This window comes from Paenibacillus piri (genome assembly GCF_004354045.1).
Lineage (GTDB): Bacteria > Bacillota > Bacilli > Paenibacillales > NBRC-103111 > Paenibacillus_S > Paenibacillus_S piri.
Genome location: NZ_SMRT01000003.1, coordinates 1 through 57,671, shown reverse-complemented (window position 1 = coordinate 57,671; position 57,671 = coordinate 1). Strand labels below are relative to the sequence as shown.

At 53.6% G+C, this 57,671-nt stretch carries 48 protein-coding genes and 1 pseudogene (1 of these 49 running past the window's edge); 10 read left to right on the top strand and 39 right to left on the bottom strand.

Annotated features, from left to right (window positions below; translation table 11 throughout):
- The 6 genes from E1757_RS08570 to E1757_RS08545 form a co-directional block, all read right to left on the bottom strand.
- A protein-coding gene (locus E1757_RS08570; RefSeq protein WP_246079093.1) for a carbohydrate ABC transporter permease crosses the window boundary here: on the bottom strand, nt 1-333 show its start. The gene continues 564 nt to the left of window position 1, outside the view; only the first 333 of its 897 coding nucleotides appear in the window; it begins with the start codon at nt 331-333; the stop codon falls past the left edge of the window.
- Between the two features lie 13 nt (nt 334-346).
- Nucleotides 347-1,321: an ABC transporter permease gene (locus E1757_RS08565; RefSeq protein ID WP_133226780.1), complete on the bottom strand. Its 975-nt coding sequence runs from the start codon at nt 1,319-1,321 to the stop codon at nt 347-349.
- 116 nt (nt 1,322-1,437) lie between these two features.
- On the bottom strand, nt 1,438-3,756 hold the full coding sequence (locus E1757_RS08560) for a helix-turn-helix domain-containing protein (RefSeq protein WP_133226778.1): 2,319 nt from the start codon (nt 3,754-3,756) through the stop codon (nt 1,438-1,440).
- Between the two features lie 270 nt (nt 3,757-4,026).
- A complete protein-coding gene (locus tag E1757_RS08555; protein ID WP_133226776.1) occupies nt 4,027-5,181 on the bottom strand; it encodes an MFS transporter in 1,155 nt (384 codons plus the stop codon).
- A gap of 122 nt (nt 5,182-5,303) precedes the next feature.
- Nucleotides 5,304-5,807, bottom strand: a complete 504-nt coding sequence (locus tag E1757_RS08550; protein WP_133226774.1) for an ADP-heptose synthase — start codon at nt 5,805-5,807, stop codon at nt 5,304-5,306.
- A 54-nt stretch (nt 5,808-5,861) separates the two neighbouring features.
- A complete protein-coding gene (locus tag E1757_RS08545) occupies nt 5,862-6,845 on the bottom strand; it encodes a sugar-binding transcriptional regulator (RefSeq protein ID WP_133226772.1) in 984 nt (327 codons plus the stop codon).
- Nucleotides 6,846-7,156: 311 nt separating this feature from the next.
- Between E1757_RS08545 and trpB the strand changes: the two genes are divergently transcribed.
- On the top strand, nt 7,157-8,341 hold the full coding sequence (trpB, locus tag E1757_RS08540) for a tryptophan synthase subunit beta (protein ID WP_133226770.1): 1,185 nt from the start codon (nt 7,157-7,159) through the stop codon (nt 8,339-8,341).
- Between the two features lies 1 nt (nt 8,342).
- Complete coding sequence (gene trpA, locus E1757_RS08535; RefSeq protein ID WP_133226768.1) at nt 8,343-9,155, top strand: tryptophan synthase subunit alpha; 813 nt, start codon at nt 8,343-8,345, stop codon at nt 9,153-9,155.
- Between the two features lie 177 nt (nt 9,156-9,332).
- On the opposite strand, the gene E1757_RS08530 is transcribed toward trpA, so the two are convergent.
- From E1757_RS08530 to E1757_RS08515, 5 genes are all read right to left on the bottom strand, one after another.
- On the bottom strand, nt 9,333-10,136 hold the full coding sequence (locus E1757_RS08530; protein ID WP_165972022.1) for a DeoR/GlpR family DNA-binding transcription regulator: 804 nt from the start codon (nt 10,134-10,136) through the stop codon (nt 9,333-9,335).
- Nucleotides 10,106-10,402, bottom strand: coding sequence for a hypothetical protein (locus E1757_RS35715; protein WP_165972021.1), 297 nt, complete (start codon nt 10,400-10,402; stop codon nt 10,106-10,108). The genes E1757_RS08530 and E1757_RS35715 overlap by 31 nt, the downstream gene beginning before the upstream one ends.
- 117 nt (nt 10,403-10,519) lie before the next feature.
- The gene (locus tag E1757_RS08525) at nt 10,520-11,581 is read right to left on the bottom strand and encodes a galactitol-1-phosphate 5-dehydrogenase (protein WP_246079092.1); all 1,062 of its coding nucleotides are present in this window, start codon (nt 11,579-11,581) and stop codon (nt 10,520-10,522) included.
- Between the two features lie 5 nt (nt 11,582-11,586).
- Nucleotides 11,587-13,083 carry a xylulokinase gene (locus E1757_RS08520; RefSeq protein ID WP_133226764.1) on the bottom strand — a complete coding sequence of 499 codons (1,497 nt, stop codon included), beginning with the start codon at nt 13,081-13,083 and terminating at the stop codon, nt 11,587-11,589.
- Nucleotides 13,084-13,213: 130 nt separating this feature from the next.
- Nucleotides 13,214-14,068 (bottom strand): class II fructose-bisphosphate aldolase, encoded by an 855-nt coding sequence (locus E1757_RS08515; protein ID WP_181956624.1) that lies wholly within the window; start codon nt 14,066-14,068, stop codon nt 13,214-13,216.
- Between the two features lie 333 nt (nt 14,069-14,401).
- On the opposite strand from E1757_RS08515, the gene E1757_RS08510 reads away from it, so the two are divergent.
- Complete coding sequence (locus E1757_RS08510; protein ID WP_133226762.1) at nt 14,402-14,950, top strand: DUF3267 domain-containing protein; 549 nt, start codon at nt 14,402-14,404, stop codon at nt 14,948-14,950.
- 368 nt (nt 14,951-15,318) lie between these two features.
- Here the strand turns inward: E1757_RS08510 and E1757_RS08505 are convergent.
- From E1757_RS08505 to E1757_RS08475, 7 genes and pseudogenes are all read right to left on the bottom strand, one after another.
- Nucleotides 15,319-16,898 (bottom strand): annotated as a pseudogene (locus tag E1757_RS08505) (glycoside hydrolase family 43 protein).
- 208 nt (nt 16,899-17,106) lie between these two features.
- Nucleotides 17,107-17,982, bottom strand: a complete 876-nt coding sequence (locus E1757_RS08500; protein WP_133226760.1) for a sugar phosphate isomerase/epimerase family protein — start codon at nt 17,980-17,982, stop codon at nt 17,107-17,109.
- Between the two features lie 19 nt (nt 17,983-18,001).
- Entirely contained in the window at nt 18,002-18,928 is a 927-nt protein-coding gene (locus tag E1757_RS08495; RefSeq protein WP_165972020.1) for an NAD-dependent epimerase/dehydratase family protein, read from the bottom strand.
- A 2-nt stretch (nt 18,929-18,930) separates the two neighbouring features.
- Nucleotides 18,931-19,857 (bottom strand): sugar phosphate isomerase/epimerase family protein, encoded by a 927-nt coding sequence (locus tag E1757_RS08490; RefSeq protein ID WP_133226756.1) that lies wholly within the window; start codon nt 19,855-19,857, stop codon nt 18,931-18,933.
- Between the two features lie 60 nt (nt 19,858-19,917).
- On the bottom strand, nt 19,918-21,570 hold the full coding sequence (locus tag E1757_RS08485) for an extracellular solute-binding protein (RefSeq protein ID WP_165972019.1): 1,653 nt from the start codon (nt 21,568-21,570) through the stop codon (nt 19,918-19,920).
- Nucleotides 21,571-21,659: 89 nt separating this feature from the next.
- Nucleotides 21,660-22,556, bottom strand: a complete 897-nt coding sequence (locus E1757_RS08480) for a carbohydrate ABC transporter permease (RefSeq protein WP_133226752.1) — start codon at nt 22,554-22,556, stop codon at nt 21,660-21,662.
- 22 nt (nt 22,557-22,578) lie between these two features.
- Nucleotides 22,579-23,547 (bottom strand): ABC transporter permease, encoded by a 969-nt coding sequence (locus E1757_RS08475; protein ID WP_342774521.1) that lies wholly within the window; start codon nt 23,545-23,547, stop codon nt 22,579-22,581.
- 270 nt (nt 23,548-23,817) lie between these two features.
- Here E1757_RS08475 and E1757_RS08470 point away from each other — a divergent pair, with 270 nt between their 5' ends.
- Nucleotides 23,818-24,735, top strand: a complete 918-nt coding sequence (locus E1757_RS08470; RefSeq protein WP_133226750.1) for a helix-turn-helix domain-containing protein — start codon at nt 23,818-23,820, stop codon at nt 24,733-24,735.
- 133 nt (nt 24,736-24,868) lie between these two features.
- Here the strand turns inward: E1757_RS08470 and E1757_RS08465 are convergent, their stop codons facing one another.
- The 10 genes from E1757_RS08465 to E1757_RS08420 all read right to left on the bottom strand — a co-directional run bounded on the left by E1757_RS08465 (nt 24,869) and on the right by E1757_RS08420 (nt 36,957).
- Nucleotides 24,869-26,026: a Gfo/Idh/MocA family protein gene (locus tag E1757_RS08465; RefSeq protein WP_133226748.1), complete on the bottom strand. Its 1,158-nt coding sequence runs from the start codon at nt 26,024-26,026 to the stop codon at nt 24,869-24,871.
- 230 nt (nt 26,027-26,256) lie between these two features.
- On the bottom strand, nt 26,257-27,309 hold the full coding sequence (gene mreB / locus E1757_RS08460; RefSeq protein ID WP_133227476.1) for a rod shape-determining protein: 1,053 nt from the start codon (nt 27,307-27,309) through the stop codon (nt 26,257-26,259).
- A gap of 390 nt (nt 27,310-27,699) precedes the next feature.
- Complete coding sequence (locus E1757_RS08455) at nt 27,700-28,401, bottom strand: isochorismatase family protein (RefSeq protein WP_133226746.1); 702 nt, start codon at nt 28,399-28,401, stop codon at nt 27,700-27,702.
- Nucleotides 28,402-28,434: 33 nt separating this feature from the next.
- Entirely contained in the window at nt 28,435-29,769 is a 1,335-nt protein-coding gene (locus E1757_RS08450; RefSeq protein WP_133226744.1) for an MFS transporter, read from the bottom strand.
- Nucleotides 29,756-31,837, bottom strand: coding sequence for an ABC transporter ATP-binding protein (locus E1757_RS08445; protein ID WP_133226742.1), 2,082 nt, complete (start codon nt 31,835-31,837; stop codon nt 29,756-29,758). The genes E1757_RS08450 and E1757_RS08445 overlap by 14 nt, the downstream gene beginning before the upstream one ends.
- An 85-nt stretch (nt 31,838-31,922) precedes the next feature.
- Nucleotides 31,923-32,825 carry an ABC transporter permease gene (locus E1757_RS08440; RefSeq protein ID WP_165972018.1) on the bottom strand — a complete coding sequence of 301 codons (903 nt, stop codon included), beginning with the start codon at nt 32,823-32,825 and terminating at the stop codon, nt 31,923-31,925.
- A 19-nt stretch (nt 32,826-32,844) separates the two neighbouring features.
- Nucleotides 32,845-33,792, bottom strand: coding sequence for an ABC transporter permease (locus E1757_RS08435; protein WP_133226738.1), 948 nt, complete (start codon nt 33,790-33,792; stop codon nt 32,845-32,847).
- Between the two features lie 55 nt (nt 33,793-33,847).
- On the bottom strand, nt 33,848-35,431 hold the full coding sequence (locus tag E1757_RS08430; RefSeq protein ID WP_133226736.1) for an ABC transporter substrate-binding protein: 1,584 nt from the start codon (nt 35,429-35,431) through the stop codon (nt 33,848-33,850).
- 47 nt (nt 35,432-35,478) lie between these two features.
- A complete protein-coding gene (locus E1757_RS08425; RefSeq protein ID WP_133226734.1) occupies nt 35,479-36,225 on the bottom strand; it encodes an isochorismatase family protein in 747 nt (248 codons plus the stop codon).
- Nucleotides 36,226-36,240: 15 nt separating this feature from the next.
- The gene (locus E1757_RS08420; protein WP_133226732.1) at nt 36,241-36,957 is read right to left on the bottom strand and encodes an isochorismatase family protein; all 717 of its coding nucleotides are present in this window, start codon (nt 36,955-36,957) and stop codon (nt 36,241-36,243) included.
- A gap of 209 nt (nt 36,958-37,166) precedes the next feature.
- Between E1757_RS08420 and E1757_RS08415 the strand changes: the two genes are divergently transcribed.
- Nucleotides 37,167-38,105 carry a LysR family transcriptional regulator gene (locus E1757_RS08415; protein ID WP_133226730.1) on the top strand — a complete coding sequence of 313 codons (939 nt, stop codon included), beginning with the start codon at nt 37,167-37,169 and terminating at the stop codon, nt 38,103-38,105.
- 335 nt (nt 38,106-38,440) lie between these two features.
- On the top strand, nt 38,441-39,616 hold the full coding sequence (locus E1757_RS08410) for an MFS transporter (protein WP_133226728.1): 1,176 nt from the start codon (nt 38,441-38,443) through the stop codon (nt 39,614-39,616).
- A gap of 296 nt (nt 39,617-39,912) precedes the next feature.
- On the opposite strand, the gene E1757_RS08405 is transcribed toward E1757_RS08410, so the two are convergent.
- Nucleotides 39,913-40,788 (bottom strand): helix-turn-helix transcriptional regulator, encoded by an 876-nt coding sequence (locus tag E1757_RS08405; protein ID WP_165972017.1) that lies wholly within the window; start codon nt 40,786-40,788, stop codon nt 39,913-39,915.
- 345 nt (nt 40,789-41,133) lie between these two features.
- Between E1757_RS08405 and E1757_RS08400 the strand changes: the two genes are divergently transcribed.
- On the top strand, nt 41,134-41,931 hold the full coding sequence (locus E1757_RS08400) for a phytanoyl-CoA dioxygenase family protein (protein WP_133226724.1): 798 nt from the start codon (nt 41,134-41,136) through the stop codon (nt 41,929-41,931).
- 150 nt (nt 41,932-42,081) lie between these two features.
- Here the strand turns inward: E1757_RS08400 and E1757_RS08395 are convergent, their stop codons facing one another.
- The 6 genes from E1757_RS08395 to E1757_RS08370 form a co-directional block, all read right to left on the bottom strand.
- Nucleotides 42,082-42,867, bottom strand: coding sequence for an SDR family oxidoreductase (locus tag E1757_RS08395; RefSeq protein ID WP_133226722.1), 786 nt, complete (start codon nt 42,865-42,867; stop codon nt 42,082-42,084).
- 62 nt (nt 42,868-42,929) lie between these two features.
- The gene (locus tag E1757_RS08390) at nt 42,930-43,685 is read right to left on the bottom strand and encodes an SDR family NAD(P)-dependent oxidoreductase (protein ID WP_133226720.1); all 756 of its coding nucleotides are present in this window, start codon (nt 43,683-43,685) and stop codon (nt 42,930-42,932) included.
- A gap of 105 nt (nt 43,686-43,790) precedes the next feature.
- Nucleotides 43,791-44,765 carry an NAD-dependent epimerase/dehydratase family protein gene (locus tag E1757_RS08385; RefSeq protein ID WP_133226718.1) on the bottom strand — a complete coding sequence of 325 codons (975 nt, stop codon included), beginning with the start codon at nt 44,763-44,765 and terminating at the stop codon, nt 43,791-43,793.
- A 38-nt stretch (nt 44,766-44,803) separates the two neighbouring features.
- Nucleotides 44,804-45,562: an amino acid ABC transporter ATP-binding protein gene (locus tag E1757_RS08380; RefSeq protein WP_133226716.1), complete on the bottom strand. Its 759-nt coding sequence runs from the start codon at nt 45,560-45,562 to the stop codon at nt 44,804-44,806.
- Between the two features lie 25 nt (nt 45,563-45,587).
- Nucleotides 45,588-46,244, bottom strand: a complete 657-nt coding sequence (locus tag E1757_RS08375) for an amino acid ABC transporter permease (RefSeq protein ID WP_133226714.1) — start codon at nt 46,242-46,244, stop codon at nt 45,588-45,590.
- Nucleotides 46,245-46,289: 45 nt separating this feature from the next.
- A complete protein-coding gene (locus E1757_RS08370) occupies nt 46,290-47,129 on the bottom strand; it encodes a substrate-binding periplasmic protein (RefSeq protein ID WP_133226712.1) in 840 nt (279 codons plus the stop codon).
- A 593-nt stretch (nt 47,130-47,722) separates the two neighbouring features.
- Between E1757_RS08370 and E1757_RS08365 the strand changes: the two genes are divergently transcribed.
- Complete coding sequence (locus E1757_RS08365; protein WP_165972016.1) at nt 47,723-48,454, top strand: IclR family transcriptional regulator; 732 nt, start codon at nt 47,723-47,725, stop codon at nt 48,452-48,454.
- Nucleotides 48,455-48,643: 189 nt separating this feature from the next.
- The gene (locus E1757_RS08360) at nt 48,644-50,035 is read left to right on the top strand and encodes a dihydroorotase (protein ID WP_165972015.1); all 1,392 of its coding nucleotides are present in this window, start codon (nt 48,644-48,646) and stop codon (nt 50,033-50,035) included.
- Nucleotides 50,036-50,373: 338 nt separating this feature from the next.
- On the opposite strand, the gene E1757_RS08355 is transcribed toward E1757_RS08360, so the two are convergent.
- The 4 genes from E1757_RS08355 to E1757_RS08340 form a co-directional block, all read right to left on the bottom strand.
- Entirely contained in the window at nt 50,374-52,374 is a 2,001-nt protein-coding gene (locus E1757_RS08355) for an LTA synthase family protein (RefSeq protein WP_133226706.1), read from the bottom strand.
- 418 nt (nt 52,375-52,792) lie between these two features.
- Nucleotides 52,793-54,001: an MFS transporter gene (locus tag E1757_RS08350; RefSeq protein WP_133227474.1), complete on the bottom strand. Its 1,209-nt coding sequence runs from the start codon at nt 53,999-54,001 to the stop codon at nt 52,793-52,795.
- Nucleotide 54,002: 1 nt separating this feature from the next.
- Nucleotides 54,003-54,476, bottom strand: coding sequence for a MarR family winged helix-turn-helix transcriptional regulator (locus tag E1757_RS08345; protein ID WP_133226704.1), 474 nt, complete (start codon nt 54,474-54,476; stop codon nt 54,003-54,005).
- A 210-nt stretch (nt 54,477-54,686) separates the two neighbouring features.
- The gene (locus E1757_RS08340) at nt 54,687-57,050 is read right to left on the bottom strand and encodes a response regulator (RefSeq protein WP_133226702.1); all 2,364 of its coding nucleotides are present in this window, start codon (nt 57,048-57,050) and stop codon (nt 54,687-54,689) included.
- A 397-nt stretch (nt 57,051-57,447) separates the two neighbouring features.
- Between E1757_RS08340 and E1757_RS08335 the strand changes: the two genes are divergently transcribed.
- On the top strand, nt 57,448-57,671 hold a 224-nt coding region (locus E1757_RS08335; protein WP_133225631.1), incomplete at its 3' end, for a transposase.

Sequence of the window (57,671 nt, the reverse complement as noted above, 5' to 3'; positions counted from 1 at the left end):
CATCGCGTTGCGCCCCTTCAACCGCTTGCGGCTTAAAGGGTACGCCGCAATGATGGTGGCGGCGATATTGAGCACAGTCCCGACGACGGTGATCAATACCGTATTTTTCATCGCAACGAACAGTTGGCCGTCGTCAATCAAATTGGAAAACGACAGAAACGTAATTTCCTTCGGCCATAAAAACACTTCCCCCGACATAACGGCCCGCGAGCTGCTCATGGATGTAGCCAGCACATGAATGAACGGAAACAACGTCATCATGGCAAGCACAGCCAGCAGCACATAGACGAGAACATAAACCAGCTTTACCAACAACGGCTGATTGCCGGACACCGCATTTCCCTCCTTACCATAGCCCGTTTTCACCCATGGCTTTAATGATTTTATTGACGCTGACGATCAATATAAGGCCGATCACCGATTGAAACAATCCGAGCGCGGTCGTATAGCTGTACTGCGCCCCTTCCAGACCGACATGGTACACATAAGTGCTGATGACGTTGGAAACTTCATAGACTGCCTTGTTCTGCATGACGAAAATATGCTCGAAGCCGACGTCCATCATCTGCCCTACCCGCAAAATGAGCAAAATCGCGATCGTGCTGCGGATGCCCGGCAGCGTAACATGCCATATGCGCCGCAGCTTGCCGGCTCCGTCGATTTTGGCCGCTTCATACAGCTGCGGATCGATTCCCGCCATCGCGGCGAGATACAGAATCGTCCCCCAGCCGGCATTTTGCCAAATTCCGGACAAAATGAACGCGATCGGCCACCAGAAATTGCTGGCCATGAAGTAGATCGGCTCGATCCCGAACAGCTTGACGAGCGCAATGTTGACGACGCCTGTCGATGGGGACAGCAGCGCGATCACGATACCGCCAAGCACGACCCACGAAATAAAATGCGGGATGTACAGCAGGTTCTGAATCGTCCGTTTGTACCACTCGATGCGAACTTCGTTCAAGATGACGGCCAGCACGATCGGAACCGGAAACGCAAACACAATGCCGTACACATTCAATAGAAGCGTATTTTTTAAAACCTTGAAAAAATCCGGACTCGTAAACAGCCGCTGGAAATGCTTCAGCCCAACCCACTGACTCCCCCAGATGCCATCGGCAAACCTGTAATTTTTAAAGGCAATGATTTCACCGAACATCGGAGCGTATTTAAATATAATGTAATAAGCCAGTATGGGCAGCAGCAGCAGGTACAAATATTTGTCCCGCTTGAGATACTTCCACGCCAGCTGCAGCCTTGTCGGCTTCGTCGATGCATGAGCGCCGGCTTGTGCCGTTGCCCCGCCGGTTTGCGATTTCATTGCGACACCTCCCTCCCGTAACTGCCTGCCGATTACTTTTTCATCGTAAAGGGCATGCCGCAGCTTGGAAATGTTCTCTTTTTATGGTCTTCGCTTTTTTTAAGAAATGGGGATGTTCACTTTTTATCACCTGTACTTTTTTTCATGTTTTCCCTGAATTCCCCAGGCGTTTGCCCGGTATATTTCTTGAAAATACGGATAAAGCTGTGCGCGCTGTTATAGCCGACGCTCTCCGCAATCGCATTGATTTTCAGCTTCGGATCGAGGAGCAGCTCCTTCGATTTTTCCATCCGGATTTGAATCAGCCAATCCATGAAATTCGTTTCCGTCGTCTCCTTGAACAGTTTGCTCATATAGGGGACGCTCAGACCGAACCGCGAGGCAAGCAAATTGAGCGACAGGTCGCTGTCCATATAATGCTGCTCCAGGTAGGACATCACTTGCTTGATCGTTTCGTTGCCGCTTCTGGTTAACCGTTTCTCCTCGGTGCGGACGATGAGCTGATGCAAAAAGGAGGAGATGTAGCTCTTGATCTCGTCCACGTTGGCGCATGATTCGATCCGGTCGTATATATTTTCCTTCGGGTCGAGAAACTCTTTAATTTCCAGCCCTTTATCCGAGATGACCTTGATCGAGTTCATGATGAGCTGTATGCACAGCTGCCGGATTGTTTCCGGCGGGACGTTGTTCGCTTTCAATTCCGCGAAAATTTTGTCCAGCTGCGCCTCCGTCTTCCCTTTATCGGTATCGCGAATGTAGCCGACGACCGAATCGCTCATCGCAGTGATCCGGTAAAATTTATCGTTGAGCAGGCTGCCGGCAATATCGTCGATCGAGATGACCGTGTTATCGCCCATGATCAGCTTGTATTTCAGCGCGTTCAACGCTTCCTGATACGATTTGTTTATGCCTTCCAGATGCAGCTGCGGCCGGCCGACTCCGATCGTCACCGTCTGCTTGAAATGGCCTTCCACATAATCCTTGACGAGATCGGCCACCTGTAGCGCCTGAATCTGATTGCCCTGCGCATCATCCTCCTCGAAGCTCATAACAACGGCGACTTTCCCGTCTGTCAGCTCGACCGATACTCCTTTGCACACGCCGGCGACCAATTCCTCCGCCACATTGCCGATAGCGTAAGTAAACAAGTATACGTCGCGGGGCGCGGCGATGTCCTGGATGCGATCGAGCTCGATCGCAAGCACAATGAATTGAACGGGATGCAGGTCGACGCCAAGCGTATCGAAATACGGCTTCATCCGGTTGTAATTGGCCTTGTCACCCATGAGCAGGCTCAAAATAAGCCGCCATTTCAAAGCGGGCAAGCTCTCGTGCATTTGCTTCTGCAGCGTTTCGTTATCGGACATCATCTGCTTGAAAAACTGCTCCATATAGGTCAGATCGCCCGGCCGGCTCATCTTTTTTCCGGTAAACGAGCGGAAGAACAACTCGAGCGGCTTGAACGTATAGTTGCTGACGGCAAACACGATCGCGATCGCCAGCAGAAACATGCCGACTGCGACGGTCAGCAGCAAATTGCGGATAATTTCCAGCGGACGGTTCATCTCCGGATTCGGAACGATGCTCACATATTTCCAGCCGTTATAGGCCGACGTTAAATAAAAGGTCGTATAGCTTCCGTTAGCCGTATTGCTGATCAAATATCCCCGGCTGCCCAACTGGCTGAGCGCCGGCGCTCCCTCGATGCTGCTGACAGGCCGGAACAACTGCTTCTTGTTCTGCGAAGAAATAATCATTCCCTGCTCGTTGATGACCAGCGTCTGCCCCGCCCGCTGCTTGTCGACGTCCTGAATCAGATTGGAGACGGTGTTTTCGGTGACATTGACGATTACCGCGCCTTTGCGATACTGCGGGGTGCCGATCAGCGGGTATGAGCGCACCAGCGTAATCACATCTTTATCGACATGGAGACCGGAGCTGATTTCCGTAACCTTGCGCGTATCGAGCCACTGCTGGTAGCCCTTCATCGAGGCGAGCGTTTGCCGCCAGGCTGTATCGTAAAAGTCGGCTTCATCGGAAAACGTCGTATCCGTCAGCAGCGATTTATTTTCAATCGAATACAAGTAGAAGGACGAAATATTGCTGTTTGAGAACATCAGCGCTTTGAACCGGTCATTCAGCACGCGGAAATGGTTGAACCGCAAATCGTCATTCGCATACCGGCCGTTAAGAAAAAACGCAACCTCGGGCTCTTGAATAAAATTAATCGTATTCGTATCGATTTCCCGCAGCATCATTTCGATTTTTTGCTGAATCAGCGTAAGCAGCGCCATGTTCGTGCTGCGCAGCTGATCCTCCAGGCTGCCTTTGGAGCTTAAGTAGGACAGCCAGACGGTCGACGAAATGATGATTAAAAAAAAGATGCCATAAATCGCTTTAAACCGGGTAGAAAGATTTCCCTGTAAAAGTCGCATACAGCAGGCTCTCCTTTACTTTATTTTTTGTAAACGCATACAAAATGTTGAAGACGGCAACAAGCCGCTCGCCTCTAGCATATCACAACAAGCGTTCCGCATGGGGGCTGCCGTTTTCGGATGCTTCCCAATGCTTATTAGGGGACGAGCGTGTTTGTCAGGATGTGCGAAGCAAAATATAAAATCTTATACTTTCAAATACAACAAAAAAAAGACATCCCGCCTAACCGGAATGTCGTGCCGTTCATGATTAAGCCGCTTTTCTCGCGGCTAGCTTTCGATATGAAGGTTTTGCCGCCGCAGCGCGTCCGCGCTTTTTTGCGAAAATAACGGGATCAGCAGCGCACAGCCAAGCGCAAAGGCGAGCAGCGTAACGAAGACGGGGCCCTTCAGCTCCTGTACATTCAAAATGAGAATTAAAATGAAAATCCGCGATATGTTCAGGAAACATTCCCGCCATAACAATATGCGCGCCTGCTCGATCGAGGTGTGGCGGCTGATAATGCGGAACTGATCGCTGTTCCATACCGTACCGAAATAAAACAGCCCGACGGTCGTCAATATGTTGGAAATGACCAGAAACACGGAATGCTGCAGCAGCGCCACCAAAAAACCGGCGGATATCGCGACCATGCCAACCTTCAGCCATATGCCGCCCTGAATGTTCAATCTGCGGTGCAGCACCATCGCGATAATCGCCGACACCGCATACAACACGTTCAGCAGCGCGATGACGAGCTTGTCGCTGGACACCGAGAAGGTGAAAATAAGCGCGAACAGCCCTTGAAACTGCAAAAACACGCCCGCCGCCAGACAGGACGGAACCATCCAGCGGATCGCCGGATACGAAAACACTTCCGAAAACCGCATGTTTTGAAACAGCGGCTTCTTTTCCGTGGATAATGTGATGGGCGGGATCATAAACGACACCGTCATCAGCACGGCGACGAATACAAACATGAGCAGAAACGAGCCGGAATAACCGATCCACTTAATAATCAACGCGAATACGACCGGATTCAAAATCGAAATCGCCTGCCCGATAATCGTCGCGATCGAGAAATACACTTCAAAATCTTTACCTTTGCCGAATACCGACAGCGTAATGTTTTGCGAAGAAGCGTAAAACCCCCACATGATTCCGACGGGGACGGCGATGATTGCAATCCATAACAACCGGTTGTCCAGCGTCAGCGTGGTCAGCAGCAGAAACGTCAAGGCGCCGCAGGCGGCAGTCATCCGGATCAGCACTCGCGTCGTAAAGCGGGTCAGCAGTCTGGAACCGAGCGCGAAGGCGAGGCTCCACGTAATAAATAAAATCAGGTTGAACCAGGTAACGTCGAAAATGCTGCGGCTTTTTTCCCAAATGTACAAATTTACGAAAATACCGATGTAGTTAAAAATAATGTTGGACGACGCGTTCATTAAAAGCACCTTACGGATAGGGGCCGCGATCTGCATGATGTTATTTATTCATCTCCTGCGCATTTTCGTAAACCGTATATGGAACAAGCGGGCCGGCTCCGGTCATCGTCGGCTCGTATAGCTTATTCGTGATCTCCCTCGACAGCATATTCAAAATCTTCCATATCGTACACTTGAACCGGCACTTCGGCGTCAATCAATTTATCGGTAAATTCCGGCTGATCGGTCAACAGCGGCGCCTTCTCATGCAGCGAAATCAAGATCAAATCGGTCTCGATCGGGTCGAATTGCTCCCCGTACTCCGCATTTTCAATCGCGTAAATGACCGTCAGCGACACGTTGTCGTTTATCGGAAACGGCAGGCTCTTGCTCCAGGGCACGGATAGCGCCCGCTCCATCTTTTTACGATTGAACGGCTCCTCCAGCATGCTGATCAGCTCTCCGATCTTCACTCGCACGTGGGCTTCGTCCTCGCGATCCGGCATGATCGGTTCCCTGCTCTCGCGTAGCTCGTACAGCTCCTGAATCGTCGAATACGGAATCAAATATTCCACTTCCCGTTCCGGAACAAACAATTCACCATATATAGCCAGCATTACAGCTTCTATGACCAAACGTCTGCGCATGGATAACAACCGCTCCTCTTTCTGTAATTCTTATTAAGCATACTGCCTCCGCCGCTATTTATCAATATGCGGATGCGAACGATGCCAATCCAGCAGCCGCCGGGCGGTAGCCATATCGGTAACCAGCGCATGAATACAGCTACCGCGCAGCGCCGACACGATCGCTTCCGTCTTGTCGCGTCCGCTCGCAACGGCGATCACGTTAGGAATGCGGCGAAGCTCGGCCACGCTTATTCCGATCATCCGCAGCGCCGCTTCATGCGGCACATCCCGTCCGTTCGCATCCAAAAACGAGGTGCATATATTGGACAGCGCGCCCAGCGCCCGAACGTCTTCGATATTTTGGCGATCGAAATAGCCCGACTCCACGATGGTTGCTTTTCGCGAAACTTGCCCGATCCCGACCAATGCTATTGTAGCCTGTTTGGCGCAGTTCAACACATCCGCGATTTCCGGCTCCCGGACAAACAAATCCCGGGTTTGCCGGGAAGCGACGATCGCCGGCGCATTCAGCAGCAAATAGCGCGCCTTCAGCCGTTCCGCAAACAAGCGCGTGTTCGAGTTGGCATGCCAGGAAGCGCCCTCCGCCCCCCAGCCGCCGACGAGCGGGACAAACTTTACGTCTTTTTTGACCGAATAATGAAGCGCGCCGCCGACGGAAGCGATCGTTCTGCCGGCCATCACGCCGACAATATCGCGATCCCTGATTACGCCCTCCAGGAAAGAGGCGGCTTCTCTCGCCACGTGCAGATCGATAAGCTGCTGGTCCTGATCCGCATCGGGCACCTGAACGACAAGCACATCCCGCAAGCCGAACACCTCCGAGATGGCGCGCTCATAGACCTGCTCCTCGGAGAACGGATTGCGGATTGTAATTTGCACGATGCCTTCGGCTTTCGCCGCTGCCAGCATACGGCTTATTTGCGGGCGCGAAATGCCCAGCCGTTCGGCAATTTGCTGCTGATTGAGCCCGTCCGCATAATAAAGCGTACTGACTTTGACCAGCAGCCGCGGTTTATCCTGAAATGACTCGGTCACGTTGTATCCCCCTCCTTCTTCGTAACGAGCTTGCTTGAACATTTGTTCATAACGGAATTATCGTTCATAGTTCTCTGCACATTATATAGGAAGAGCCTTGCTGCCGGCAACTGCTTTGCGCCGCGCCGCTGCGCGCGGAACCATTGTTCGCGGCAACTGTATTGAACAAATGTTCGTTATTGAAATTAAGTTCTAAAGCTCCATATAATGGCCTTATTCCAAAAGTCCCGGTGATCCATAACCGCTGTGCTGACGATGCTTCAACCGAATCGCCGGGACTTTTAAATCATGAAATGAAGGAAGGGGTCGTTATGATGGCGAATCAGCCCGGTTATTTCGGCGGCTACGGGGGACAATTCGTCCCGGAAACGTTAATGCATGCTTTGCGGGAATTGGAACAAAGCTACCTGCACTTTCACAATCAGCCTGATTTTATGGCGGAGATTTTGGAATTGCTGGAGGAGTATTCCGGCCGGCCGACGCCGCTCACGTACGCCAAACGGTTGACGGAGCAGCTTGGCGGAGCCCGGATCTATTTGAAACGGGAAGATTTGAACCATACCGGGGCCCATAAAATCAACAATACGATCGGGCAGGCGGTGCTGGCCAAAAGGATGGGCAAGCGCAAGCTTGTGGCGGAGACGGGCGCCGGGCAGCATGGCGTCGCTACCGCTACGGTCGCCGCCCTGCTCGGTATGGAATGCACCATTTTCATGGGCGAGGAAGATATCCGCAGGCAGCGGCTCAACGTGCTGCGGATGAACATGCTCGGGGCGGAGGTTGTCGCCGTCACATCCGGCGCACGCACGTTAAAGGATGCGGGCAACGAGACGCTGCGCTATTGGGTTGCCCATGTCGAGGATACGTTTTTCATCTTCGGCACGGCGGCCGGTCCCCATCCTTATCCGACCCTTGTCCGCGATTTTCAACGTATTATCGGCGAGGAAACGAAATCGCAAATGCTCCGCAAGAAGGGGCGTTTGCCGGACACCGTCATCGCTTGCGTCGGAGGAGGCAGCAATGCAATCGGAATGTTCCATCCTTTTCTTGACCATCAGGAAGTGCGGTTGATCGGCGTCGAAGCCGGCGGGAAGGGACTGGACACCTCGGCGCATGCAGCTTCCTTGACCAGAGGAACCCCGGGCATCTTTCAGGGCTCCCTCAGCTATTTGCTGCAAACGCCCTTCGGTCAAATTACGCCCGCCCATTCCATCAGCGCGGGTCTGGACTACCCCGGGGTCGGTCCCGAGCATGCCTATCTGATGGAGCAAGGCCGCGTTGCCTATACCGCCGTAACGGATGACGAGGCGCTGGAAGCGATGCGTACGCTCAGCCGGAGCGAGGGAATCATCCCCGCGCTCGAAAGCTCCCATGCCGTGGCGCATGCCTTGCAAATAGCCCCGCATTTGCCGCAGGACCACTTGCTCGTCATTACCGTTTCCGGCCGCGGCGACAAAGATATGCAAACGATTCTTGAACTGCAGGAGGGACATTAAAATGAATGCAGCAATTCAACATATGTTCGATACGCTGGCCCGGGAACGCAAGCCCGCTTTCGTGCCTTTTATTACTGTCGGCGACCCTGACCCGGAAACATCGCTCGATATTTGCCTTACGCTCCAGTCGGCGGGAGCCAGCCTGATCGAATTGGGAGTTCCTTTTTCCGACCCGCTTGCCGACGGACCTGTCATTCAACGCTCATCGACGAGAGCGCTATCCGGTCGGGGCACCACCGTTGCCGACGTTTTGCATGTCGCCAAGCAAGCCCGGCAGCAAGGGTTGACCGTTCCGCTCGTGCTGTTTACTTACTTCAATCCGCTGCTGCAGATCGGATTGGACCAAGCTTTCGCACTGATGGCCGAAAGCGGGATGAACGGCGTCATTATCCCCGACCTGCCGTACGAGGAGAGCCACCGCGTGCTCCCTTTCTGCAGGCAGTACGCCCAGGACTATATTCCGCTCGTATCCATCACCTCCAGAGATCGGGTCGCTTCCATCGTATCCGTCGCCTCCGGCTTCGTCTACTGCGTATCCTCCATCGGCGTAACCGGCGTCCGCGGCGAGCTTCACGACGGGCTGGAGCCGCTCATCCGTACAGTCCGAAACTGCACGGACCTGCCCATCGTGACCGGCTTCGGCATCGGCACGGGCAGCCATTACAGGAAAGCCGCCGACCTGTGCGACGGTGTCGCGATCGGCAGCGCGCTCGTCGGGCTGATCGAGGAGCATTTTGTCCGGCGGCAGGCGGCGCAATCGGGCCACGAGGCGATCCGCCAATTCGTTTCCGAATTGCAGGGAACGCTTCGTTAAACCTGAATAAACCGTTTCAAGGATGGCGAAGCGGGTTAATCAAGATTGGCAAACTCGCTTCCGGACAGCTTCTCCTTGTATTTCACTCACTTGGACAGCAGCGAAACGTCCGGAAGTCCAGCGGTCTCCGTCATGCAGGCCCCGCACTACCGCGAGTCTAGGCTGCGCGGGCGACGCTTACGCATGGCCGGGCTCAACCAGGATAACAGCAATTCCGCGATCCTTCAGCTGTGCCACCGTATCGGCAGGCGCGCGGCTGTCGGTAATCACCGTACCGACCCGGTCCACGTCGACGATCCGGTAAAACGCAGCCTTGTCAAATTTACTGGAGTCGACGAGTGCGACCACATGCCGCGCATGATCGATGATCCGCCGGACCACTCTGGCCTCCTCCATGCTCGGAGTCGTCAGACCCTGATCGATGCTAAAGCCGTTGGCGCCGATCAGGGCAACCTCCACATAGACGCCGTCCAACGCTTTCTCTGCGGCCTCGCCGATCAAGGCAAACGTATTCGGCCGGATATGGCCTCCCGTAAGAAATACCTGAATCCCGTCGGTCCTCATCAGATCGGCGGCGACATTCATCGCATTGGTAACGACCGTCAACGATGCGCGATCCTGAATCAGCGGTGTGACCAGCCCTATCGTCGTGCCTGTCGATAAAGCGACCGTCATGCCGTCCCGGATCAGCTTGGCGGATTCCTTCGCGATCGCCGATTTCTCGTCCTTGTACCGGTCTTCCTTCTCGATAAACGAAGGCTCCAGAAACAGATGCTCGTTAAGCACAGCTCCGCCATGGCTCCGCAGCAGCAGCTTATCGCGTTCGAGTTTTTCCAGATCTTTGCGCACGGTCACCTCCGATACCTTCAGCTCGGCGCTGAGAAACGAGACATCCACACTTTTATGCTGCTTTAAATATTGAACGATAAACTGATGTCTTTCCACGCTTCTCATCCTGCGGTCCGCTTGCGGTTCTTCCATGTACAGCCTACCTCCGTATGAATTGTCCTCGACTTCTGACACGTACGGCCTCTCCCTGCGATTATAGCCGCGGGTTTTGCCATGCGCACCCGCATAGCGATCATGGCCACGGTTTGCCATGCACAGTCTGCCATAGTGATCATGGCTCCGCTTGCCATGCACACCCGCATAGCGATCATGGCTCCGCTTGCCATGCGCACCCGCATAGCGATCATGGCTCCGCTTGCCATGCGCACCCGCATAGCGATCATGGCTCCGCTTGCCATGCATAGCCTGCTATATCACGGCTCCGGTTCGGGTCGGGCTTTTGTTGTCATCTGTTCGAATTATTCGCCCTGTCCATCCCTAGCGCCTTGCTGCCGCCGGCAAGCGGACGGTGCCCGTCAGCGGTTCAGCAGCAATATTTTCCCCTTCACCGCTCCCGGCTGCCGGTACAAGTCAAATGCGTCGTTAATCCCGTCCAGGTCGAACTGCCGGAACACGATACCTTTCAAATTCAGCAGCCCTTTACGGAGAAAATGAAGCGTCAGCTCCCATTCCTTGCCCGGAAACGGAGCGCTGTACGACATCCAGGAGCCGGTCAGCGTAAATTCTTTGCGGTTCATTAATTCAAACTGCTTATGCGAAAATGTCAGCTCGCGCACGGGCGTTCCGACGAAACAAACCTTCGCCTTGTTTGCCGCCAACTCAAAGCTCAGCCTCATCGTCACGTCCGAACCGGCCGTTTCCATCACAATGCCGAAGCCTTTGCCCGCCGTAAGGCGCTTCCAATCGTCCTCAAAACCGGGGCGCAGCGTATTGACGGTATGATCCGCTCCCAACTGCCGGGCCGTGCTCAACCGCTCTTCATCGATATCGAATACCGTGACCTCCCGGGCTCCGAGAATTCGGGCCCATTGCAAAACAAGCAGGCCGATGTTGCCTCCGCCCAGCACGGCCACATGCTCGCCGCCCTGAAACCCGATCAGCTGAAGCGCATGCAGCGCGACCGCCGACGGCTCGACAAGCGCCGCCTCTTCGAAGCTGATCTCCTCGCCGAACGGAATCGCATTGCTTTCCGGAAGCGCGACATATTCCGCCCAGCTGCCGTTCACCCGGGAGCCTATGAACGAATAATGCTTGCATTGGGCAAAATGGCCGCTGCGGCAGTCTTCGCATTTCCGGCAAGGCTTGAGCGGCACGCCGACCACGCGGTCGCCCGTTTTCACGCGGGTGACGCCGCCGCCGACACGCTCTACCGTTCCCGCAAATTCATGTCCCAGCACAATCGGATAATGATGGGCCGCATCGCCCAGTACCCGCGGCAGATCGGAGCCGCAAATACCGGTTGCCATCACCTTGACCAAAATCTCATCCGGCTCCAATGCGGGAATTTCGAGCTCCTCCACCCGAATGTCGTTCGGCCCGTGAAGCACGGCCGCTTTCATACTCTTGTTCGCTTCCATAAGCTTTACCATCCCATCCTTGGAAATAAATCCTTCAACCGGTTGTACGTTTCCAAATATATGTCATATACGCGGGCGTACACCGGCTCATGATGCGGATCGGCCTCATATTCGCGGCTCATCCGCACCGTCCGTCCGACCGCTTCCTCGTAATCCCGGTAAATGCCCGTTCCGATGCCGGCCAATATGGCCGCGCCAAGCGTCGTGGCCGAATCCGACGAAGCGATTTTAAACCGTTTGCCCGTCACATCCGCTTTGATCTGCGTCCACAGCGCGCTGTTGGCCGCGCCGCCGGTGCTGTGCAGCGTATAAATCGGGACGCCGCTTGCTTCCGCCGTCCTCAGATTATGCCGCAGCGCCAGCGCACAGCCCTCCATGATTGCGCGGGCCATATGCCCTCTCGTCTTCTCGTACGTCAAGCCGAGGAAGACGCCTTTGGCGTCGGCATCCCAGATCGGGGAACGCTCGCCGGCCATATAAGGGAGGAACAGCAGTCCCTCGCTGCCGGCCCGAATGCGCGCTGCCTCCTCATTGGCCTGCCGGAAAAAATCCGGATCGGCGTCGCCCGCAAACTCCCTCCTCATCCAATTCAGGCTGCCGCCGCCCACCGTACCACCCTGCAAAATCCACCGGTCCGTAACCGCATGGCAGCTAAGAATAAGCTTGTCGTTGGCAACCGGCCGGTCCATGACGATGCTCATGCCGCCGGCCTGCCCGCCCTGCTCCTGAACCTCGCCGGGACGGATCGCCCCCGCGCCCAGCGTGGCGCAGGCGGCATCCAGACCGCCGGCCACGACCGGCGTGCCTGCGGCCAGCCCCGTTGCCGAGGAAGCGAGCGGCGTAACCCCGTCTACGACATCGCAGCATTCATAGATTTCCGGAAGCAGCTCCGATGTGATGCCCATTTGCTCGGCCAGCGAATAATCCCACGTTTTCGCCGCGATATCGAAGGCATGCAGTCCGTTGCCCTGCGATACGTCCTGGGACCATCTCCCCGTCAGCTTATAGACGATGTAGCTGTTGCACTGCACGAGCTTGGCGGCCTGACCGTACAAATGCCGCTCATGCTCCTGCATCCAGAGCAGCTTCCCCGTCACGTAGGACGGAGCCAGCGGATTGCCGGAAACCGCGAACAGCTTCTCGCTGCCGATCGTATCGAGAAGCTGAGCGCACTGCTTGTCGGATCTTCGATCCAGCCAGATGATCGCGTTTCTGAGCGGCTGTCCGCGCTGATCGACCGCGATCGCGGCTCCGCTCTGCCCGTCCACGCCGATGCCCTTAATGTGATGCGGCTGTACGCCGGCCTGCTTGAACATTCGATGCAGATTCACGCATACGGCGCGCCACCATTCCTCCGGATTTTGCTCCGCATAGCCGGGCTGCGGATAATAGGTCGGATAAGGCTCCGTACCTTGGAAGACGACCGTGCCGTCAGGCTCGAACAGCGCAACCTTGCAGCCGGAAGTTCCGATATCGATGCCGAGCAAATAACTGTTCCCCACGTGCAGACGCCACCTTTTTCAGTTGAATAGAAAGTATAAGTTTTTATTACTTTGCTTCGCACAACCTTGATAAACGCGCTCGTTCCCCTAAGGACGGCGAAGCCGTTTATCCCTGCTTGAATTCGACCCACTATGCTTTATTCGTACAGCCGCAAAGCTCCATCTTCTCCATCGCCAGCCGCTTCACGACCTGCTTGGCGGCGGACATATAGGAGCGCGGGTCAAGATCGCCGGGGTGCTCGGCGAAAAACTGCTGCAGCGAAGCGGTAAACGCATTTTTCAGCTCGGTCGCCACGTTCATCTTTGCCATTCCGAGCGAAACGCAGCGCCGTACCTGCGCTTCCGGAATACCGGAGCCGCCGTGCAGCACGAGCGGCACATCCACCAGGCGGGCGATCTGGCCAATCCGCTCGAAATCGATATTCGGCTCTCCCTTGTAAATGCCGTGCGCTGTGCCGATCGCCGGAGCCAGCGTAGCTACGCCGGTCAGCTCGACAAATCGCCGGCACTCATCCGGGTCGGCCAGCGCAGCCATATCCTCATCGACATGAATGTCGTCCTCGACGCCGCCGACCTTGCCCAACTCGGCCTCTACATTGACGTCTAACGCACGGGCCGCTTCGACTACTTTACGGGTCACCGCCACGTTATGCTCGAATGGATGCATCGACTGGTCGATCATAACCGACGTATAGCCCGCGCGCATGCACTGCATGATGAGCTCGAAGCTTTGGCAGTGGTCCAAATGCAGAGCGATCGGCACGCTGGCCTGCGCTGCGGCCGTTTTGGCGGCCCCGGCTATATATGCGATGCCCAAATGCTTGACCGTACCGACGGTCGTTTGCAAAATAAGCGGCGAACGGCTTTCCTCCGCCGCTTCGACGACGGCCTGCAGCATCTCCAGCGTATGGACATTAAAGGCGACGATGCCGTAGCCCTGCTTGCGCGCTTCCTGCAATAAAGGTGTGGATGAGACTAATGGCATAATGAAAACCCTGCCTTCCTGAATCAAAGATTTTAGTTTCGTTTTATTTCGATTAGTTTCGTTTTCTTTTATATCAACACCATATTATGGTTCGTCATTTTTGTCAATCCATGTCGGGCCGCTGTTTGATGCGAATTGAAGAAAATTGCGTTATTCCCAAACGGCAGCCAAGCAATTTTGGGAAGTCGTCGGGTTTCTTTCCCGGCTGTGTATGACTGGGGTCAGTCAAGTTACGCAAGAGCGACGCCGACCCATATCTATCAAATTCGTTGAATTATGCACGGTTGTCACATATTATAGTCTTAAGTCTAGAGGTTGAAAGGAGCATAAGTCGTGAAATCGGATTGGTCGATGAACGCCGGTAAAGCGTATACCATTATCATCATAGCCTGCTTCTTGTCGGTTGTCCCATCCTTCTATGTTTACGAACTCGTGAACGGATGGGGATTGCTCGTTAACGGCACACTCCGTCTGGAGCTCGATCTGGGGCGAATAGTCCTTTTTCTTCTATCGATCGCAGCTCTATCCTGTTTGCACGAGCTTACGCATGCGGTCGGATATGTATATATCGGCAAGGTGCCGTGGAAAAATATTCGAATCGGCATCATGTGGCGCTCTCTGACTCCATATGTTCATTGCATGGTCGGGGTGCGCGCCGATGTGTACAAAATCGCAGGCCTGCTGCCGGTTATATATGGAATCGTTCCGCTTCTCGTCGGATTGATCGGAGATCTCAAATTCTTTTATATATTAGGCGTGTTCATGCTTATGGGTTCATACGGGGATTTGCTGATGCTATGGATTTTGAGAAGTATTCCAAGCGGTACTCTGGTGAAAGATCATCCGAGCAAGCTCGGCTGTGAAATCGTCGAGGAGTACTGACCGATTCAAAGCGACCGCAACATCATGAAGCCCTGGCCGAGTTTCGGCCGGGGCTTCATGATGTTGCAACGAGTATTTGTCAACCGCAGACTGAACCGCAAGCTCAAGTCAGCCAGCCTGGCGCCTCCGCAGCCGGTTACTCCTTTTCTTTATAATATCAGAATTTATATGTTTTCAGCCGAGCTGAACCATTCTGATATTGCAAGAAAAGCTACATTTTAATCGCGGTCGCTCATCCTTGAAAGGCCTCGATAGAGGTTTCCTTATAATATCAGAATTTATATGATTTCAGCGGAGCTGAGCCATTCTGATATTGCAAGAAAAGCTATATCTAAAACACGAATGTATCTTCATCGAAAGGACTTCGATCAGAAGCTTTCCTTATAAACAAAATAATCAAAATCCGCATGCTTCTTCATGCCGCTCAAATCCTGAACGCACATCCCGATAAACGTTCCGGTAAACCGGATATAGGCCGGGAAATCGTCGGACAGATGGGTAAGCTCGATCCGTCCGCCGACAGGCGTCCATTCCCTTCCCGCATCGGCATAATAAAATTGGACGAGCTCGCGGTCGATTTCCGCCTTCAACCGGTACCGGCCCGTACCCTGTAAACGGATATCCCGCTCCAGCAGCTCGTCATACAGTCCGTTTTTCGATTGTACGATGCCGAGGCACGGTCCCAACTCCTCGTGATGCGTGACGCGCAAATAAATGTAGTCCTTCGTATCGTAATACAGAATTAATCCGGCCATCTGCTGAAAATGTTCGGGAGCGAACTCAAGACATGTTTCCGCCTCGCACCGGAAGCTTTGCTGCCGTCTGGCCACCATGCTTTGCCTGTGCATGGAGCTCATCGATTCCATGCCGCGCAGGCGCAAAAGCCGGGACGCTCCGTAAGCGTCAGCCAGGACGGGTCGGGCGGTATCCGCAGCGTGCTCCAGTTGACGTCTAACTGCGTCCGATCGAAATCGTCCGTCGCCGGCTCGTGCGGGAATGGCTGCGGAGCCAAGTCTCCCGGCGCTTCGACATGGACGCCGGGCGTTCGCCCGCCTCCGGCCAGCCGAAGCCAGCCGTCATCGCTCCATTCGCACAGCTGGATGGCGGTTTCCCTGCCGAGATTGCAGTACTGCTCCTTCACCGGACGGCCGCACAGATGGACCATATACCACGCGTCCGAAGGCGTTTGCACCAGGCTGGCATGGCCTGCCTTTTGCAGCTCAAGCTCCGGCTCGTCCGCGGAGCTCAATATCGGATTGAACGGATCGACTTCGTAGGGTCCTTCAATCGTACGCGAACGGGCCATGGTCGCCGCATGCTTGTATTGGGTCCCGCCTTCCGCAGTGAGCAGGTAATAATAACCGTTCCGCTTGTACAGGTGCGGCCCTTCGGTCAGCTTCAGCTCCGTTCCGCGGAAAATATTGGTCGCAGGACCGACCAGCTTCCGCTCCTCTGCCGAATATTGCTGAAGCACGATTCCGGCGAACTTGTTGTTTCCTTTCCTGTGATCCCACAGCATATTGACCAGCCATTTGCGGCCGTCGCCGTCATGGAACAAGGAAGGGTCGAACCCGCTGCTGTTCAAATAAACAGGCTCCGACCAAGGTCCCGTAATATCATCGGCCGTTACCAAATAATTATGCGTGTCTTTGAACGCGCCGATCCTGCTCTTCACATCCGTATAGATCAAATAAAACGTCCCGTTATCGTAGCTCAAGCAGGGCGCCCATACGCCCCCCGAATCGATATTGCCTTCCATATTCAGCTGCGATTTGCGCGTCAGCGCATGCGTCAGCAGCTTCCAGTGAACCAAATCCTTGGAGTGATGAATTTGAACGCCCGGGAACCATTCGAACGTCGAGGTCGCGATATAATAATCGTCCCCCACCCGGCAGATCGACGGATCCGGATTAAAACCGCGAAGAATGGGATTCACGATCCGATTCATAGAAGCAGCCCCCTTGTCCTGTTTATCCACTTTATTTTAAAAATCCCGGTAAAATCGCATAAAAAACATACCTGCTTTTGATTTATTGATGGCGGAGGCGAGACATAGGCGGCAGCTTGCGAAAGAGCATAAGCAATGGGATACAGCGAGCCCCGCCTCTTGAAGACGCTCTTTGAAAAGCTTTCCGTACGACCCATACTATTCACGATCATTTCTTAAAATTGTGATAGCCCAGCTGCTCCAAATACGATTTGCTTGCTTGAATCGCCTCTTGCGCAGGCATCATCGGGTCGCCTTTCCGCGTCTGGCTCCACTGATTGCCGTCCAGCTCGACATGAGCATAGCCGTCGTAGCCGCTGTCCTCCAGGTAGGACAGAATTCCTTTCACGTCCACCGTACCCCTTCCGAGCGGCGTGTAGCCGAGAAAGCCCGTTTTATCGACTTCGCGGCCTTCGCTATCATGCTCGATCGGGCCGCCGATATAATCCTTCAAATGAACGATCCGAATCAGCTCGCGATACGTCTTCACGATGGCCAGAGGATCGCCGCCGCCTTTGGCGATTTGCCCCAGGTCCGGCGCGAAGGTAACTGCCTGTGGATCGAGGGCGTCCATAATGCGGTGAATCTCCTCCTCCGTTTCCACAGGCGTGCCCGTATGCGGGTGAAAGCAGCAGAGTACCCCGCGGTCGGCAATGCGCTGCGCCAGCTCGTTCAGGCAGGCGGCGATATCGGATGCGTGATCGCCGATGGCGAAGCCGTCCCGCTTAATCATTTTGCCCCCGATAATGACGACGGGACCGTTAAATTTCGAATACAAGTCAACCCACTGCAGCACTTGGCCGATTTCTTCCCGGCGCACGGCCGGATTTAGCACATCGAGATGACAGTACAGGGAGGTCAGCTCCAGTCCGTTCCGTTGAAACAGCTCCGGCAAATTTCTTCCCTTCGCCTCCCATTCCTCCAGCACCCAGCCGAACGTCTCGGTGCCCCAATACCCGCACGCGGCGATGGCCGGGATCGCCTGCTCGATATCTTTATTGTCCCAAGTTATCGCCGTATGCCCAAACCGAATGTTATTGTTCATCGTTCTTTCGCCTCCCAGGTTAGTTTGACTGCGGGTTCTGGTTCCGCCAAGAATACATCGGCTTGTAGCCCAGCTTGTCGCGCAGCTTTTTGGCGGTGATGAGCCCTTCCGTACCTTCAAGATGAGCGGCCATCCCCGTTAAATCCGGCCACATCTTGGCGACCGCGTCCTTCGTATCCTCGACGTGACGGCTGTCGGTCAACAAATGGAACACCTCGAACCTGTCCAGATGATCGGCTTCGATGGCCAGGGCAAAGGCTTGTGCCGCATCCCGCGGATCGACATACTGATAAGTCGTGACGACGGGTCCGCCGACATGCTGCCGCGGCTCGAACGTAATGCCGTATTTGTAGTCATCCTTGCGGAACGGCCAATCGATTCCTTGCAGCCGGAAGGCGACCGCACGGATGCCGTACGCCCGGCTGTATGCTTCCAGAATATGCTCGCCCAACATTTTGGACAGCGCATACGTATCTTCCGGACGGTTCGGATGCTCCTCGTCAATCGGCAAATAATCGACCTGGAAGGGCGTGCCGCTCAGCCTTCTGCCGAGGCCGAGCGCATAATAGGAGGAGGCGAAAGCGACCGTCTTCACATGCTTGAACCTGCGGGCGGCATCCATCAGGTAGAATGTGCCCATCGTATTGACGCGCATCGTCTCGTCCTCGGGCAATCGTTGAATTTTCGGCTGACCGGGATTCAGCTCCGTATCGTATGGGATTGCGGCGAGATGGATGATCGCCTCCGCTTCGGATAAGGAGATCGCCCGCATGCAATCCTCCAGCGAAACAAGATCGCCCTGGACAAACTGGACGCCTTTCGGATAATTGGCCGGATCGGGCACCGTGCAGTCGAAGCCGGTCACCCGGTAATCCTTCTCCAATAAATGTTCGATCACATAACGGGCCAGCCGTCCGTTTCCTCCGGTGACGAGCACATGCTTCATCTTCATCCCACCTGTCCTTTCGTTTGCCGTAATCGGTTTAAATAGCGAATGCTTTGTTCAAAAAAATCCAGCTCCTGCTGTCGGATATCGCGCTCCGCATCCCATTTCATCCAGCCCGGCTCGATGATCAGATGCAGCCCTTCGGCGCGGGGGCTCCGTTCGGCCAGCAGCTCCAGCGCCCGCGGCAAATCGACATGCCCTTCGCCCAATGTGCAACCATAAGGAAGAAACGGAATGACTCCTCTTACGGGAGACTGGATGACGGCCATATCCTTGATGTGCGTCGTCAACGCATAGGGCGCCAATGCTTCGATATCGTCATTGGGATCGCAATATACGGTAAAGCCGTTGGCCGTATCCAGTGCAGCCCCCACAAATGGGGAATCGACGGCGTCCAATATTTGCGCCAGCTCGCGGCCGGTAAAATCGCAATGATTTTCGACCGCAATGGACAGCCCGGCAGCCTCCGCCATTCGTGCGGCCTCCTTCAAGGAAGGGACGAGCGCATTCATATGGTCGCGCACCGCAACGCTGCGGTTAAACCGGCTGCTGTCGACCTTCAACCGGCCGTATCCCGTTCTTACGACCGGCATGCCGAGCAGCTTCGCCTCCCGCAGCGCCTCCTGCAGCTTGGATTTCGCCGAGGGATCGGCTTCGGGACCGGCCAATTGGAAGACGCCGGGAGCCGATGTTTCCAGCTCAATCCCGAGCGATGCAGCCAGCTCTCCAAGCTCCTTTCGCCGTGACGGCTCCTTTGGAAGCTGCCGCACCTGCAGCACGGTGCAGCCGAGCTCAGCCGACCTGCGCACCAGCCATTCCGCCGCCCCCTCCTCCTCAACATCGGCCGGAACCGGGTAAAATCCACCCTGCACACCTATTTTCATCGAGCTGGCCGCAGATTTCATTTCGTAATCGGACCGCTGCTTCATGATCGTCCACCCTCTCCCCGGGTCGTTCAAAAGAGGGGAGTAAATCCCCTCCCCGGTTCATTATTTTTTACTGCCTTTCCACTTGGCGTCGTATTCCTTCTGCATGATGGACATATACTCGTCGAGTCCCATAGCTTTTAATTCCGATTGGAATTTATCCCAATCCTTCTCGATATCTTGATTGCCGACGATGAAGTCGGCGATGGACGCTTCCAGCTTTTTGTTGATCTCCGTCTTCAGCTCGTTGAACCTCGTCGCCGCTTTAGGCTCGAAGAAAAACTTCGGCACCGATACTTTTCCCGCATATTTGTCGTATAGCTTGGCAGCGTCGAACAGCACCTTCTCCAGGTCGAACTTGCCATCCGGCAGCTTCTCGCGGGAATCGGAACCGAACGGCGGCCATGTCGAGTTCGCGCCCTGCCAATGCGTATTTTGCGGCTCCTGCCACAAATCTTTGCCGATCAGCTTGAACTTCGCCTCCCCGCCGTTAGCCGCGGTCGTCCCTTTAGGCACCTCCCAGTTGACGCCCGGAACCCCGTATCTGCTGCGCAAAAACGATTCCTGGCTGTACATGAAATCGATCAGTTTCATGACGACATCCGCATGCTTGCCATTCGCGGGGATGACGAACTGGTAGTTGCCGACGACGCCGAATTCGTTGAAATAAGCGGTCTGAAAGCCTTTGGGCCCTTTCAAGGGCGGGACGATTTCATAATTCAACCGCGTAGCGTCATTGGCCGCGAACGCATGGGGTCCGCCGCTCGGAACGGCGCCGACGTTATTGCCGTTGTTCAGCTCCACAATCTGTTTCAATTGGGACTCGTCATTCGTAAACCCGGTCGGATCGATCAATCCTTCCTTGGACAGCTTGTTCAAATAGCGAATACCGTCTCTCCATTCCGGCGTCGTAAAGGCGGCGATCACTTTGTCATCCTTGACATACAGGCCGTTCGGATCCTGGTACGTAAAAGCGTTCATAATGAACTGGTCGATTTTGGCAAACCAGCTCGTTTTCGAGCCGGTCATCGGGATCTCATCCTTTTTGCCGTTTCCGTTAGGGTCTTTCTCTTTGACCGCCTTCAAATATTGATACAATTCATCCGTCGTGGTCGGAACGGACATGTTCAACGCTTTCAGGAACGACTTATTGACCCAAAAGCGCATCGCCCGGTCGCAGTTATAGCACACGCCCACTTGCGGAATTCCATAAATATGCCCGTCGGGCGCGGAAGTCGCCTGTTTGGTATTCGGGTATTCGCTGTACATTTTCTTGATATTGACGCCGTGCTTCTCGACCAAATCCTCTATCGGCCGAATAATCCCCTGGGAGCCGTATGTAGCCAGCGCGGAGTTGTCCAGGGAGAAGTTGCCCATGATGAGGTCGCCCATGTCGCCGCCCGACGAAAGCTCGAGATTCAGCTTCGTCTTGGCGTCGGCCGCCGGATAAAAGTTCCATTTAATATGAACATTCGTCTGATCCTCCAGCCACGTGGTCAGCTCGTTTTTACCGTATTCCCAGGACAAAACGGTCGGACTTGACGGCACGGTAACGGTAATGGTCACCTTCTCCTTCGTAATCGGCAGCGCGCCCGGCGCCGAAACGTTCGCATCCGACGCCCCTTTCTGTCCCGCCTTGTCGGACGAGCATGCGCCGAGCAGCAGGGAACCGCATACAAGAACCGCCACGCCACTGCTGTACACCCTTTTTTTCATACTCATTCTCCCTTCGTAATCTTGCTCTCTATATCCGTCAAACCGGCTAGGGCCAGCATGCCCCCAGGGCCGGTGAATGACCTGGTCCGTCAACCTTTTATCGAGCCGATCATCACGCCTTTGACAAAATGCTTTTGCACGAACGGGTAGACGATCCAGACCGGCAGGCTGGCGACGATAATAATCGAATATTTGAGCAAATCGGCCAACCCCTGCTTTTTGGTCATCGACTCGGGATCCGTAATGGTCGACGGATCGACCTCGTTCTGGATCAAAATATCCCTCAGTACGAGCTGCAGCGGAAATAAATCTTTGTTTTTCAAATAAATAAAGGCGTTGAAGTAGGCATTCCAATGCGACACCCCGTAGAACAGCACCATGACCGCGATAATCGCCTTGGAAAGCGGGAGCACGATGCTCCACAAAAATCGGATGTGCGAACAGCCGTCCATTGATGCGGCCTCGAACAGCTCATGGCTGATCGTCGTCTGGAAAAAGGTTCGCGCAATAATCATATTCCATACCGCAAGCGCGCCCGGAAGCAGCAGCGCCCATCTCGTATCGATCATCCCGAGCGATTTAATCAACAAATAATTCGGAATCAGACCGCCGTGGAAAATCATTGTAAATGCAAACAAGTACATAATCAGGTTGCGGCCGACCATCGTTTTACGGGAAAGCGGGTAAGCGGCCATAATCGTCAATACGACATTGATCGTCGTGCCGACGACCGTATAAAAGACCGTATTCCCATAGGCGGGAATAATTCTCGCATCCTTGAAAATCGCCGTGTAGCCCTCGAACGAGAAGTCGACCGGCCATAAAAACACCTTGCCCGATACGACGGCAAGCCTATCGCTGAACGATGCGCTGAAAATGTATACAATCGGATACAACACAACCAGCAGCGCCAACAGCAATATCAGATCATTAAAGAAAAAAAACAGTTTATCCGCATTCGTGAGTCCCACTTTATTGCTTTTCATCGGACGGCCCCCTTCCCCATAGTTACCACAAGCTCGTTTCTCCTACTTTTTTGGCAATCTGGTTGACGATCAAGATGAGGATCATGTTCACGACGGAGTTGAACAAGCCGATCGCGGTGGCATAAGCGTAATTGGGCGCGCTGGAAGCCAGACTGACTGAATACACATAGGTGGAAATGACTTCGGACGAAGCGATGTTCAACGGATTTTGCATCAAAAATATTTTTTCAAAGCCGATTCCCATAATCGACCCGGCATGCAAAATGAGCAGCGTCACGATCGTCGGCATAATGCCGGGCAGATCGACATGCCTGATGCGCTGAAACCGGCTCGCGCCATCGATGGTCGCCGCCTCGTGCACCTCCTGGCTGATCCCCGACAACGCCGCCAAATAAATGATCGTGCCCCAGCCCGTCGTCTGCCAAATGCCGGACCATACATAAATCGATTTGAACCACTCGGGATCGCCCATAAAATTGACCGGCGCAATGCCGAGCAGGCCGATACCCGTATTGACGATACCGATGCGCGGATTCAGAAACTGCAATATCATGCCGACCATGACCACGGTTGATATAAAAAACGGCATATAGGTGACGAACTGTACGGTCTGCTTGAATTTCGTCCTCAGTGTCGCATTCAACGCCAAGGCCAGAATGATCGGGAGCGGAAAGCCCGCGATCAGCTCATACAGGCTGATTATGATCGTATTTCCGACAACCCGGACAAACTGCGGCGAATTAAAAAACTTGACGAAATGATCCATCCCGATCCATGGACTGCCCCAAATGCCGTCTAAAATTCTGAAATTTTTGAACGCGAGCTGCACCCCGAACATCGGGATGTAATGGAAAATAATGAGCCAAAGCAGTGGCAGAAAAATAATGACATACAATTGATAATCATGACGCATCTGCTTGAGCCGCAGCATCCGTTCTTTTTTCAGAGCCGCCTTCGGACTGACCATGGCATTCATTGTCGTTTGCTCCACGTTTCAATACAACTCCCTTGTCTGTTCTATTCGAATCGGCGGTACGGATAAATTAAGAACGCGCGTTCAATTTGAAGTGCATTTGTTAGCGGTTACATGGTAAAATATACATAGAAAGGAATCAATTGCTTATAGTTTAAATGCTGACTCCGAAAGGTTACATGCCCAAAGTCGGACTTCTTTTTACCCAAATTTAAACATAGCCAGGCTGCAGACGAGCGATGAACCGATGCATTCGTCATTACCAGAACTTAAGGGCAGGTGAACGGTATGGCCAAGTTGGAAAATTCGAAAATCAGAGATTTTACGCTGGAGGAATATTTTGCGGAGGACATTCAAACCAATCTCCATTTATTCAGCATGCACGGCCGCCGGGTGAAAGGGACCTGGTTCTTTCCGTCGCACGAGCATTTCCAATACGAGCTGAATTATGTGATCGAAGGGCATCAGGACTTCACCGTAAACGGAAAAACATACGCCCAGCAGGCGGGCGACCTTATGCTCATACATCCCGGGGAGGTTCATTTCAACCGCTCCGGCGACGGGAAGGAATTTTCGTATTTCTGCCTTCACTTTCAAATGGACGACAGCCAGCTGCTCCCCGCTTTGAGCCGTTCCACTCAAACCTATTTTCCCGCGGGCTCCGCGATGACGGAACGGGTCATGCCGCACTTGCATCGTCTGATCGGATTTTCCAAGCATACCGCATCATTGAATGTGCTCGACCGGATGAGCATGATGGCCGAGCTGTTCCAGCTGTTCGGCAGCGTGGCCGATGTGCTGAGTTCGGAAAAAACCGCTCAGCCCGAACCGCCTGAGAACGACCGTCTGGCCGTCTACATAGCAACCCGGATCGAGCAGTTGGTCAAAAATTTACATCTTCACGGCCCCAACGACCGGGACAGAACGTTCATCAACGATATTGCCGCCGATCTGGACATCAGCCTCTCGTACTGCAACCGAATATTCAAACGGCGGTATCACATGTCTCCGCGCCAATATCTTTCGTCCTTGATGCTGCAAAAGGCGAAGCATCTGCTGAAGCAGAAAAACCTCTCCATCGACCATGTCGGAGAGCTTCTCGGCTACCGGGAAATCGCCCATTTCAGTAGGCAGTTCAAGCGCTGGGCGGGCATGTCCCCGGCCTACTACCGGCAGATGAACAAATCAAGAGAGCAGTCGAATTAGCCTGTGCAATGCCCGCAGGCAGCTGCACCTGCTGCGCATCATGGACCGTCAACAAAAAAACCATCGCCTCCGCAAGGGTGATGGTTTTAATGTCTATGCAAGCGGCCGCAATCGTTTCAATCGCGGCTGCGGGTTACGCTTTATAATTGCTTCCGGTCGTAATCGACATATCCTGAAAATTTTCTACCGACGTTTGTTTTTCATAGAAATGGGTCGCATTCGCCTGAATGCCTGCACCCGTATAGAAAGGGTCGTCCGGCTGCAGCGGGAACAGGACCTTTTCGCCGGTGCTTGCCGATTTGTAAATGCCGACGATCAGCTCGAGCGTATTGCGTCCGCTTATGCCGTCGATCAAAAGCGGCGACCCGGTTTCAACAGCCGCCATCACATTGTCGATTTGCCCGGCGTGGCCTTCGTATACAACCTCCGGCAGGCTGTCATACAAGGATTGAATCTGCTGCTCCAGCTCCGGATTCGGCTCGGGAAATCCGTTCGCCTTCGAGCTCGACGCTTTCAGCTTCCATGGAACGGAAATGCGCGCCTGCTTCGCTTGAAAAATAAGCTGCTGCTCCTCGCCGTGATGCACAACGGAGCTTGTAATTTGCGCCAGCGCCCCGGTCGGATAACGCAGCATAGCGACGGATAAGTCCTCTACCTCGGCGTTATCATGGGACGTATTGCTCATAAAGGCCTGAATCTCGCTCGGGCGCCCCATCATCCACAGGAAAGCGTCGATATGGTGCACGGCATGATTGAGCGTGCAGCCTCCTCCTTCCTTCTCCCAGGTCCCCCGCCACCATAAATCGTAATAGCAGTGCCCACGCCACCAGAAGGAATCGACCTGAGCGTGGACGACCGGACCGGCCAGGCCGCTTTCCAGCACCGATTTCAGCTTCATCATCGGCGTTTTGAAACGGTTCTGGGCTACGACCGACAGCAATTTGCCGCTCTCCCGCGCCGCCTCGTTCATGTCGTCGCACTCTTTTAGCGAGGAGGACATCGGCTTCTCGACCAGCACATGCTTGCCGGCACGCAAAAAATCAATGGCGATCGGAGCATGGGTATAAGGCGGCGTGCAAACCGATACAAGATCGATTTCCTCGTGCAGCAAATCGCTATAGTCCTGAACCGCTCTGGCATGAGTCAGCCGGTATTCGTTGACGCGCTGCTGCGCCTTATCCGGATAGATATCGCAAACCGCCACAATCCGGCACCGCTCCGGAAACTGCAAATAAGCTTGAATATGGGCGGCGCTGATCGCGCCCGCGCCGATGACCGCAACCTTTAACATGGGATAGCCCTCCTTCGACATCGAACCGAACTCGTTCGTTAGCGTAACCGCTTGCATTTAATTTTACTTGATGCGGCTTCCGTTTTATATGTCGATCTTGTGCGAAAATGTTGCGATCTTGCGGAAGACGCCCATGAACGACATGGGCGTCTGACCTGCATCATGCTATATCCGAAAGAACACAATCCTGCCGCCATGGCGGAACGAATGCCAGGCTGCAAAATTGCGTGTCATCCCGCCTCGACCGCTTCGTCCGGCCCGTCGGCTGCGGCGCGCCAGGCAAGGCCTTGCTTGGCGCTGCGCACGCCGAGCATCATGCCGGCGCCGATTGCGGTACAGTCCAGCGGCCTCTCCGCAATATGTACGGGAATGCCCGTCTCTGTGCGAATGCGTTCATCCAGCCCTTCCAGCAGGGCGCCGCCGCCGCACAGCAATATGCCCTGCTCGATGACGTCTCCTGCAAGCTCGGGCGGACATTTCTCCAAAGTCGTGCGGATCGCCTCGATCAGCGATTTGAAAAAGTCGTCAACCAGCTTATAAATTTCACCTGAAGAAATCCGGATCGATCTGGGCAGTCCTTCAATCACGTCGCGTCCCCGGATCTCGATCGTCTTTTCTTGTGCGGACGCGTTCGCCGTTCCGATCCGCATCTTGATTTCCTCGGACGACCGTTCCCCGATCTCCAGATTGTACTGCTTCTTGACGTATTCCATAATATCCCGGTCAATCGACATACCCGCTCTGTTTACCGTATGGCTCGCGACAATGCCGCCAAGCGACAAAACGGCTACCTGACAGGTGCCGCCCCCGATGTCGAGCACCAAATGTCCGATCGGCTCGCCGATCGGCAGCCCGGCTCCAAGCGCCGCCGCCAACGGTTCCTCGACGGCAACCGCCTTTTGGGCCCCTTTATGAATGATCGTCTCCTCAACAGCCCGCTTTTGCACATTGGTGATGCCGCAGGGCACCGATATATACACCTGCGAGCTGCGCAAAAAAGACGAGCGCCCTTGAATTTTTTTAATAAAATGCTGCAGCATATTTTTGGTCATATCAAAATTGGCGATAACGCCATTCGTCAAAGGGTATGTAATATCCACATAGCCGGGAGCCCGTCCGATCATCGCTTGCGCCTCAGCACCGACAGCCAGCAGCTCGCCGGTTTCCTGATTGACGGCTACGACCGACGGCTCGCTTAGCACGACGCCTTTACCTTTTTCATATATAACCGTGTTCGATGTTCCCAGATCAATACCGAATAGCTTGTCAAATCGTTTTAACATCATTACTCTCCTCCCCAATTTTAAAAATGGACGCAGAGGCTGTTCAAACGGATATGCTATAGTATTCTGCATGAGATCGGGATTTAAGGGGGAAGCATGTCAAATTCCTGAAGTAATGCCGAGATGTATCTTTCATGACTCCGAAGGGGAAGCCAAACGTCTGCTCACCGTATTTCAAATGTAAGCATATTATTCGATTACGACTTTATCGGGTTAAGACCCCCACCTCTAAGGTGGGACTTGAATAAGGTGGGATAGAGTCCCCATCGGATTCCCCGATGTTCAGCAAAGCTGAACGAGTTCACTCGGAAGCGTCCCGGCCACGCTTAAGAAACGGATGGGGGCGCCGTTTCCGGCCCCCCCCTTAACTTTCAGTATGTCCGATGTGCTTCAAGCGCGTTTATTTTTCAGCCGCTGCCCCAGCTGATCGCATACTTCGCCGATATGCATGACGTCGGCATATTTGTGATGAAGGTCGAACAGATTAACCTGGTGGGACAGCATATTCCGGTCAAAGCAGCATTCCTCCACCACGACCGTGTGGAATCCGGCGGAGTAGGCATCCACGGCCGAAGCCCGGACACATCCGCTGGTCGATTCGCCGCAAATGATCAAGCTGTCCGCATCCATCATGTTCAAAAAAGCGGCCAACGGGGTACCGTAGAAGGCGCTGGCCCGTGTTTTATAAATGATCAAATCATCCGCTGCGGGTTGAAATTCCGCAAAAATTTCAAACGCTCGATCGTCCGGCCGCTTGGAGCGTCGATGAGTCGCCTGCAGCCGGGTACGGGAACGCATCCGCAGATCGGCCGTCGAATAAATGACGGGAATGCCGATGGCGCGGGCCGCTTGAAACAGCCGCTTGGTCGGCTCGATCGCTGTCCAGGCGTACTCGCCGCAGGAGCTGGGAAAATCACGCTGCAGATCGATGACGGGCTTGTCTCCTCCTTCATAAGCGCTGTTATACAGATCGATTGCGAGTAAAGCGGGCCGTGAGCCTATGAACGTGTCGCGTTCATAAGCCTTGTAAATTTGCAGCACCTCCGGGCTCATCAAATGTTTCCAGCAATGGTCTTCAAATCCGTATTTCATCGAAACCGATCTCCTTTCTGTGCGAAGCTATAGTCAACTGCGGTACGTAAGCCGGGCGGGCTTCGCCTCACCGACGGGCGGCGTTTGTTCGGCTGCAGTGGCGGCTGCAGGTGCGACTGCAGGTGCGACTGCGGGCTCTTCTCCCTGCGCCGGACGATTCAGTCTGGCCGAGCTGTAAACGGCGAATCCAAGCATGGTCGCCAGCAGCAGCGTGCCGCCGGCGCAAAAAGCGGCCGTCAAACCCATCGTCTGACCCAGCACCCCGAACAGCGCCGGGCTTGACATTTGCGACAGCCGGTTCGTCAGCAGGCGCAGCCCCATCACCTTCCCCCGCTCCGCGTCCTTCGTTTCATCCACCATGATCATAATGCTGACCGGCAGATTAATGCCGACCGAGCTGCCCAGCAATATTGTAAGCGCAATCATTCCTGCGACATGCAGGGAACCGAGCGGAATCAGAATTAGGCATATGGCGGCGAGGCAGCCGGCCGATATCAAGATGCGCTCCATCGTCATCCGCTTCATGAGCAATGCCAGAAATAATCGCGACAGCAGTCCGGCCATGCCCGTCAACGAAACGATGACGGAAATGATCAGCGTGGAGTAGCCCGCACCGTTTAAATAGAGCGGTATAAAGCTGCCGTAGAGCGATTGAATGAACATGATCAGGAACGTGCCGGCCAACCCGAACCGGATTCCCCGGTATTTGGTCAAATGGATGCCGCTCATATAGCTGTCCATAATGGCGCGGGGCCTGAACAGCCTGCGGGTCTCGCCTTTCACCATCGGCTCGCCCGGACTGACGGCGGCAACCCGCCATACGGCGGCAAAGGAAACGATGCATACGGCCAGCGAAGCGATAAAGGCGGCCCGGTAGCCGGACAACGAGGCGCCGTAGAAGGAGACGACCAGTCCGCCGAGCAGCGGTCCCGCCATGCTGCCTGCCGACGACCAGGTGGAATAGCGGTTGATGTTGCGGTTGCGCAGCGCTTTATCCGACTCGCCGTCGGCGGCCAGCACCTGCAGCGACGATGCGACCATGATCGTACTGGCGCCCAGCAGCAGCTGCGAGACCGCCAGCAGCGGAAGCAGCGTGCTGGAAGCGGTAAGCGCCAGCGAGACGATCATCAGCAGGCAGCCCAGCTTCGTTAACCGGAGCGGACCGAGCGTATCGATCATTTGCCCGACCGGCATGGCGATGATCATCGGCAGCAGCGCCCGCAGCGTAACAAGGAAGCCGATAACGGCGGTCGAGGCGCCGAGACTTTCGGCATACAGCGTGAAAAACGGCTGGGCCACCGAATTGACGGCGAAAAAAACGCCGCCGCCGTATATACCGACGGCCCTTACCGCGCTAGCCGGCCGCATGACAAGCCACCATACGCCGTTCTCCCGCGCCGGTCAGTGCAGGCTTCTCGCCCAGGCAGCGGGGCTGCACGAGCGGGCAGCGCGAATGAAACGCGCAGCCGCCCGGGGGATTTGCCGGACTCGGCAGCTCTCCTTCCAGCACGGTAATTTCCCTGTCCGCTTCCACGGCCGGATCGGGTACCGGCACGGCCGCCAGCAACGATCGCGTGTACGGATGCAGCGGATGGACGAAAACTTCTTCCGCCGGCCCCTGCTCCACAATTTGACCCAAATACATCACCGCGATCGAATCGGAGATATGACGCACCGTCGATAAATCATGCGAGATGAAAATAAAGCTGAGTCCAAGCTGCTCCTTCAAATCGCACAGCAGATTGATCACCTGGGCGCGGACCGACACATCAAGCGCCGAGGTTGGTTCATCGGCTACGACGACCGACGGCGACAGCGCAAGCGCCCTGGCGATGCCGATCCGCTGGCGCTGGCCGCCGCTCAATTGATTCGGATAGCGGTCGAGAAACGACGCATCGAGACCTACCTGCTGGATCAGCTCCCGCACCTTCCTGTTCCTTTCCTCCGGAGCGGTTTGCCCCTGGACGTCCAACGGCTCGGCGATAATATGTTCAATCGTCATTTTCGGATTAAAGGAGGAGTACGGATCCTGAAACACCATCTGAATTCGTTTGCGGTACGATTTCATTCCCTCCGCGGCTTCTACCGCCGGAATGCCGTCGACCGCAATGGCTCCGTCACTGGGCGATTCGAGCCCCAGCAGCAGGCGGGCAACCGTGCTCTTCCCGCAGCCGCTCTCCCCGACCAGCCCCATCGTTTCGCCGCGCCGCAGCGTCAAGTCGATGCCGTTAACCGCATAAATATGCTTACCCGGCTTCCACGGCAGCAGCGACGGCTTGCGGAACACTTTGTGCAGCCCTTTGACCTCCAATATATGAGGAGCTGCGCTGGACGGAGAAGCAACGGCCGAGGCTCCACCCGCCGATGTTTCACCCGCATACGCCGCCGATGCCGCCGCAACCGCCGCCGGCGTTACGGATGAGCCGGCTTCCGTTTCGTCAGCGCGTCGGATGCCGCCGGCCGCTTCGACGTCCCTCCAGCACGCCGCCAATTGTCCTTCTCCCCGGGCGGTCAGCTCCGGCATGTCGATCCGGCACCGCGCTTCCGCCAAGGAGCAGCGCTCGCGGAATGAACAGCCTTCAATCGGCTTGCGCATATCCGGCGGAAAGCCGTGAATCTGCTGCAGCCGTTTGCCCGGCGTCCCGGCAATGCTCGGAATCGTCCGAAGCAGGCTCTGCGTGTAAGGATGCTGCGGATTCGCAAACAGCTGGGCGACGGTACCGTATTCGACGATCCGGCCTGCATACATGACGGCCACCTTCTGGGCGAAACGCGCGACAAGCCCAAGATCGTGGGTAATGAACAGCATCGCGCTGCCGGTCTGCTCCGTCAACCGTTTCAATAACTCGACGATTTGCGCCTGGATCGTCACATCCAAAGCGGTCGTCGGCTCATCCGCCAATATCAGCCTTGGCTTGCAGGACAAAGCCATCGCAATCATGACGCGCTGGCGCATGCCTCCGCTCATTTCGAACGGGTAGCTGCCAAGGCGCGACTCCGGGTCCGGAATGCCCACCTGCTCCAGCAGCGAAACCGCATAAGCGCGCGCTGCCGGCGCGCTGAAGCCCAGATGTCTGCGGATCGCCGATACCATCTGATCCTCAATGCGCATGACCGGGTCCAGCGAGGTCATCGGGTCCTGAAAGATCGTGCCGATTCTGCCGCCGCGAATCCGGTTCAGCTCGCGCTCGCTCAGCTTCGTCAAATCATTGCCTTCGAACCAAATCTGGCCGCCGACGATGTTTCCCGGATATGCGATCAGCCGGATGAGCGACATCGCCATGGCGCTTTTGCCCGAGCCGCTTTCGCCGACGATCGCCAGCCGTTCCCCGGCCTTCAAATCGAACGAGACATCGTTTACCGCGCGCACCGTCCCGCTATCCGTCTCGAAATGTGTCGTTAACCCTTTTACCCGCAGCAGCCATTCATCGTTCATACCCACTCCCCGCCTCTCCGTTATATGTTTTACGCTAAACTAAGTTCTCCATGACGGAAACGGAATTTGCTTGCCGAAGCTTCGCTTATTTTCTCGCTTTCGGATCCAGCACCTGGCGTATGCCGTCGGACATTAAATGGAGGCCGATCGCGATCAGCAAAATGACAACGCCCGGCATGGTCGAAATCCACCAAGCCTTCTGCAAATACATTTGCCCGTCGTGGATAATATTGCCGAGCGACGGCGCCGGGGGCGTAATGCCGAGTCCGAGGAAGCTTAAGCTCGCTTCGGTCAAAATCGCATTCGCCGCCGTAATGCTTGCCGCGACCAGCATCGACGCGACCGTGTTCGGCATGATGTGCTTCCACATCAGCCATCTTCCGGGCGCGGAGACCATGCGTGCCGCGTCGATGAACGGCCGCGTCTTCAGGCTCAGCACCATGGAGCGCTGAAGCCGGATCATCCGGGGCAAATCGGCCATCGTAATCGCCAGCACGACCGGGATCGTACCGGCCCCGATAATCGCGACCAATCCGATCGCCAGCAGCAGCGAAGGAAACGCCAGAAACATATCGACGACAGCCATCAGCGTCCGATCGACTTTGCCGCCGTAGTAGCCGGAAATCGTACCGACCAGCATGCCTCCGGCAATCGCGAGCGCCGCAACGCTGAACCCGACGACGATCGAGGTTTTCAAGCCTGCGAGCGTGCGGCTTAAAATATCCCGGCCCAGCTTATCCGTACCGAAAGGATGCTCCAGACCCGGGGGTTGAAAGCTTTCCTTCACGCTTGTTTCCAGCGGGGCCGGAAGCGGCAGCAGCGGCGATAATACGGCGAGCAGCAGGAGCGGAATTAGCAGCAGCAATGCGCCTGTGAACCGTTTGTTCCTTACGAGCTCCCGGGCCAGCGGAAATTTCCAATTCCGGTAACCGCCGGTTACCGGTCTGACCCCGGCTCCGGCGACCGTTGTCGTTGCGCCCGATTCCATGTCCATCACCTCTCATGAGTTAAAATTGAACGCGCGGGTCAAATTTTTTGTAAACCAGATCGGTTATAAAATTGACCATAATAAACAAGGCGGCGTAAACCAGAATAACATTTTGCACAAGCGGATAATCCCGGCTGTTAATTCCGTTCACCAGCAGACTGCCGACGCCCGGAATCGCGAAAATAAACTCTGTAATGACGGTGCCGTTCAGCAGATGACCGAAGCTTAGCCCCACTACGGTAACGATCGGCAGCATCGCATTGCGCAGTCCGTGACGAAAGACGGTAACGAGCTCCGAACGGCCCAGCGAGCGCGCCGTACGGATATAATCTTCATTCAGCACCTCGAGCACGGCTGTACGCGTAATTCTCGCCAACGACGCTACCTGCCCGATCGCCAAAATCATAATCGGCAGCGCAAGCCGCTTCATCAGAGCGCCCCAGTCCTCGAACTGGATCGTGCCCGTGGCGGGCAGCCACTTGAGCGTCAAGGAGAACAGCAGCAGCAGGAGCAGCGCCATCCAGAACGACGGCATCAGGTCGACGAGCATCGCCAGCCACGTAAGCGCATGATCCAGCGTCTTGCGGCCCTTGTTCGCCATGTAAGCCGCCATCGTCCCTAACGGGACGGCAATAAGCACACCGATGACAACCGTACACATCGCGATCAGGATCGTAATCGGCAGCGCCTGCAGCAGCAGCCCTTTAATCGACAGCGAGGTCGTGATCGTCTCGCCGAAATCAAGCCGGAGCAAATGTCCCAAATACGATACGTATTGCTCCCATAACGGGCGGTCCAAGCCCAGTTTGGCCTGCAGCTGCGCCATCGCCTCCGCCGACAGCTGATCGCCCGCCATCGCGGAGGCCGCATCCCCGGGGATAAGCCGGATAGCGAAAAACACGATCGTGATGACGCCAAGCAAAGTCAACAGCAGCTGAAACAGCTTTCTCATCGTATAAACGACCATTTTGGAGCGCACCTCCCGTTAATTATTTTTAAGCCGCGCATTCGATAACGGTTCGTTACTTGTTTTGGATATCTACGCCAAAGAAGTTGACTTGGGCCAGCTTGTTAATGACGACCCCGTTCACCCATTTTTGGCTCGGCCAATATACATTGCTTGTATACATCGGCAAATACGGCAGGTCGGCCATAACTGTTTTTTGCACGCTCGCATAGAGCTCCTTCCGCTCTTTCTCATCCGCCGAAGCGCGGGCTTTTTCCAATTGCTGCGTCAGCTCCGGGTTATTGTAGCGGGCGCCGTTCAGCCCTTTTGGAGCGATATTGTCGGGATGCAGGAAGCTGAATAAAATCATATCCGGGTTCACTGCCGGCAGCAGACGGCCGCTCGTTTCAAACTCGCCGTTATTCCGCTTTTTGTTGTACGTCGGCGTATCGGTCAGCTCGAAGTTCAAATCGATGCCGACCTTGCTGAGATATTCTTTTTCCAGCTGCATCGATTCGGTTACACCGGTCGCCGATGTCGACGATTGATTGATTTTGAAGCCGTTCGGGTAGCCCGCTTCCTTCAGCAGCGCTTTGGCTTTTTCCGGGTTATATTCATATTTGGGAAAATCTTTCGTATACACATCCATCCAGTCGAGCAAAATACCGTCCGGCGGCGAGTTCAGCTTGGGCGAAGTCGCCTTGACGATTGCGGCCCAATCCACCGCATGCGCGTAAGCTTGCCGAACCTTCAGGTCCTTCAATGCCGGATGCTCCAGATTAAACACCTTGAGCGATGCGGCGTAATTGTCCACATGGTTCATCTTAAAGCCGGCTTTCTCCAGATCGTCCAAATTTTCCTGACGGTTCGCGCGCATCAACAGATCAACTTCTCCGTTTTGCAAGGCGATGGTCGCGGTTTGCTCGTCTTTAATGATGTTGAAAATGAGCTTCTCGATCGGCGCTTTTCCGCGATAGTAATCGTCATGACGGGTCAGCACGATTTGCGAGCTCGGATTGATGCTCTCCAGCTGGTAAGGTCCGGTTCCGACCGGCTCCCATTTGACGTTGTTTCCGGCCTTTTCGACCGCTTCCTTCTTCATAATCTGACCCTGGTGATAATTGGCGACGACGTGCAAAAAGTTTCCATCCGGCTGCTTGAGCTTAATGACAACGGTGTAGTCGTCCGGCGCTTCCATCGAAGCGATATTTCCCAAATCAAGCGCATAGGGAGAGGCCGTTTTGGGATCAAGAATACGCTGATAGCTGTAGAGCACATCCTTGGACGTCAGTTCACCGTAGCCCTTCTGCCATTTGACGCCTTTACGCAGGTGGAACGTCCATTCTTTATTTCCGTTGGTTTCCCACTTTTCCGCCAGATCCGGGATGAGCTTCCCCGTATCCGAATCGTAGGTGGTCAGACCGCTGAAAATGTTAAACGCGATGTTCTCATTTTCAATCCGAAAAATATTGGACGGATCGAAACCGGCCGGATCATCGTAAAACCGCACCTTCAGTACTTTGGGCGCAGCAGTGTTTGAGGCCGCTCCGGCTGCACCGGCGTTCTCCTTGTCCGCGTCGCCGGCACAGCCCGTTGCGGCCAGAAGCAGCAGTGTTGCCGCCACGCCCGAAAATATCGATTTGATGAGTCTGATTCCCATGATGGACCTCCCCTTTTTGTACTTGACTGGATTTGCAAGCTATATGATCAGACCGCCTTCACTGCCGACTTGCCCGTCTCCTTGTCCTTCAAGCCCGACATCACCGACTGAAAATAACCAAGCGCCGTATTCAGGTCGATCACGTCCGCATATTTTTGGTTCAAATCGTACAGGTTCATATAATGCGACGACTCCGTCCGGTCGAATACACAATCCGAAACGACGCCAATCTTGTACCGGAACGTCGCTCCGTCCACGACGCTGGCGCGCACGCAGCCGCTCGTCGTCTCCCCGCAGACGATCAAAGTATCGATACCGAGACTGTTCAGTTGAAAAACGAGCGGCGTTCCGTGAAAAGCGCTGGCTGCCGCTTTTTCGATGACCCATTCGCCGGCTGCAGGTTCGACCTCTTGGACAATTTCCCGTCCCTTCAGCATTTCTTCCTTCGTCAGCGGAAGTTCTCCCGGCTTTCTGCTTCCCCTTCCCCAATGATTGACGCCTGTGTGCAGACCTTTAACATGAATGACGGGAATACTCAGCTCTCTGGCGGCCGCCAACAGGACAACTGTTTTATCTACAGCTTCCCAGCCTTCCAGACCGGTGCTCATCGGCCATTTTTTCATCGATTCGAAAATCGGCTGCCGCTCCAGCCCCAGCACGCTGTAATAAATGTCGATCAGCAGCAGCGCCGGCTTGCTGCCGAAGCCCGCCGGTTCCCGTTTGCCGCGAAGCCGGTCGTGCTCCTTGTCCTGCTCGGTAAAAAATCGTTCCCATTGCGATTGCAAATGATGCATGCGGACTCGCCTCCTTTATTGATTGACGACCTGTTTCTTGCTCGCTCCGACCTGCTCCAAATATTGCTTGGCATACGCCAAGTTCACGACATCGGCATATTTCTGGTGCATATCGTACAGATTGAGGTAATGCGAGGACTGTGTCCGGTCGAAAACGCAATCTCCTACGACGCCGACTTTATATCGGTAAGTGGCTCCGTCGACAACGCTGGCGCGCACGCAGCCGCTCGTCGTTTCACCGCAGACGATCAAGGAGTCGATGCCCAGACTGATCAGTTGAAACAACAGCGGCGTTCCATGGAAAGCGCTTGGCGCGGATTTTTCGATGACCAGCTCTCCCGCTATCGGCGCGACCTCATGGACGATTTCCGTCCCTTTCTTCATCAATTCCGGTGTCATGCCCGCCGGAGGGGCGGACCGTTTGCGCCGCACCCACGGGCTGATCCCCTGCATCCCTTTTACATGGATGACCGGAATATTATTGCTCCGGGCTACAGCCAGCAGCTCGGCCGTGCGGTCAACCGCCTCCCAGCCTTCGAGTCCGGTGCTTCCCGGCCACAGCTTCATCGATTCGAAGAGCGGTTCGCGCTTCAAGCCGAGCACGCTGTAATAGATGTCGATGAGCAGCAGCGCCGGTTTTTCGCCAAGTCCGGCAAGCTCCCTTTTCCCCCACAGCTTGTCGTGCTCCTTATCCCGTTCCGTCAAAAATGGCTCCCACTGTGCTTCAAACATCGCTTATTCCTCCTTCGAGATTTTCAAATAGTTTGTTATGTTATATAACATAGACTTAACAAAATATTTGGTTTATACTTAGTTTATTCAGAATTATCTGACAAGTAAAGGATGCATTTTTGAATGTTGCTATTCAAACGATGAATAATTGATAAGTCATGGTGAGTATTATGTTATATAACATAACATTAGGAAAGGAGTGATCGATATTGACCCTCGAGCAAATTATTACCTTTGTCGCCGTCTACCGGTTGGGCAGCTACTCCAAAGCCGCCGAATCGTTGTACCTGCCCCAGCCTACGGTATCCCATCGGGTCAAGCAGCTGGAGCGCGAGCTTGGCAAGCCTCTGCTGATACGGGGAAAGGGCGGCATTCTTCTTTCGGAGGAGGGCAACGCCTTTCTCCCTTACGCCCTTAATGTGCTGAACTCCGTTGAACGGGGCCGCGAAGCCGTCGAACGTCTGAAACAAGGACTGAACGGCAAATTGTCGATCGGATGCAACAACTCGTTCGCCGCCTCCGTCATGCCCTCCATTCTCGAAAGCTTTATCCACGCCTATCCGGACATCGCCATTCAAGTTCATTGCTACTCCACGCAAGACCAAATCAAGCTGATGAAAAACAAACAGTTCCAGCTGGGCATTACCCGCTACGCAACGAACGATCCGTGGCTTACCTTCCGTCTGCTGTACGCCACTCCGGTGCACGCCATCGTATCCGCCCGCCATCCTTTCGCCAAGCGCGGATCCATCCGGATACAGGATCTATTGAAAGAGCGGCTTATCGTGTACCAGAACGATACCCTTTACCGGAAAACATTGGATCTCACCTTTAATAGCCTGAATCTCCAATACGATATCCAATACGAAACGAACAACCTGCAGCTGATCAAGCAAATGGTCCACTGCAACCGCGGTATTTTCCTGTCTTGCCCGTTATTCATGCAGGGTGAACTGGCGTCCGGCGATATTGTCGCCCTTACGATCGAGCGCAACCCCTTTCCGCAAAGCCAGGTGTTTCTGATGTATAACGAAGAGGAAATGAACAGTCTCGACTATTTATTTTTCCGCCATTTCGAAAGCTGTATGAACGCATTGCAAGCGCATGTCAAGGACGAACGGCCGCCGCTCAAGCAGCATGCCGAATAATACCGGATACCCTCCTGTTCGTATTGCATACCACAGCGATCCCCCTTGCAAACCGGGCTATCCCGGTTTCCTCCGCAACGTTTTCATGAAGCCGCCGATTGTCCGGGTGCACGGCATAAGCTCGGCCTTCCTGTCTCAGCTTCCCGTTGACCGTTGTTCCCATTCCGCCTATGATAGATATATACAACTCAGAGACGGCTGTACCATTCTTAAAGCAAAGGAGACACCCGCATGATTTATGCAAGACCTCCCAGCTAAGATGCCAGACCAGACAGTTCACGGGCACCGCCGCGTTTCGGTTGAAAGTACAATCCGAAGCCGGAAGGAGCAAACCGATGAACTTTTCAGGAAATATATGGAAATTATATGCAATCCGTTTTTTTCACAGCCTGATCCCCGCCTATGTCATTGAAAGGCTGTTCTGGGAACAAAGAGGCATGACGATCCAGATGGTCGTCTACACTGAAATTATTTATGCCGTTACCGTCGTTTTACTGGAGCTTCCGTCAGGCATTTTGGCCGATAAGTGGAGCCGGAAACATATGATGACGATCAGCGCCTGGTTCATGTGCTGCTTTTTTCTTATTTTAACGTTTGCCTCCGGGTTTTGGCATTTTGCTGCAGCCGTTTTTCTGGCAGGCATCGGCCGTTCGGCAAGCAGCGGAGCGGAAAATGCGCTGCTGTACGATTCATTGCTGCTGGACGGCAAGGAACACAGCTTTGAAAAAGTATTGGGCCGCATCAACGTATGCGACTTTACGTCCGCCATACTGGCGGCGCTGTGCGGAAGCTTGTTGGCCAGCCGGTTTGGTTTCGAGCTTAATTATTGGATTTCATTGGCCGCAACGCTCGTATCTCTGTGTCTATCGTTCATGCTGGTCGAGCCTTCCGTCACAAGCGGCGCCGGCGAACCGGCTCAAATCCGGCACTCTGTGATAACGTCCGTCCGCTTCTTCAGAAATAATGCCGGGGTATGTCTCGTCGTGCTTTCCGGTATGGTGACCGGCGCAGCCTTAAATTTTATTTATGAGTTTTGGCAGCTTTATTTAAACAGACTGGACATTCCGGTCATCTACTTCGGACTCTTTTCCGCGGCGTTTATGTCGCTTGGCATTCCCGGGAATATGCTTGCCCCGATGCTGATCGGACGGTTCAGCAGCAGGACGCTGCTGTCGGGAGTGACCGCCGTCTTCACGGCAGGATTCCTCTATATTTGGGCGGTTCACGACTATACCGGATTAGCGGCGATTTTCGCCATTGGCCTTGTTTCCGGCATCGTCGAACCTGTTACGACCGGGTATTTGCATCATCGCATCGATTCTTCGATGCGGGCGACGATGGATTCGTTCCAGTCATTGGGGCTCAATGCCGCGCACACCGTGATAGGCCTGGGGTTCGGATTTTTCTCAACAAGATATGATATTTTCGGCGGATACGGATTCATTGCTCTAGTTTGCGGCTTGTTTTTTATTTATTTTCTCATCGCCTCCAAAAGCTCGGTGAACAAGTAGCGGAGCGGTCGAGCAAAGCGGCAGCCGAAGCGCGCCAGCTCTCAGAGCTGCAGCTTCGGCTGCCGTGCTGCGAACGTACTGTGAAGCGGCAGGAGTGAACACGTTCAGCTTTGCTGAACATCGGGGAATCAGATGGGAACTCTACCCCACCTTAGAGGTGGAGGTCTTAACCCGATTAAGTCGTAATCGAATAAATCCGGGCTAAAGAATAAAACGGCCGCAACCGGGCCGTTTTTTCTGCATATTCACTTGTCCGCTCAAAACTACCGCAAGCGATATATCGGCTCCGCATTCCGCTACAGCCTCCTGTACAACGCCGGGGTCACCCCCATTTTCCTCCGAAATACTTTGTAAAAAAAGCCGATATCCTCAAACCCGACCTTATGAGCGATTGCCATCACTTTCATATCGGTATGCTTGAGCAGCCGGCACGCCTCGCCAATTTGCAGCTCATGCTTGTATTCAAGAAAGGTCGTGCCGGTAAACGCTTTGAATTTGGCGGAAAACGACGCGATGCTCATCCCGCACATCCGGCTGACCTGATCCAGCGTTAATGTTTTATCGTAATTTTCCGCAATGAGACCTGCGGCGAATTCCATCCACTGGCGGTCGGTAAGGCCCGTCGGTTCGGAAAGAACGCTGCCGGCGTAAAAGCGGCTGAGACCCACCATGCATTCGATCATTCGAGCCTTGACGATCAGTTGGAACCCCGATTCCTTCCGCTTCGTCTCCTCCAGCAGTGTCTCCAGATGCTGCTCGAACACCCTGCGGTTCCGTCCCGATATATACATATGAGGTATAAAAACGGACGATTTGCGCAGAAACGGGAGCAGAAACAAAAACTCCAGCATCGGAATGTCGGGTTCCATCGACTGCAGCTCCCGATAAAGCAGATTGCGGTCGAACAAAATATTGCAAATTACCGCGCACTCCGTTTGCGATCCGTTATAGCTGTGAGGCGTGCCCGGCTCGATAACGAACAGGTCCCCGGCCCTGAGCGTATACGTATGCCCGCCGATATGATGCAGCGCGCTCCCCTGCCGGACGTAGGCCATTTCCACAAAATCATGGGCATGCTCGCCGATGATCTCTACTTGCTTCACCGTGTACGTATCGATATGGAACGTCAGACCCGGATTCCCGAAGTAAGATGCCCCCTGAAGATGTTTCATGCTAGACATACCCCTTTCGGCCAGACAGACCGCGAAGATCCAGGTACCGCTCGATGTACTACCGCACCCCTCTAAAGCCGAGCAACAAGTCAGACCCGGGACGGTTATTTGAAAATTCCCCCTAATATACTAACAATTATTTTCAAACCGAAAATTTGAAGAAGATCGACTAATCGTTTAAGCATATCGCCCAATGCCGCTTCCCGCTCCCTATGATACAACTAAGACACAAGGATAGACAGCTTCGCCTTCCTCGAGATGGGCCTGCACGGCTGTCAAGGTTATGCGAAGCAAAGCGTAAAACCGCTTTCCTTATAACTAACAAAAAAAGGAGCCGATGTAAACATGGAATATCCCGTCTCGCAGGAAAAAATTTCATTTTACCGGGACAACGGATTCGTCCTACTGGAGCATGTCGTTAGCGGGGAAGAGCTGGCCGAGCTGCGCGAAGCGATGGAAGAGGTGATGGCGGCGGACAGCGAGTTGTCCTTCGACAGGGAGAAAGGCAGCGCTTACTACAATATCCTGAATCAAAAAGTAAATACATGGCGCGATTCCGCCGGCATGGCCAAGTTTTCGCTTCATCCGCGCTTTGCGGAGATTGCGCTTCAATTGACCGGAGCAGCCGCGATCCGTCTCTTCCATGATCACGGCCTGTGGAAAATGCCGCATGATTCCAAGCCGACTCCCTGGCATCAGGATGCGCCGTACTGGCCGATGCGGCAGACGGGGGCGTTGTCGATGTGGCTGGCGCTGGACGATGTCGACGTATCGAACGGCTGCATGATGTTCGTGCCGGGCTCGCATAACGTCGGCAAGCTGACCGGGATCAACTTCGAGCAGCCGCGGAGCATTTTCGACGAGGTGGAAGGAACGGCAATGAACGCGCCGGTCGTCGTACCGCTGAAGGCAGGCAGCTGCACGTTCCATCACGGGTTGACGTTCCATTATGCACATGCCAACAGGACCGATAAGCCCCGCCGCGTGCTGGCCGTCATCTACATGCCGGACGGCACCGTCTTCCAGTCGCGCAACGGCAGCGGCATCAACGATCATGTCGTCACCAAAGCGGTTCCGTTCCGGGACGGCGATCCGCTTGCAGGACGGTTTTTTCCGGTATTGGCGAAGGCGGGCAGAAAGTGACCGCTGCGGGATTAACGCTTAGTAGAAAACGAGAGCCTGTATGTTGACAGGGTTGACCGGGTTGACCGGGGTCATCTTTACTCCCCAACATGACGGCTTAAAAAAAATAACCCGGCTGACAGGAGCCGGGTTCGCATCTTTTATTTCCAATTAAATGGATTTTATCATACCGCCGTCGATCACAATCGAACTGCCCGTTACATAAGAGCTTACGTCAGATACAAGAAAGGTGACGACTTTGGCGAATTCCTCCGCCGTGCCGTAACGGCCCAAAGGAATTTGCTTCCTGGACTGCTCCTCCACCTGTTCGCGAGTTTGACCCGTCTTCTTGGCCTTCACTTCGTCGAGATAGGCAACCCGGTCGGTTGCGATCCGTCCGGGCGCCACCGTATTGACGAGGATGTTATAAGGGGCCAGTTCTTCGGCCAGTGTTTTCGTTAAACCGACGATTCCCGTCCGGAACGTATTGGATAATATCAAGCCGGGAATCGGTATTTTAATGGATGACGAAGCGAGATTGACAATGCGTCCGCCTTTTTCCTTCAAATCCGGCAGCGCCTCGCGGATCACCCGGATATAGCTGAGCAAATTCAGCTCGAACGCCTTCTGCCAGTCTTCGTCGGAAAACTGCTCGAAATTTCCGGCCGGAGGCCCGCCCGCATTGTTGACGACAATGTCAAGGCTCCCGAAGGCAGCGCGCGCCGCCTGCACCAGCTGGCGAATTTGTTCCGCATCGGTAATATCGGTTACATGATAGGCGGCTTTTCCCGGACCCGTCCGTTCCAGCTCCTCTTTCACCGCCAGCAATTTATCCGCATCGCGGCCGGACAGCATTACGTTGGCCCCTTCCTTCACCAGCTCGGCGGCTATCGCTTTGCCCAAGCCTTGGCTGGAAGCGACTACCAGCGCGTTTTTACCTTGCAAGTTTAAATCCATTTCTTCGCATCTCCCTTATCATCATGTTCTAAACGCCTCCCGTTTGTTTTCTGCGGTCCCGCTTACAAAGCCGTATACCCGCCGTCCACCGTCAATGTCGCGCCTGTGACGAACGAGGCTTCATCGGAAGCAAGAAACAGAGCGGCATTGGCGATTTCCAACGGCGTTCCGAACCGGCCGATCGGGATTTTACCCAGCGATAACGCCCGGGCTGATTCGGGATCCGATTCACGCATGAACGAAGCATGAAGAAAAGGCGTGTCGACCGGGCCCGGACAGAGACTGTTTACCCGGATGCCATCCTGCGCATGGTCTAATGCCATGGATCTGGCCATATTGACGATAGCGCCTTTTGCCGCCGTATAAGCGATGGAATTTCGGGTACCGACCAAGCCAAGCTGACTCGCAATGAAGACGATGGCTCCTCCCTTGACGGACAGCAGCGGCACAGCCGCCTGGCCCAAGTAGAACGCGGAGTTCAGATTGACGTTCTGAACGTCCAGCCAATCTTCTTCCTTCATCGTTGCGACAGTTCCCTTCCGCGAGATCGCAGCCGCATGAACAAGCGCTTGAAGCCCTCCGTATCGCTCGCTCGCGGCTTCAACCATCTCCAGGCACGATTCCCGGCTGCCCACGTCACCGATCACCGCAGCCGCTCGCCCTCCTGACGCAGCGATTCGTTCCGCGGTAGCATGTACGTGTTCGGACACATCTGCAGCGACAACGGATGCTCCTTCCGCCGCAAACAGCAGCGATACCGCCCGGCCAATGCCCGAGCCCGCTCCTGTTACAAGTACGGTCTTCCCCTTCATCCTCATCGAGACCTTCACCCTTTCTCCAAATCGCGGAGCCCGCTGCGGACTGTACCTCGACTGACTTCACTTTATGGATGTATCCTGACGGACTGCGTCTGTATGAATACGTCAATACTCGTGAGCATCAAGCCATTTGACATAATCGGCCAAACCCGATTTGAGCGGATAAGCCGGTACAAACAACGTATCGTTTCTTAGCCGGGACGTATCCAGGCTGCCGGTTCGACTCCTTGTATTGGTAGTCATAGCATCATCGGACGGTTTATCGGTAACGACGACCTCCGTTCCCGGTATCGTCCCGGCAACCGCCTCGGCCAGCTCCAATAACGAATAAGCCCGTCCGCCCGAAATGTTATACACCTCATGCTTCCATGCCGGCGCAAGCAGCAGCTCCGCGACGCCCTCCGCAATATCCGATACGTAGGTAAAATCGAGCACATAGTCGGGGGAGCCGATAAGCAGCGGTTTGCCCGCTCTTGCTCTGTGCACCGCATGCCATACCATTGACATCGCCGTTCGCGCGCCGGTATTCCGTTCCAACGGACCGTAGCAAGCGGCAATCCGGGCAGATACCGCTTCCGTTCCGGAATCCTCCGTCATTTGCCGGGTCAGCCATTCGCCCGCTACCTTGGTCAACGGGTACAAGCCCGTTTGCTGCAGGCGGCCGCTTTCCTTCAGCACGCACATCGGATCCGGCACCGGTTCGTAGATGGAGGCGGAGCTAAGATATACAAACCGTTTGACGCCATGCTTGACCGCAGCCGAAACGACAAGCGAGCAGCCTATGATGCCGATCTGCAATATGCGTTCCGGTTCCTCCAATTCGCGCACGGCCGTCGGCGTAATTGCCGCCGCATGAATGACGCGATCGACAGAATACCGGGCAAACAACGCAACCAACGCCGCCTTGTCGGTAATGTCGGCCCGCTCATATGCAATATGGCCGCCAACAGAGTCCCACAGCGACTTCACCGGCTCCGCAGGCTCATACAAATCAACTGCGACTACTTCTTCTCCCCGGCGGGCCAGCCGCTCTACAATATGACTGCCGACAAAACCCGCCCCTCCGGTAACCAGTATCATCGAATCCCCCCTTCCTCATATGCCAGCTTCATTTATAGCTACAGCGCGGACGAAAGGAACCGACGCGTTCTTTCGTTCTCCGTATTTCGGAACACCTGTTCAGGAGTGCCCTGCTCCGCAATGACTCCGCCATCCATAAACAGAACGCGGCTCGATACGTTCTCCGCGAATTTCATCTCATGGGTGACAACCAGCATCGTCATGCCGTCCTGCGCCAGCTTCGTCATGACCTCAAGCACCTCACCGACCAGCTGCGGGTCAAGCGCCGACGTCACCTCGTCGAACAGCATTAATTCGGGCTCCATCGCCAGCGACCTTGCGATCGCCACACGCTGCTGCTGTCCGCCGGACAAGCTTGCCGGATAATGGTCCGCTTTGTCGGCCAATTTGACTAATTGGAGGAGATGCTTCGCCTTTACGATAGCCTCCTCCTTCGGTATCTTTTTCAAAAGCACGGGACCTTCAATAATGTTTTCCAGCACGCTTTTATGCGGCCATAAGTTGAACTGCTGAAACACCATGCCGACCCGGGTGCGCAGCTTCGTAATTTGCGGATGGTATGTTCTGGCCTTCGCTTTCGGAGGAAGACTGTCCACCTTTTCATCGCCGATCCAGATCGTGCCGGACGTAGGCTCCTCCAAAAAGTTAATGCAGCGAAGCATTGTGCTTTTCCCCGTTCCGCTCGGCCCGATGACCGCGATCACTTCACCCTTGTTCACCGACAAATCGACGCCTTTTAAGATTTCGTGGTTTCCGTATGATTTCCGCAAACCTTGAATTTGCAGGACCGGCTTCATATGGATCAGCTCCTTGTTCAAATGATTAGCGGCTATAATAGGACAGCTTCTTTTCGGCCCAATTCTGGAACAGCATCAAAATGCTGGTCATGATCAGATAGAGTACGCCGGCCGTTCCGAGTATTTCGACAGGACGGTAGGTGGCGCTGTATATTTGCTGGCTGTTCAACATCAAATCGGTGACGGTTATCGATGAGACGAGCGCAGAGTTTTTAATCAGCAGGATCGAATTGTTAATATAAGGCGGAATAATGACCCTTACGGCTTGCGGAAGAATAATACGTCTCATCGCTTGTCCGTAGCTCATGCCAATGGCTATGGCCGATTCCAGCTGACCGCGGGGAATCGCTGAAATACCGGCACGAATAATTTCTCCTTTATAAGCGGCCGAATTCATCGACATGGCCAATATGGCCGCGGCGAATGCCGGCATGCGAATGCCCCAGCTGGGGAAAGCGTAGTACACGAAAAACAGAACGAGAAGCAGGGGCGTTCCCCGCATAATCCACATATAAGTCATGGCCGCTCCCCGGAAAAACCGGTTGCTGGAAATTCGGATAAGCGCCAGGAAGGTTCCTGCGATCGTAGCGATCACCATGGTCAGCAGGGAAACCTCCAAGGTAACGAGCGCTCCTTGCAAGAGCGCGGGCAAATAGGTGACAACAACGTCCCACCGGATCATAGTAATCTACTCCTTTTGCTGGTTTGAGGCGTTACGTCGATAATCTTATTGAGAGAAAGTCGAACCAAGCCACTTTTTTGCAATTTCATCGTATTTCCCTTGCTTTTTGGCGTTTTGGATCGCTTCGTCGATCGCTGCTTTCAAGTCGGTTTCGCCTTTTTTCATCGCCACGGCAAGCTTGCGGCCTTCCATCCCTTTAGGAGATACGGTGTAATCTTTTCCTTCGGTTTTAATCCAGTGTCCGGCAAGCATTTTCCCCGTTACCATCACTTCGATACGTCCGTTTTGCAAATCGTGGAACACTTCGGCTTGACCCGGATAAGTTTTCAAATCTTTGTAACCGCCGATTTTACGCGCCGGCGCGTCGCCGTTGGACGATCCGGTAACAACTCCGACAACACGCCCTTTTATATCCTCCGGACTGTTGATGCCCGTCGTTTTCTTGTTATAGACGGCAACTACCTCGTCATAGGCGATATGCTCGGAGAAATCCAATGTTTTCAACCGCTCCTCGGTTACGCCGATCCCCGACATCCCGATATCGAAATTGCCGGTCAACAAGCCCGGAATGATACCGTTGAAATCCATTCGCTTCCATTCGATTTTGACGCCGAGGTGATCGGCGATGATTTGAGCCCAATCGGCGTCGATCCCGACCATTTCGTTTTTCTCGTTCGGGAAAATCGTCGGCGCATTGTTGCCGCTGGTCGCAATAACGATCGTGCCCCGCTTTTTAATATCAGCCAGAAGGCCTTTGGCGCTGCCGGCCCCGGAATCGGCTTTGCCGTTGGCGGAAGGAGCGGATGAACCGCCGGAGCAAGCGGCAAGCAGCAGAGCGAAAGTCAGCATCAACGAAAGCACAATAACAGAAGATTTTTTCATCATGTGTTATCCCCCTAAAAATATGAATTTAATTAATATCGAGCTGTGATCAAGAACCGGTTGTCAAACTATTTGCAAGGTGAACGTCAATCCCGTTAGCACTTCTTTCCAGGCATCGCCCCTCTCGTATACCGCGGCAAAACGTTGAACGGAACCCGCAACGGCAATGCCGATTTTTGTCGAAATTTGTATTATTGTGTAACGAAATATAACGTGGGTCTAACTTTACAACACCAAAAATGAGTTGTCAATGATCAAATGTTAGATAATATAACATACAAATGCTATTTGATTAACTTTCGCTATTAGGTGTTATGAAATGTAACGCACGTATTAGCGTTTACATTTTTGAACTGCCGGAGCGGCGCTTGTTCTATATCTTTTTTCGCCTCTATGATAATGTAGGGGTAAAAGGACAGAATCATAGCCTCCAAACGTTTGATTATTTGAGAAATTGATTGCAATTATCAAATATTGATAATAATATACTGATAATTGATAATTAATAGTGAATTATCAACATTATATTTCGTTCATCGCTATTTTTCAACATAATTGTTCAAGATCCATAATTTGCAGAAAGGATGAATCGTAAAGTGAGCACACGGAAGACATTGGAGATACTGGACTTGTATTCGTTAGATACGAGGGAACTGAGCGTCCCGCAAATTTCCGAGATGATGGATATTCCACAGAGCTCGGTATACCGTTACATCCGCATATTGAAAGAGAAAAAGTATTTGGCGGAGACGAGTCGCGGAACTTATCAACTGGGACTTCGTTTTTTGGAAATGAGCAATTTCATCAACCTGAACAACGAATTGTCGCTCGCGGCCGGACCGATTATGAGACAGCTGACGAACGAAACCCAGGAAACGACGGTTCTCGTTATTTTATCGGGTCTTCAAGCTATCTGTATCGAAAACATTTCCTCCTCCTTCCATATGGTTAAAGTTTCCTCGGAACCGGGAAAATATATTCCGCTCTACGCCGGCGCTTCCTCCAAAGCCATTCTGGCTTATATGGGCAATGAAGCGGTCAACAAATTGTTTAAGTACGGCGTCGTACGCCGGCACACGGCCAATACGATCACGGAGAAGGAAGCGCTGCTGCAAAATTTGAAAAAAATTAGGGAGAACGGCTACGCCGAATCCGATAACGAGCTTGATGAAGGCGTCTACACATATGCAGTGCCGATTTTTTCCGGCACGACCGTCCTCGGCTCGCTCAGCATCGCGGGTCCGCGTGAGCGTATGATAGCAAAGGACAAGGAAGCTCTGATCGCCAGCCTGAAGGAAGCGGCACTGCAAATTCAGCATAATTTATAATCAACAGCTTCAACATCATTCCGGGCAGCTTTTCTCTTGAAGAAAGGCTGCTTTTTGGGTTGTTCAAAAAAATGCGTATTGAATTTGACAGCGAAATCAATTATCATTATTACCAATTAATAATAATTTATTATCAATAATTGATAATTAATATTGAACATCATGATGACTTTTGGAGGCGTTACAACTATGAGGCTTGATTTATGGATAAAAAACGGATTTGTATACCGAAACGGAGAGAGCTTCAGGGCAGGCCATGTTGGAATCAAGGACGGAAAAATCCATATTATATCGGAATCGTACGCGGAATTTGAGGCGGAGCGCGTTATCGATGCGGATGGCTTGCATGTGCTGCCCGGCATGATCGACGCCCATGTTCATTTCCGGGAGCCGGCCAAAAACCCCTCCGAAACCGAAAACTTTTTCACCGGAACACGCGCGGCGGCGGCCGGAGGCATAACGAGCATCATGGAGATGCCGAACTCTTATCCGTGCACTTACAATACCGAGCTGCTCGCCAAACGAAAACAAATATTGCATACGGAGGCACTGATCGATTACGGCCTGTACGGCGCTGCAGGCAGCGACCATCTAGAAGACATCGCTCCGCTTGCATCGGAGGGAATTTCCGCATATAAAACCTTTATGCACCGTGCGCCCGCTGGCAGGGAAGACGAATTCGAAGGATTTACGATGACCAGCGACCGCGATTTATACGAGGGCTTCAGCCAAATTGCCAAGACCGGACTGCCGCTTGCGATTCATGCGGAGCATGACGAGCTGCTCGGATATTTCTCGGAGTACGCGGAGCGTCATTTTATAGAGGATGATGTCAACAAGCATTTAATCGCCCGAAATCCACTTGTGGAGACTAGCGCGATTCAACGGGTCGTATTTTTTGCCGGGCAGTTGAAGATTCCGGTCATTTGCTGCCATGTTTCGAGCCCGGAAGCATTGGAGATCATCAAACGGGCGAAGCGGGACGGCATTCGCGTGTACGCGGAAATATGCCCGCATTATTTGCTGTTTGACGACAGCCATTTGGAGAAGCTCGGCCCATATGGTAAATGCAATCCGCCGCTGCGCAGCGCGGAGCAGCTCGAGGCGCTTTGGAGCTACATCGATGACGGAACGATTGATTATATATCCAGCGACCACTCGCCTTTCCCGAAGGCGCTCAAAGATCTCGGATATGCGAATATTTTGAAATCGCCGGCAGGCTTTCCGGGCACCGAGATGACGCTCCCGCTGATGCTGGACCAGGTTAACAGAGGGAAGCTGTCGCTGCAAAAGCTGGTCGAGCTCATGTCCGTCAATCCGGCCAAAACGTTCGGGATGCATCCGGAGAAAGGCACTCTCGGCGTCGGTACCGATGCCGACATTACGATTATCGACCTGAACGCCAAACGGAAGGTGGATATCCGCGAGCTGTACACGACAGCCAGAGAGACGGCACTGCTTTATGATGGGCTGGAGCTCCGCGGCTTGCCGGCATATACGATTGTGCGCGGCAAAGTTGTGGCCGAACGGGGTAAAGTCGACGATACAGCCAAAGGCTGGGGAAAATTTATTTCCTCCTGATCGGTCGAACTGGCCGGGACAAGACAGCGAGACCGCGTTCCCGGCCGGGCCCGATCGATTCCGCGACCCCATCGCAGATCCACAAGCGGTACGTGCTGACCCGAAAGCGGGTCATGTCGCAGCCTTGGGTGAAAATAAGGAAGCTGTGACAGAGCCGGAGAACATGTCTTCGCCTGGACAAGTACCGCTATCCGATAATATCGGGCACGGCGCAACCAACAGTCAATAATGCCCGGAAGAAATGTCCGGGTGATTCAATGCCATCCATCATCATGCAAAAGAAACCTTAAACCCCACTGAAGGTGGAGCTTAAGGTTCCTTTGCGTTTCAATACCGAATTACGGACTTCCTTTTTCACTGGCGTTCAATGTTCCATCCAGATCATCCTCGGAATCGGCTGGCTTCTCAACGAATTCCTGATTATAGTTAGGCATTGCCGTCTGCTGCAAATAAGGCGAATCGATATATTTGGCCAAATACTGCTTGCCGAATAACGTGTCATACTGCAGCTGCCGGTAATTGCTTACGTCGTCGGCCAGAGCCTCCGGCACATCGCTATACATCTGCATATTCGCATCGACTACGAGATTGCGAAGCAGGCCGGGCATTTTGCGGGACAACTCCCGGTTGTACGCCAGCGTCTCGGGCAGCTGCATGCCCATATGATCCAGCATATAGGCGCCAAGGAACGAATTGCTCAACACAGGCACCTCCTCCTTCGGCAGGTCGATGTTCGACCAAGTAACGAAAGGCACGCTGCGCATCCGTCTCAGCTCATCCAGCGACCATTTCTCGGACTTGGGCGTACTGATGAAGCCGGTCTGCGCATACACATCGAAGTCGTATCCCAGCATCGGCAAATGGTCGCCGTAAAATACGATGACCGTCGGCTCGCCCGTTTCGGTGAAGTGGTCGATCAGCTTTTGCAGGCTCGCATCCGCATCCTTTACGCCTTGCGTGTACGTCTCCAGCGTATTTTTCGCCTCCGGCGTCAGGTCGCCCTCCACCTGAACCTCACTGCCGCCATAACGGTTGTCGTCATACGGACCGTGATTTTGCATCGTTACCGTATAGATGAACATCGGCTTATCCGTACTGTCTACCTGTTGAATAATATGGTTCGTTACCTCGTCGTCGGAAATAAAATCTCCTTTGTACTGCGGGTTGTTGAACTGATCCTTGCTCATGAAGCTTTCGAAGCCCATCTCCCGGTATACATTTTCGCGGTTCCAGAACCAGCCTTCGTATGAATGAATAGCCATGCTCTTATAGCCCTGCTCTTCAAAGTATCCCGCCAGACTCGGCACCGGCTTGGAAATGTACTGCTGGTACGGCACGGAGCCGGCCGGCAGGAAGCTCATCGATTGTCCGGTCAGCACCTCGTACTCCACATTGCTTGTGCCTCCGCCAAATTGAGGGGAAAGCAAGTAGCCGGAGGTCGACTCCTTCTGCAGCCGGTGAACGGTCGGCGCCGGATCTTCGCTGAACGTAACGTTCGGCAGCAGCGTCGGATCCCAGAACGCTTCGTTCATGATGAAAATAACGTTCGGCTGCTGCCCGCTAAAAGGATTCGCCTTGGCCGAAGCCGTCTGTACGCCGGCTTGAGTTTTCAGCGACTGCGCCAAATTCGCCATGGAGGGCTCGTCGTAGCCTTCGGGCTTGGGGACGATCGCGTTTTTCACATTCATCGTAAAAGCGAGCGCCATCCCGTTATTCCCGTAATTTTCCGACTGGTTCCAGACGATTTCGCTGGCGCCCATTTGGTACATGACCCGGCTCGCCCATGGCGCATTCACCCCGAACGAATACAAGGCGAAGACAGCCGCCAAGCCGACGACAATCCGCGTTTTCCAGCCCAGCCGAAGCCGCGGCAGCCAAAATGACGAAACGAGCAGCGCCACGACGACGCCCAGCATCGTTCCGATCCGCAGCATAGCCGATTTGGTGGTGACCAGCGGCGCAATGTTCATGCTTTCTTTATTGAGAAATATATCCCAAGGGAAAAACGGCTCGCCGATCAATTTCAGCTTAAAAAAACTAATAAACGACATGACGCTAAGCAGCAGCACCGATAAAGCAATCGTAGGCAGCAGCCGCCCGACCAATGCATAAATAACTAAAAAAACGAAAAAATCAAGCAGTGCGTTCATAACGAACAGCTTTGGATTGCTGCTCAGCCACATCCAGGCTTCGTTCATATTGCCCCGTTGAATAAATTCAACGCCGAAAACCAATGCTAATGGTATGACTGCGCAAGCAATCAAAATAATCATATAAGTCCATAAGCGGGTTAGCGCAGGCCCTGCTTTTTTCCGCTGTTTCGATTCCGTGGGACGCATGGGTCACTCACACTCCTTTTGCGCGCGATGTTATCTTTCTATGTACGCGGCATGTTATATTAAGACATTGTAAACTCCAAACATTAAAAACAGATGAAAATTACCAAATAATTTACTTACATCCTATTTTTAACTATTTATTGCTTATATTTACATATATAATATTTTTATCGGCATCTGGCTTCAAGGCAAAAGCGTCTTATACAAGATAACGATGAAAACTGAATACTGCCTGAAGACGGACTGAGAGCGCACTTAAAACTGCGGCGCTGTACAATTAATAAATGCATCGGTCAGCCAAACCGAAAATCGGCTTCCAAAGCCCGTTCCCGTCCTTAATCGACAGTCTCCTTCGATCCGTTATTAAAAAATGCCGCCTCACGGGGCAGCATCTCGTTTTTGCACATTATAAGGGATTTTACATACTCGCATATTTTTTCGACTGTCGGGCGTTTATCATCCGTACCAAGCTATACACAATAAGAAACAAAAGCATAAAGCCAGCTGAATAACGGTACATGACCGCATACCCGGTTACGGAGGAGATAGCTCCAAGGATGAGCGCGCCCAGCGCGACGCCAAGGTCCGTCGAGTTATAGAACATACTGTTGGCCATGCCATGCTGTTCCCGCGGCGTCGACCGCAGCATCCACGCTTGCAAAGTCGGCTGAATCGCGCCGAATCCGAGTCCGTACAGCAGCGCGGATACGATGAGCAGCGGCATGGAAGTCGCCATGGACAAGACCACCATGCTTGCCACAACACTGGCCGCCGCCGGAAACAGCACCGCCGCATGTCCTCTTTTGTCAAACACCTTGCCCGAAATCGGTCTTACGATAATGATCGTAATGGCATTAAACAAGAAAAACAGCCCGACCTGCTCCAACCGCACCGATTGGCCGAACAAGGCGATAAAGCTGAGCAGACCGCTGTAAGTAACGGAAAGCAATACATTAAGCAGGGCAGGAAACAACAGTTGTACGGGAAAAGCTTTCCTGGCCGGCTGAGTCGTGCCGGTCTCTGCCGCTGCCGGTTGGCGCTTCGGCTCCGGCGGTATAGACCGTGAAACAAGCAAAATCGGAAAAATCATCGTCGCCGTGACGGCGCCGGTTACGGCCAGCGCGCCAAAGCCGTACTGCTTCATTACGTTCAAGCCGATCATCGGTCCGACTGACATGGCGAGACTGGTGGAAAGCCCGAAATAACCGATTCCCTCCCCCATGCGTCTGATTGGAATAATTTGCGAAACGAGCGTAGGAATAATAGTGCTCGCCATGCCGAAGCCGATCCCGTAGGCTACCCGCATAACGAGCAGCGACCCGACGGAACTGGCCGCAATATACAGAGCGGTGACGGCCGCCGCCAATCCCAGTCCCACGAATAAAAGCACGCTGCGACGAACTCTTCGGACGAGCGCTGCGGTTAAAAAACGGGTTGCGATCGCGGATAGCGCGAAAACGCTCGTAACCAGACTTACGGTAAAATCGCCTGACGCAAATTTATCCTTCACATAGGCCGGAAATGACGAAAGCAGCATCTGCAAATTCAGAAATAATAAAAATGAGCCGATCGTTAATGAAACGAATGATTTTGTCCATAGTTTGGCCGGTTGCTCCAGATTGTTCATCCTATTCATGTTGTCGATTATCCTTCTCTCTGTCCGTTAGTTCGTTGACGCGGCGATTGACTCGAAGAAGAAGTTCCATAAATAGGTTGTACTCCCCTTCCGTCATGCACCGCTTGACTTCATCGATCGTCTGATTCTCAATAGGCAAAGTCGCATGAATAAGCGATCTCCCTTGATCCGTAATGTAAACGAGGAACGACCTCCGGTCATTCTCACCGGTTTTTTTGTAAATATAGCCCTTCCCCTCCAGCTGGTCCAATATTCGGGTTGTCGTCGGCCGATCCTTGTCTGTCCGTTCGGCTAATTCTTTCTGGATTAAGCCGTCGGCCCTTTCGACCTGATATAATACGGACCATTGCTCCGGCGTGATCTCGTGCTCCTTCAGCCGGGAATGCAGCAGGTTCGATAGCTTCCGGTACGTAACGCCCATTTGAAAGCCGATGGAATGATCCAGACTGTTATTGCTTGTATTCATGCGCTAATTTTACCCCTCTGAATATAGTTGTCTTAACAACTATAATTAAAACAACTATTAATGTCAATGGAAACAGAAAAAAGCTTGACCGGAGCGCGGCGACCTAGCGGGCTCCAATCAAGCTATTCAGGTATCAATTGAAATTTTTCATACGCGGTTTTAAAACGGGTTGCGGAATCACTCCTGGCTATGCCTTCTTCGCATGAATGCTTAAAGCGGTTGGCCGGCAGTCATATGCCGTTGAATTTCCGCCACTAACGACTGATGATCGAATGACCCTTTTTGGACGATGCCCTTCACGCAGCCGTTCAGCTTCAAGCGCTCTTCCGGAGTCAAGGACTTGGCTGTCACAACGACTATCGGTATCGATCTCCACGCATCGTGCTTGTACAGCTCCGCAACGAATTGAAAGCCGTCCATCTCCGGCATCATCAAATCAAGCAGGATCAGCTCAGGCGTATGCTTGGCCATGCTTTCCAAAGCTTCCCGACCGTTTATCGCCCGGGTAACGGTATACCCGGCCTTCTGCAGCAGCCTGGTCATCATTTCGCTGGTCGTTGCATCGTCTTCGATAACAAGGATGGAATGGTCGGTCCGTGACGATACATATTTGTCCATAATTTCAATCAGCCGCTCCCGGTTTACCGGCTTCATTAAAAACTCGGATGCGCCAAGCGCAAGCCCCAATTGTTTGTCGCTCGTGAGCGACCAGATGACGACGGGGATGTTCTGAAGCTCGGGATCGTTCTTCAGCGCCGATAAAACGCTCCATCCGTCCATGCTTGGCATCAGAATATCCAAACAGATTACCTTGGGGCGAAGCAGCTTCGCCAGTCGAAGCCCTTCCTGTCCGCTTTCGGCGAATGCCAGCGACCATTTTTCTTTTTCGAAATACCGCCTCATTAATTGATGATTGAACGGCTCGTCGTCGATGAGGAGAATATTCACTTGACTGTCTTCAATTTCCCTGTGCGCCGCGGAGCCGTCCGCGCGATGTTCTTGTCCCGACGGATCGATCGGAAGCCAGCAAGTAAATGTGCTGCCGGAGCCAAATTCACTTTCAACGCGGATCTCGCCGCCCATGATGCTGCAGAAGCTTTGGCTGATGGCCAAGCCAAGCCCGGTCCCGCCATATTTCCGCGTCATTGTCGAATCGGCTTGCGTGAAGGGCTGGAACAGCTTCTCCATTTGCTCCGGCGTCATGCCGATACCCGTATCCCGGACCCGGAAGCAGTAACCCGCTTTGCCGTCCCTGGCTTCATGATAAACGTCGAAAGCGATGAGGCCGTCTTTAGTAAATTTGCTCGCATTGCTGAGCAAATTAAGCAAAATTTGCCGCAGCTTCGTCACATCGGTAGACATCCCGCCTTCGATCGTCCGGGTCTCCAGCTGATTTCCGTTGCTTTCCATAAGCGGTTTGACCGTAGTTACCACATCCCGGATCAAATCCGCCAAATTGAAGTTTTCGATATAAGCCTCCATTTTTCCGGCCTCGATCTTTGAAATATCCAAAATATCGTTAATAAGCGCAAGCAGATGTTTGCCGGAATGGCTTATTTTCCCAAGATCTTCGACAAAGGTCGGCTCGCCGAGCTCCTCCGCTTCCTCCGCAAGCATCTCGCTGTATCCGATGATGGCGTTGAGCGGAGTCCGCAGCTCGTGGCTCATATTGGCCAAAAACTGGCTTTTGATCATATTCGCCTTGACGGCTTCGTCATGCGCTTTTTCGAGCTGGGCGGTACGTTCCTTCACCAATTCCTCCAAATGGTCGTTCAACTGCCGCAGCTCCTGGTTCATTAAAAAAATCTCATTTGATTTTTGCAATATTTCCGAATCTTTATTGGAAAATTTGTTGGAGATGAAAATGCCGAGCAGCGACAGTCCGAGCGTAAACAACGTGCCTCCGGAAATGAAATACGCCAGCCCTTTTTGATCCCAGGCCATTCCGGCCGACAGCTTCGACAAATCTCCCAAATGGAATTGCGCGGCGGTCATCCCCGTATAGTGCATGCCGACAACCGCGGCGCCCATAATGAGCCCGCTGCCCAGCTTTTTCCAACGTTCACCCCGCTCGCCGCCCTTTCGAAAATAAAACGACAGCCATAGTGCGGCCACAGATGCGATAAACGCAATGACGATAGAAAGCGTGAAATAAAAAACATCGTATGTAATATCGATCAGCATGGCCGCCATCCCGATGTAATGCATGGCCGAGATGCCTGCCGCCAGCATCACCCCGCCCCCGAGCAGCTGACGCAGCGTTAATTGATCTCGACCCACAACAAATAAGGCGATAAAGGAAGCGATGATGGCGACCACAACCGACAGCAGAACCGTGACAAGATCATAAGCAACCGGAACCGGCAATGAAAAGGCGAGCATCCCGACAAAATGCATTGACCAGATTCCCATCCCCATTGCAATCGCCCCGAACAGAAGCCACAGCCACCGGCTCCTCCCCGCAGACGTGCTGATTCTTCCCACCAAATCAAGGACGGTGTACGATGCCACAACCGCAACGACATATGAAAAAGCGACTAAAACCGCATCATACGAGCCATGAATATGCTCCAAATGAAACCCCTCTTTTCAAATTCAAATACACGGCAACAGAAATGCAACCGGATCGATTGCCTTATTTCTATTATCGGTATTTTGAATTTGATTTGTTATACGAGAGAGGCCGGTTTTCATGCGAATAGCAGCCTGCGGTCGGACGGTCTCTAATATTGTTCGCTGGAAACCTGATTCACGTTTTTCATCTATCCGTACGGGCTGAGTCCACCATCACAAGGCCGCCCAGAAAAAAAAGTATTATTCCAGAAGGTTTTTTGGTATGAACCGATAGATTCCAACCACATTCTTTACAGTGCCCTACCTCTATGCAGCTAACTACTGGTGCTAGACTCAATATTGGACACGGAGAACCGAGAGTGCGAAAATAAAAGCATTCATAATCGAGGTGTCCGACATGACAAAAAAGTACGACAAAGAATTCAAACTTCAAACCGTTCGACTCGTTCAAGAAGATGGGAAGTCGGTGGCGCAGGTAGCCCGTGAGATGGGTCTGCATGAGAATACGATCTACCGCTGGATCGCCGAGTTCAAACAGGACGGCAGTCAAGCGTTTCCCGGTAGTGGACAACTAAACCCAGAAGACAAGGCCATCCGTGATCTTCAGAAGCGGATTCGTGA

Bases quoted from the DNA above. Each gene is read 5' to 3' on its own strand.
- E1757_RS08515 (WP_181956624.1), bottom strand. From the start codon at position 14,068: ATGCCATTAGTCTCATCCACACCTTTATTGCAGGAAGCGCGCAAGCAG.
- mreB (WP_133227476.1), bottom strand. From the start codon at position 27,309: ATGTTAAAACGATTTGACAAGCTATTCGGTATTGATCTGGGAACATCG.
- E1757_RS08410 (WP_133226728.1), top strand. From the start codon at position 38,441: ATGAACTTTTCAGGAAATATATGGAAATTATATGCAATCCGTTTTTTT.
- E1757_RS08490 (WP_133226756.1), bottom strand. From the start codon at position 19,857: ATGAAGCAGCGGTCCGATTACGAAATGAAATCTGCGGCCAGCTCGATG.
- E1757_RS08385 (WP_133226718.1), bottom strand. From the start codon at position 44,765: ATGATACTGGTTACCGGAGGGGCGGGTTTTGTCGGCAGTCATATTGTA.
- E1757_RS08345 (WP_133226704.1), bottom strand. From the start codon at position 54,476: ATGAATACAAGCAATAACAGTCTGGATCATTCCATCGGCTTTCAAATG.
- E1757_RS08405 (WP_165972017.1), bottom strand. From the start codon at position 40,788: ATGAAACATCTTCAGGGGGCATCTTACTTCGGGAATCCGGGTCTGACG.
- E1757_RS08370 (WP_133226712.1), bottom strand. From the start codon at position 47,129: ATGATGAAAAAATCTTCTGTTATTGTGCTTTCGTTGATGCTGACTTTC.
- E1757_RS08420 (WP_133226732.1), bottom strand. From the start codon at position 36,957: ATGTTTGAAGCACAGTGGGAGCCATTTTTGACGGAACGGGATAAGGAG.
- E1757_RS08435 (WP_133226738.1), bottom strand. From the start codon at position 33,792: ATGGTCGTTTATACGATGAGAAAGCTGTTTCAGCTGCTGTTGACTTTG.
- E1757_RS08400 (WP_133226724.1), top strand. From the start codon at position 41,134: ATGGAATATCCCGTCTCGCAGGAAAAAATTTCATTTTACCGGGACAAC.
- E1757_RS08560 (WP_133226778.1), bottom strand. From the start codon at position 3,756: ATGCGACTTTTACAGGGAAATCTTTCTACCCGGTTTAAAGCGATTTAT.
- E1757_RS08360 (WP_165972015.1), top strand. From the start codon at position 48,644: ATGAGGCTTGATTTATGGATAAAAAACGGATTTGTATACCGAAACGGA.
- E1757_RS08445 (WP_133226742.1), bottom strand. From the start codon at position 31,837: ATGAACGATGAATGGCTGCTGCGGGTAAAAGGGTTAACGACACATTTC.
- E1757_RS08455 (WP_133226746.1), bottom strand. From the start codon at position 28,401: ATGAAATACGGATTTGAAGACCATTGCTGGAAACATTTGATGAGCCCG.
- E1757_RS08425 (WP_133226734.1), bottom strand. From the start codon at position 36,225: ATGCATCATTTGCAATCGCAATGGGAACGATTTTTTACCGAGCAGGAC.
- E1757_RS08465 (WP_133226748.1), bottom strand. From the start codon at position 26,026: ATGTTAAAGGTTGCGGTCATCGGCGCGGGCGCGATCAGCGCCGCCCAT.
- E1757_RS08480 (WP_133226752.1), bottom strand. From the start codon at position 22,556: ATGAAAAGCAATAAAGTGGGACTCACGAATGCGGATAAACTGTTTTTT.
- E1757_RS08525 (WP_246079092.1), bottom strand. From the start codon at position 11,581: ATGGAAGCGAACAAGAGTATGAAAGCGGCCGTGCTTCACGGGCCGAAC.
- E1757_RS08380 (WP_133226716.1), bottom strand. From the start codon at position 45,562: ATGAAGCCGGTCCTGCAAATTCAAGGTTTGCGGAAATCATACGGAAAC.
- E1757_RS08375 (WP_133226714.1), bottom strand. From the start codon at position 46,244: ATGATCCGGTGGGACGTTGTTGTCACCTATTTGCCCGCGCTCTTGCAA.
- E1757_RS08390 (WP_133226720.1), bottom strand. From the start codon at position 43,685: ATGAGGATGAAGGGGAAGACCGTACTTGTAACAGGAGCGGGCTCGGGC.
- E1757_RS08495 (WP_165972020.1), bottom strand. From the start codon at position 18,928: ATGAAGCATGTGCTCGTCACCGGAGGAAACGGACGGCTGGCCCGTTAT.
- E1757_RS08485 (WP_165972019.1), bottom strand. From the start codon at position 21,570: ATGAAAAAAAGGGTGTACAGCAGTGGCGTGGCGGTTCTTGTATGCGGT.
- E1757_RS08350 (WP_133227474.1), bottom strand. From the start codon at position 54,001: ATGAACAATCTGGAGCAACCGGCCAAACTATGGACAAAATCATTCGTT.
- trpA (WP_133226768.1), top strand. From the start codon at position 8,343: ATGAATGCAGCAATTCAACATATGTTCGATACGCTGGCCCGGGAACGC.
- E1757_RS08500 (WP_133226760.1), bottom strand. From the start codon at position 17,982: ATGAACAATAACATTCGGTTTGGGCATACGGCGATAACTTGGGACAAT.
- E1757_RS08550 (WP_133226774.1), bottom strand. From the start codon at position 5,807: ATGCGCAGACGTTTGGTCATAGAAGCTGTAATGCTGGCTATATATGGT.
- E1757_RS08530 (WP_165972022.1), bottom strand. From the start codon at position 10,136: ATGGAAGAACCGCAAGCGGACCGCAGGATGAGAAGCGTGGAAAGACAT.
- E1757_RS35715 (WP_165972021.1), bottom strand. From the start codon at position 10,402: ATGGCAAGCGGAGCCATGATCGCTATGCGGGTGCGCATGGCAAGCGGA.
- E1757_RS08440 (WP_165972018.1), bottom strand. From the start codon at position 32,825: ATGGAATCGGGCGCAACGACAACGGTCGCCGGAGCCGGGGTCAGACCG.
- E1757_RS08565 (WP_133226780.1), bottom strand. From the start codon at position 1,321: ATGAAATCGCAAACCGGCGGGGCAACGGCACAAGCCGGCGCTCATGCA.
- E1757_RS08470 (WP_133226750.1), top strand. From the start codon at position 23,818: ATGGCCAAGTTGGAAAATTCGAAAATCAGAGATTTTACGCTGGAGGAA.
- E1757_RS08355 (WP_133226706.1), bottom strand. From the start codon at position 52,374: ATGCGTCCCACGGAATCGAAACAGCGGAAAAAAGCAGGGCCTGCGCTA.
- E1757_RS08430 (WP_133226736.1), bottom strand. From the start codon at position 35,431: ATGGGAATCAGACTCATCAAATCGATATTTTCGGGCGTGGCGGCAACA.
- E1757_RS08555 (WP_133226776.1), bottom strand. From the start codon at position 5,181: ATGAACGCGTCGTCCAACATTATTTTTAACTACATCGGTATTTTCGTA.
- E1757_RS08450 (WP_133226744.1), bottom strand. From the start codon at position 29,769: ATGCGGCCGGCTAGCGCGGTAAGGGCCGTCGGTATATACGGCGGCGGC.
- E1757_RS08395 (WP_133226722.1), bottom strand. From the start codon at position 42,867: ATGGATTTAAACTTGCAAGGTAAAAACGCGCTGGTAGTCGCTTCCAGC.
- trpB (WP_133226770.1), top strand. From the start codon at position 7,157: ATGATGGCGAATCAGCCCGGTTATTTCGGCGGCTACGGGGGACAATTC.